At 54.4% G+C, this 57,671-nt stretch carries 40 protein-coding genes, 1 tRNA gene and 2 rRNA genes (2 of these 43 only partly in view); 20 read left to right on the forward strand and 23 right to left on the reverse strand.

Annotation, left to right across the window (positions count from 1 at the left end):
* From BC777_RS12540 to BC777_RS12560, 5 genes are all read left to right on the forward strand, one after another.
* Positions 1–2,303, forward strand: a 23S ribosomal RNA gene (locus BC777_RS12540) (it extends 528 nt beyond the left edge of the window).
* Positions 2,304–2,426: 123 nt separating this feature from the next.
* A 5S ribosomal RNA gene (rrf, locus tag BC777_RS12545) occupies positions 2,427–2,541 on the forward strand.
* A 138-nt stretch (positions 2,542–2,679) separates the two neighbouring features.
* Complete coding sequence (locus tag BC777_RS12550; RefSeq protein ID WP_133122554.1) at positions 2,680–3,192, forward strand: hypothetical protein; 513 nt, start codon at positions 2,680–2,682, stop codon at positions 3,190–3,192.
* Positions 3,193–3,197: 5 nt separating this feature from the next.
* Positions 3,198–3,719 carry a hypothetical protein gene (locus BC777_RS12555; protein ID WP_100368510.1) on the forward strand — a complete coding sequence of 174 codons (522 nt, stop codon included), beginning with the start codon at positions 3,198–3,200 and terminating at the stop codon, positions 3,717–3,719.
* A gap of 102 nt (positions 3,720–3,821) precedes the next feature.
* A tRNA-Met gene (locus BC777_RS12560) sits at positions 3,822–3,898 on the forward strand.
* On the opposite strand, the gene BC777_RS12565 is transcribed toward BC777_RS12560, so the two are convergent.
* The 6 genes from BC777_RS12565 to BC777_RS12585 form a co-directional block, all read right to left on the reverse strand.
* Complete coding sequence (locus tag BC777_RS12565; RefSeq protein WP_100368848.1) at positions 3,855–5,531, reverse strand: recombinase family protein; 1,677 nt, start codon at positions 5,529–5,531, stop codon at positions 3,855–3,857. The two genes, BC777_RS12560 and BC777_RS12565, sit on opposite strands and share 44 nt — an antisense overlap.
* Positions 5,531–5,911, reverse strand: coding sequence for a hypothetical protein (locus BC777_RS19235; protein WP_168769156.1), 381 nt, complete (start codon positions 5,909–5,911; stop codon positions 5,531–5,533). Before BC777_RS19235 ends, BC777_RS12565 begins: the two co-directional genes overlap by 1 nt.
* A 3-nt stretch (positions 5,912–5,914) precedes the next feature.
* Positions 5,915–6,319 (reverse strand): DEAD/DEAH box helicase family protein, encoded by a 405-nt coding sequence (locus tag BC777_RS12570; protein WP_100368511.1) that lies wholly within the window; start codon positions 6,317–6,319, stop codon positions 5,915–5,917.
* Positions 6,312–8,480 (reverse strand): AAA family ATPase, encoded by a 2,169-nt coding sequence (locus BC777_RS12575; protein WP_168769157.1) that lies wholly within the window; start codon positions 8,478–8,480, stop codon positions 6,312–6,314. Before BC777_RS12575 ends, BC777_RS12570 begins: the two co-directional genes overlap by 8 nt.
* A gap of 167 nt (positions 8,481–8,647) precedes the next feature.
* A complete protein-coding gene (locus BC777_RS12580; protein ID WP_100368513.1) occupies positions 8,648–9,634 on the reverse strand; it encodes a hypothetical protein in 987 nt (328 codons plus the stop codon).
* A gap of 108 nt (positions 9,635–9,742) precedes the next feature.
* Complete coding sequence (locus BC777_RS12585) at positions 9,743–10,231, reverse strand: hypothetical protein (protein WP_100368514.1); 489 nt, start codon at positions 10,229–10,231, stop codon at positions 9,743–9,745.
* 106 nt (positions 10,232–10,337) lie between these two features.
* Between BC777_RS12585 and BC777_RS19465 the strand changes: the two genes are divergently transcribed.
* Positions 10,338–10,508 (forward strand): ribbon-helix-helix protein, CopG family, encoded by a 171-nt coding sequence (locus tag BC777_RS19465; RefSeq protein WP_245834343.1) that lies wholly within the window; start codon positions 10,338–10,340, stop codon positions 10,506–10,508.
* A gap of 240 nt (positions 10,509–10,748) precedes the next feature.
* Here the strand turns inward: BC777_RS19465 and BC777_RS12590 are convergent, their stop codons facing one another.
* The 3 genes from BC777_RS12590 to BC777_RS12600 form a co-directional block, all read right to left on the reverse strand.
* The gene (locus BC777_RS12590; protein ID WP_100368515.1) at positions 10,749–14,372 is read right to left on the reverse strand and encodes a DEAD/DEAH box helicase; all 3,624 of its coding nucleotides are present in this window, start codon (positions 14,370–14,372) and stop codon (positions 10,749–10,751) included.
* Complete coding sequence (locus tag BC777_RS12595) at positions 14,372–15,235, reverse strand: hypothetical protein (RefSeq protein ID WP_211095375.1); 864 nt, start codon at positions 15,233–15,235, stop codon at positions 14,372–14,374. Before BC777_RS12595 ends, BC777_RS12590 begins: the two co-directional genes overlap by 1 nt.
* A 292-nt stretch (positions 15,236–15,527) precedes the next feature.
* Entirely contained in the window at positions 15,528–18,269 is a 2,742-nt protein-coding gene (locus BC777_RS12600; RefSeq protein ID WP_245834345.1) for a type I restriction endonuclease subunit R, read from the reverse strand.
* Between BC777_RS12600 and BC777_RS19555 the strand changes: the two genes are divergently transcribed.
* Positions 18,258–18,554, forward strand: a complete 297-nt coding sequence (locus tag BC777_RS19555) for a hypothetical protein (protein ID WP_245834347.1) — start codon at positions 18,258–18,260, stop codon at positions 18,552–18,554. The genes BC777_RS12600 and BC777_RS19555 overlap by 12 nt on opposite strands.
* On the opposite strand, the gene BC777_RS12605 is transcribed toward BC777_RS19555, so the two are convergent.
* Together BC777_RS12605 and BC777_RS12610 are read right to left on the reverse strand one after the other, a co-directional pair.
* Positions 18,547–19,824, reverse strand: coding sequence for a restriction endonuclease subunit S (locus BC777_RS12605; protein ID WP_100368517.1), 1,278 nt, complete (start codon positions 19,822–19,824; stop codon positions 18,547–18,549). The genes BC777_RS19555 and BC777_RS12605 overlap by 8 nt on opposite strands.
* Complete coding sequence (locus tag BC777_RS12610; RefSeq protein ID WP_100368518.1) at positions 19,821–22,214, reverse strand: type I restriction-modification system subunit M; 2,394 nt, start codon at positions 22,212–22,214, stop codon at positions 19,821–19,823. Before BC777_RS12610 ends, BC777_RS12605 begins: the two co-directional genes overlap by 4 nt.
* A gap of 343 nt (positions 22,215–22,557) precedes the next feature.
* Between BC777_RS12610 and BC777_RS12615 the strand changes: the two genes are divergently transcribed.
* The gene (locus BC777_RS12615) at positions 22,558–22,896 is read left to right on the forward strand and encodes a plasmid mobilization protein (RefSeq protein WP_100368519.1); all 339 of its coding nucleotides are present in this window, start codon (positions 22,558–22,560) and stop codon (positions 22,894–22,896) included.
* Entirely contained in the window at positions 22,890–24,650 is a 1,761-nt protein-coding gene (locus BC777_RS12620; RefSeq protein WP_133122556.1) for a hypothetical protein, read from the forward strand. The genes BC777_RS12615 and BC777_RS12620 overlap by 7 nt, the downstream gene beginning before the upstream one ends.
* 441 nt (positions 24,651–25,091) lie before the next feature.
* On the opposite strand, the gene proS is transcribed toward BC777_RS12620, so the two are convergent.
* Together proS and BC777_RS12630 are read right to left on the reverse strand one after the other, a co-directional pair.
* Positions 25,092–26,543: a proline--tRNA ligase gene (gene proS / locus BC777_RS12625; protein WP_100368521.1), complete on the reverse strand. Its 1,452-nt coding sequence runs from the start codon at positions 26,541–26,543 to the stop codon at positions 25,092–25,094.
* 28 nt (positions 26,544–26,571) lie between these two features.
* Positions 26,572–27,510, reverse strand: coding sequence for a DMT family transporter (locus BC777_RS12630; protein WP_100368522.1), 939 nt, complete (start codon positions 27,508–27,510; stop codon positions 26,572–26,574).
* 271 nt (positions 27,511–27,781) lie between these two features.
* On the opposite strand from BC777_RS12630, the gene BC777_RS12635 reads away from it, so the two are divergent.
* On the forward strand, positions 27,782–30,907 hold the full coding sequence (locus BC777_RS12635) for a hypothetical protein (RefSeq protein ID WP_100368523.1): 3,126 nt from the start codon (positions 27,782–27,784) through the stop codon (positions 30,905–30,907).
* 401 nt (positions 30,908–31,308) lie between these two features.
* Here BC777_RS12635 and BC777_RS12645 read toward each other — a convergent pair whose 3' ends face one another.
* From BC777_RS12645 to BC777_RS12660, 4 genes are read right to left on the reverse strand one after another with little or no spacing between them, the layout of a single operon-like run.
* Positions 31,309–32,643: an aspartate aminotransferase family protein gene (locus tag BC777_RS12645; protein WP_100368525.1), complete on the reverse strand. Its 1,335-nt coding sequence runs from the start codon at positions 32,641–32,643 to the stop codon at positions 31,309–31,311.
* A gap of 4 nt (positions 32,644–32,647) precedes the next feature.
* Positions 32,648–33,073 carry a GNAT family N-acetyltransferase gene (locus BC777_RS12650; protein WP_100368526.1) on the reverse strand — a complete coding sequence of 142 codons (426 nt, stop codon included), beginning with the start codon at positions 33,071–33,073 and terminating at the stop codon, positions 32,648–32,650.
* Positions 33,064–33,834: a beta-keto acid cleavage family enzyme gene (locus BC777_RS12655; protein ID WP_100368527.1), complete on the reverse strand. Its 771-nt coding sequence runs from the start codon at positions 33,832–33,834 to the stop codon at positions 33,064–33,066. Before BC777_RS12655 ends, BC777_RS12650 begins: the two co-directional genes overlap by 10 nt.
* Positions 33,835–33,837: 3 nt before the next feature.
* On the reverse strand, positions 33,838–36,249 hold the full coding sequence (locus BC777_RS12660) for a GcvT family protein (protein WP_100368528.1): 2,412 nt from the start codon (positions 36,247–36,249) through the stop codon (positions 33,838–33,840).
* A gap of 118 nt (positions 36,250–36,367) precedes the next feature.
* Between BC777_RS12660 and BC777_RS12665 the strand changes: the two genes are divergently transcribed.
* The 8 genes from BC777_RS12665 to BC777_RS12700 all read left to right on the forward strand — a co-directional run bounded on the left by BC777_RS12665 (position 36,368) and on the right by BC777_RS12700 (position 48,629).
* Entirely contained in the window at positions 36,368–37,255 is an 888-nt protein-coding gene (locus tag BC777_RS12665) for a MurR/RpiR family transcriptional regulator (RefSeq protein ID WP_100368529.1), read from the forward strand.
* Between the two features lie 93 nt (positions 37,256–37,348).
* Complete coding sequence (locus BC777_RS12670; RefSeq protein WP_100368530.1) at positions 37,349–38,323, forward strand: TAXI family TRAP transporter solute-binding subunit; 975 nt, start codon at positions 37,349–37,351, stop codon at positions 38,321–38,323.
* Positions 38,324–38,402: 79 nt separating this feature from the next.
* On the forward strand, positions 38,403–41,000 hold the full coding sequence (locus BC777_RS12675; protein ID WP_100368531.1) for a TRAP transporter permease: 2,598 nt from the start codon (positions 38,403–38,405) through the stop codon (positions 40,998–41,000).
* The gene (locus BC777_RS12680) at positions 40,997–41,431 is read left to right on the forward strand and encodes a universal stress protein (protein ID WP_100368532.1); all 435 of its coding nucleotides are present in this window, start codon (positions 40,997–40,999) and stop codon (positions 41,429–41,431) included. The genes BC777_RS12675 and BC777_RS12680 overlap by 4 nt, the downstream gene beginning before the upstream one ends.
* Positions 41,432–41,482: 51 nt before the next feature.
* Positions 41,483–42,445 (forward strand): GlxA family transcriptional regulator, encoded by a 963-nt coding sequence (locus BC777_RS12685; RefSeq protein ID WP_100368533.1) that lies wholly within the window; start codon positions 41,483–41,485, stop codon positions 42,443–42,445.
* 107 nt (positions 42,446–42,552) lie between these two features.
* The gene (locus BC777_RS12690) at positions 42,553–44,976 is read left to right on the forward strand and encodes a GcvT family protein (RefSeq protein WP_100368534.1); all 2,424 of its coding nucleotides are present in this window, start codon (positions 42,553–42,555) and stop codon (positions 44,974–44,976) included.
* A 181-nt stretch (positions 44,977–45,157) separates the two neighbouring features.
* The gene (locus tag BC777_RS12695) at positions 45,158–48,040 is read left to right on the forward strand and encodes a bifunctional diguanylate cyclase/phosphodiesterase (RefSeq protein WP_100368535.1); all 2,883 of its coding nucleotides are present in this window, start codon (positions 45,158–45,160) and stop codon (positions 48,038–48,040) included.
* Complete coding sequence (locus BC777_RS12700) at positions 48,027–48,629, forward strand: biliverdin-producing heme oxygenase (protein WP_100368536.1); 603 nt, start codon at positions 48,027–48,029, stop codon at positions 48,627–48,629. Before BC777_RS12695 ends, BC777_RS12700 begins: the two co-directional genes overlap by 14 nt.
* A 462-nt stretch (positions 48,630–49,091) precedes the next feature.
* Here the strand turns inward: BC777_RS12700 and BC777_RS12705 are convergent, their stop codons facing one another.
* Positions 49,092–49,982: a LysR family transcriptional regulator gene (locus BC777_RS12705; RefSeq protein ID WP_100368537.1), complete on the reverse strand. Its 891-nt coding sequence runs from the start codon at positions 49,980–49,982 to the stop codon at positions 49,092–49,094.
* Positions 49,983–50,091: 109 nt separating this feature from the next.
* Between BC777_RS12705 and BC777_RS12710 the strand changes: the two genes are divergently transcribed.
* Both BC777_RS12710 and BC777_RS12715 read left to right on the forward strand, forming a co-directional pair.
* Positions 50,092–51,630, forward strand: a complete 1,539-nt coding sequence (locus BC777_RS12710; RefSeq protein ID WP_211095376.1) for a trimethylamine methyltransferase family protein — start codon at positions 50,092–50,094, stop codon at positions 51,628–51,630.
* A gap of 9 nt (positions 51,631–51,639) precedes the next feature.
* Positions 51,640–52,539, forward strand: a complete 900-nt coding sequence (locus BC777_RS12715; protein ID WP_100368539.1) for an NAD(P)-dependent oxidoreductase — start codon at positions 51,640–51,642, stop codon at positions 52,537–52,539.
* Here BC777_RS12715 and BC777_RS12720 read toward each other — a convergent pair.
* The 5 genes from BC777_RS12720 to BC777_RS12740 form a co-directional block, all read right to left on the reverse strand.
* Positions 52,536–53,462 (reverse strand): alpha/beta fold hydrolase, encoded by a 927-nt coding sequence (locus BC777_RS12720; protein ID WP_100368540.1) that lies wholly within the window; start codon positions 53,460–53,462, stop codon positions 52,536–52,538. The genes BC777_RS12715 and BC777_RS12720 overlap by 4 nt on opposite strands.
* Positions 53,462–54,235: a hypothetical protein gene (locus BC777_RS12725; protein ID WP_100368541.1), complete on the reverse strand. Its 774-nt coding sequence runs from the start codon at positions 54,233–54,235 to the stop codon at positions 53,462–53,464. Before BC777_RS12725 ends, BC777_RS12720 begins: the two co-directional genes overlap by 1 nt.
* 31 nt (positions 54,236–54,266) lie before the next feature.
* The gene (locus BC777_RS12730; protein WP_100368542.1) at positions 54,267–54,629 is read right to left on the reverse strand and encodes a hypothetical protein; all 363 of its coding nucleotides are present in this window, start codon (positions 54,627–54,629) and stop codon (positions 54,267–54,269) included.
* A gap of 82 nt (positions 54,630–54,711) precedes the next feature.
* Positions 54,712–55,599 (reverse strand): dynamin family protein, encoded by an 888-nt coding sequence (locus tag BC777_RS12735; protein WP_100368543.1) that lies wholly within the window; start codon positions 55,597–55,599, stop codon positions 54,712–54,714.
* Positions 55,596–57,671: the 3' portion of a dynamin family protein gene (locus BC777_RS12740; RefSeq protein ID WP_100368544.1), read on the reverse strand. It continues 12 nt past the right edge of the window; the window shows 2,076 of its 2,088 coding nt (coding positions 13–2,088); its start codon lies beyond the right edge, outside the window; the stop codon is at positions 55,596–55,598. The genes BC777_RS12735 and BC777_RS12740 overlap by 4 nt, the downstream gene beginning before the upstream one ends.

Consider the following 57,671-nt stretch of genomic DNA (forward strand, 5'->3'; position numbering starts at 1 on the left):
AGTACCTGAAACCGAACGCCTACAATCAGTTGGAGGGCCCTTGAGGCCTGACAGCGTACCTTTTGTATAATGGGTCATCGACTTAGTGTATCTAGCAAGCTTAAGCCGTTAGGTGTAGGCGCAGCGAAAGCGAGTCTTAATAGGGCGACTGAGTTAGATGCATTAGACCCGAAACCGAGTGATCTAGGCATGTCCAGGATGAAGGTAAGGTAACACTTACTGGAGGTCCGAACCCACACCTGTTGAAAAAGGTCGGGATGAGGTGTGCCTAGGGGTGAAAGGCCAATCAAACTCGGAGATAGCTGGTTCTCTGCGAAATCTATTTAGGTAGAGCGTCGGACGAATACCCTCGGGGGTAGAGCACTGAATGGGTAATGGGGGCCCACAGCCTTACTGATCCTAATCAAACTCCGAATACCGAGGAGTAATATCCGGCAGACACACAGCGGGTGCTAACGTCCGTTGTGGAGAGGGAAACAACCCTGACCTACGACTAAGGCCCCTAATTCATGGCTAAGTGGGAAAGCAGGTGGGACGACCAAAACAACCAGGAGGTTGGCTTAGAAGCAGCCATCCTTTAAAGATAGCGTAACAGCTCACTGGTCTAAATAAGTTGTCCTGCGGCGAAGATGTAACGGGGCTCAAGCCATGAGCCGAAGTCTAGGATGCACATAGTGCATGGTAGCAGAGCGTAGTGTGACATAATTCCATGCGTCCTTAACTCCTTCGGGAGTATTGGACGCAAGGAATTTTCTGTGAAGCCGGCCTGTGAGGGATCCGGTGGAGAGATCACTAGTGAGAATGATGACATGAGTAGCGACAAAGGGAGTGAGAGACTCCCTCGCCGAAAGTCCAAGGGTTCCTGCTTAAAGCTAATCTGAGCAGGGTAAGCCGACCCCTAAGGCGAGGCCGAAAGGCGTAGTCGATGGGAACCAGGTTAATATTCCTGGGCCAGGAGGATGTGACGGATCTCGAAGGTTGTTTTCCCTTATCGGATTGGGAAGGCCGCTTAGAGGTTCCTGGAAATAGCCCTCCGCTAGATCGTACCCTAAACCGACACAGGTGGACTGGTAGAGAATACCAAGGCGCTTGAGAGAACCACATTTAAGGAACTCGGCAAAATACCTCCGTAAGTTCGCGAGAAGGAGGCCCGGTTTTTACGCAAGTAGAGGCCGGGGGCACAAACCAGGGGGTGGCGACTGTTTACTAAAAACACAGGGCTCTGCGAAGTCGCAAGACGACGTATAGGGTCTGACGCCTGCCCGGTGCCTGAAGGTTAAAAGGAGGAGTGCAAGCTCCGAATTGAAGCCCAGGTAAACGGCGGCCGTAACTATAACGGTCCTAAGGTAGCGAAATTCCTTGTCGGGTAAGTTCCGACCTGCACGAATGGCGTAACGACTTCCCCGCTGTCTCAAATGTGGACTCAGCGAAATTGAATTTCCTGTCAAGATGCAGGATACCCGCGGTTAGACGGAAAGACCCCATGCACCTTTACTATAGCTTCGCATTGGCATCAGGCACAGTATGTGCAGGATAGGTGGTGGGCTTTGAAGCCGGGACGCTAGTCTCGGTGGAGCCTCCCTTGAGATACCACCCTTATTCTGCTTGATGTCTAACCGCGGCCCGTTATCCGGGTCCGGGACCCTGCGTGGTGGGTAGTTTGACTGGGGCGGTCGCCTCCCAAATTGTAACGGAGGCGCGCGAAGGTTGGCTCAGAGCGGTCGGAAATCGCTCGTTGAGTGCAATGGCAGAAGCCAGCCTGACTGCGAGACTGACAAGTCGAGCAGAGTCGAAAGACGGCCATAGTGATCCGGTGGTCCCGAGTGGAAGGGCCATCGCTCAACGGATAAAAGGTACGCTGGGGATAACAGGCTGATGGTGCCCAAGAGTCCATATCGACGGCACCGTTTGGCACCTCGATGTCGGCTCATCTCATCCTGGGGCTGGAGCAGGTCCCAAGGGTACGGCTGTTCGCCGTTTAAAGAGGTACGTGAGCTGGGTTTAGAACGTCGTGAGACAGTTCGGTCCCTATCTTCCGTGGGTGTAGGATATTTGAGAAGAGTTGCCCCTAGTACGAGAGGACCGGGGTGAACGATCCACTGGTGGATCTGTTGTCGTGCCAACGGCAGTGCAGAGTAGCTATGATCGGACAGGATAACCGCTGAAGGCATCTAAGCGGGAAGCCCCCTTCAAAACAAGATATCCCTGAGAGCCGAGGTAGACCACCTCGTCGATAGGCCAGAGATGTAAGCGCTGTAAGGCGTTCAGTTGACTGGTACTAATTGCTCGATAGGCTTGATTTGATCCAGTAATAGTAAGACTGGCAAATCAAAGTTCATACACACACAATCATCAGTATACGATGATCAAGGAACAACGCGTCATGTGCATACATGGCAAGCTGATGTTTTGTACTTCTTTTTTGGTTTGGTGATCATAGCGCGAGCAAAACACCCGATCCCATCCCGAACTCGGCAGTTAAGTGCCGCAGCGCTGATGGTACTGCGTCTTAAGGCGTGGGAGAGTAAGTCATTGCCAAACCTAATAAGAAGTACAAGTTATCTCTCTATCGATGACAAACATAAAATCACCTTAATTGATTGCACATCTGGCACTTGCCAGTAACAAGTTCGTGAGTTCTATAGGCTACAACTTTAAGTAGCTGACATGGAACCAAAAATGACCAAACTTACCTTCGTATTTGCAGCAGCGTTGTTGACTGCTGGTTGCGCCACGAACCTGACACCGACAGAAGGTCCGGTTTCGGCTTCTGTGACGAGTGCGGCCGTTTCAGAACGGCTTGCAAATGGCCGCAATGAAACCATGGTGCGCGCCTACCTGCCCGCCGATACTGGCGAGACCGGCCTTGGGGCCGAAGTTGCAGGCGCTGAATGTAGCCTTACATCAGATGAACTGACCGCCAACGTCACAACGCCGCAAGCCGTCATTCTCCCATCATTCAAACAACGCGGCGCTCTTGAAAACAGAGGAGTTCCTGGCGCGATCCTCGTTGATTGTGAATATCAGGGTCAGGCCGGTCGCGTCCTGTTGACGGCCCAAGAAAAAGACCTCGCTGTTGTCTCTGGTGCTGGTGTCGGGGGGCTGTTGATCGGCTTGGCCGTGTCTGGCGTTGCCGCGAATACAACACCCTGGAGCTATGGACCTGTGGCCAATGTCGCCTTGGCGAACTGATCGTCATGAAGCGCACGTCTTTCTGCGGGTTGGCACTGGTCGCTTTTGCGGCCTGTGCTGACACATCACTTCCTGTTTCTGGTCCGACGGTGGCCATGACTCAATCACGCGCGATCAACGCTGACCAGACCATTGGCACTTCAACGACGCTGGTCCGTACGTTTATAAAAGACGCGGAGGGTAACCGAACAGAGATATCCGGCGTGACCTGTCGATTACGGTCGGACCAGCTATCCGCGCAGGTCATCACACCGCAGAACGTAGCCTACCCCACGTTCCTGCAAGCGGCGCGGTTCGAAAAGCGTGGTCTACCCGATGCTCTGGTTGTGACCTGCTCCAACGGAGATCGGAGCGGCACGCAAGTTATGCCCCCCGTCACGCAAGGCAGCGCGCGCCCGCAACCCGGGACAACGACAACGACTTCGGGGAGCACCACAGTATCGACGTCTTTGGTACCGTTGACGGGGAATATTTCATCAAGTTACCCATGGACGTTCCCGGCGCGGCTGGATGTAGAGATCGAATAGAGGTTCAGAAAATTCTGTCGCAATTTGGCCGAAGACCTCTTGTGCTTCATATATCAGTGCAGTAGTACCAGCAAACACAAGGTAAATACCTTGCAAATTTGGCGCGGGATGGAGCAGCCCGGTAGCTCGTCAGGCTCATAACCTGAAGGTCGTAGGTTCAAATCCTACTCCCGCAACCAACACTAATTCGCCAATGTTATCAAAGGCCTGACCCTCACCGGTCAGGCCTTTGGCGTTCTTAGACCCCACCGCAAGCGTCAGAAGTCCTGAGAGCGCACCCTCCAACATGATATCCAAGTTGCCCGACTCAGTTGAGGGATGAAGTACAATCCGCTCTACAAGGCCGCGGAGGGCCTCCTGCGCCGTCTGAAGTTCGTGCGACTTCCCCAAGCCTGTAATCAAAGCCTGCACCCGTTCCCGATATGTATCCGCCATCCGTGGATGAAATCGAAGCGGGTCAACGTCAGCTGCGCGCGACAGGTCAGCCTCAAGCGCTTTGCGCCGATCCGAAAGCTGTTGCATTTTGTCCTTAACCTGATCGACAGGAATGCCGGCAACGATGGCATCCACCAGCTTGGCGTGATCACGAGTCACGGTTGTAAGCTCTTTCTCAAGGCTCTCCCGACCTTGATCTGCCTCGGCCGCCAAACGATTACGCTCATTTGTATATTCTTTACAAAAATCCTCCAGCAGGTCCTGATCCATAAGGTTGTTCTGCAGCGCGCCAAGCACCAGCTCTTCAAGATATGCTTGAGAAATCGTGCGCATGTTGCTGCACAGCGCCTTCCCCTTGTTACGGGCGGTGGAACAGCCAAACTGCGTCTGTGACACCTTTGAAAACCCACCGCCACAGCAGCCGCACTTCAAAAGACCAGAAAACAAAGTTCGCGGACGCCGTCTGTCCCATACATTTGCACCGGTCCCCTTGACTTTTAGAGCGCCCTGTCGCGCTTTCGCAGCATCCCAGAGGGCCTGATCAATAATGCGCAGCTCTGGCACGTCTGTGATCACCCATTCCTCTTGCGGATTGAGGCGCGACACACGTCTGCCCGTGTCAGGATCCTTCGCATAGTTCAATCGGTTCCAGATTTGGCGCGCGATATAGAGTTCATTGTTAAGGATGCCAGTTCCGCGCTCTCGATTCCCATGCAAAGTAGATGCTCCCCAGCCTCTGCCGGAAGGGCCAGGGATACCCTCATCATTCAACGTCTCCGCGATCTTCTTCGGCGACATCCCATTCGAGTATTCGGTAAAGATGCGCTTGATCGTGGCTGCTTCGGTTGGAATGATAACACGATCTCCTTTGATTGGGTCACCTGCTTCGGTGAACCTTACGAGGTTTTTATACCCATAGGCTTTGCCGCCTGCGCATTTGCCAGCTAGGGCACGACCCATCAGACCGCGGCGGGTCTTATGGCCAAGGTCTTTGATGAAGGTGGCATTCATCGTACCCTTCATCCCAATCTGAAGTTCGGTCAACAAACCCTCAGACAACGTTTCAATTGTCACTCGTTGAAACTGGCACCGCTCATAGATTGACGCAATATCAGCTTGGCTGCGTGACAATCGATCCATGGCTTCCGAAATGACCATATCAAAGTGCCCTGCCTGCGAGTCTCGCAACATCTTTTGAATGCCGCTCCGCATCAGACTGACGCCCGAGATCGCACGGTCAGAATATTCTTCTACCACTTCGATGCCCTGCTTCGCGGCGAAGGCGCGACATGAGCGCAGCTGATCTTCAATTGAGGCATCACGTTGCAGATCGGTTGAGAAGCGGGCGTAGAGGGCGGCGCGAAGTGGTTTATTCACTACTTATGATCCTTCTGTGTGCTGTGATCGATACGTGCAGCCTCGCGGGCCAGAGCTTTGATGGCATTCCGCAGGCCATGAAAGTTGGCTGACTCTGACGGGCGTTTAGCCAGTGTAATGCCGTTGTGGCCGACAATCAGACGCATGGCCGGGGCCAATGATGGTTTGTCATTTGTATCGAGGCTGTGCGGGTGGGTGGTCGTTCTCAAAAGATTTCTCCTACTGGTGTGGATGCGATCAAAGCGACCGCGTTCACAGACGACGTAGGAGTAATATTTATGCAATTCTGCAGGGCGGGCAGCTGAAGTGAATAGGTTTATGTGGATAAACTCACCTGTAATCAGAAATGCTGGGTCTAGTGCGATATCATTCACAAGCATGCATCAACTTATGTCGAGCTCGGAGCTCAGCGCCCCCAAAACCAGTTCGAGATATCGATTTGCGACGCATGGCGCGATGTAGTGTCCCTCGGGGCCGATTGCTTCAATCTCGATGTCCGCCGGCACGTCTTCATGATAACCGCGTTCAAGTTTGATCCACCTCTTGGTCGTGCGCATCAGCCGCTTTGGCATATTGAGTTGCCACATCGGACCCGTGACGATCGTGTCGCGTTTGCGCTTGGGGTATCCGGACACAACACCTTGCATCCGCAGTGTGCCATCATCGTGGGTAACGATGCCCCAGTGTCTGATTGAAGCGGCGGGTGTCCGGGCCGGACTCGGTTCGATCATCAAGATGTGTAAGCGGCGCATATCATCGGGATCAGTGAAGAATTTTGGATCAAGCATCGTCGTTGCCCAACGTCGTAGCGGAGAGCGCTGTCGGGCCATCATCAGCCGGACCCAGGAGCGCTGTGATGTCGTTCTGTCCGAGTTCGCGGTGCGTGATGAGGGCTTTTGCCACCCGCTCTAACGCGACGCGGCTGTTCTCAATGATCTGAGCCACGCGATCGTGCTGCTTCTTTAGGACGGCTTCGATGTGAGTATCGTAATGGTCACCTGGCCTGTACTGCATACCGGTGCCACATTGGATGTGGCTGAGCCTGTCGCCGAGGCCCCATTCGAAGGCTAAATTTGCTGCTAGTTCAGTGGCGCGGGACAAGTCAGAGTTCATACCCAGTCCCGCCCCATTGGATGGGCCATCGAGAAATGTGCGTTCTGCGGCATGGCCTGCTAGCAGGACTGCAATTTGATCGAGAGCGGTGTCGAGAGTGTGCAGCGGAACGTCATGGGCGCTGACGAACCCGCCGAAGCCGGTGATCGCGGCCTTGCGTGGCGCAGGAATGCCAAGACGATGACCGACAACAATATGCCCTGCTTCATGCACTGCGACGCGCCAGAGCAGATCGGTCTCCAGAGCCGGACAAATGCGCGCTGCAGCGGCCGCGAGATGACTCTGTTGTAGTGGAATGCGCGCGGCACGTGCCAGACCTCGCGCTTCCCGGACAAAGGCAGTCACTTGCGCGCCAGATGCGCCGAGTAATTGGCCTGTGATCGGGTGCAGCGTCAGGGTCTCGGCATCCTCGCCAAGAGCGCGTTTGAGAATGCGTAGGACGGCAGTTCTGTCCGGGTTTGAAAGTTCGATTTTGAGGTCAAACCTGCCAGGGCGCGCGACCGCTGGATCAATCATGTCCGGAAAATTTGTCGCGCCCAGCAAAATAACACCGGGGGTATCGTTTAGATGAGACAGGTGTTCCAACAGCCCGTTCACGACACCGACGATATAGTCAGAACGGCGGTTTGGCCGGTTGCGGTGTGTGAATGAGTCTAACTCATCAAGGAAAAATACGCTGGGGGCTGCGCGGACAGCTTCGCCGACTTTCCCGGACAAAGCATTGAGCATGTCGCCTTGATGTCCGTGCTTCTGACAGTCGGCATAGCTAGTGGCGATGAGTGGAATGTTCAAAGATCCGGCGAGTGCCGACGCAAGCAGCGTTTTACCATTCCCAGGCGGGCCATAAAAGAGGACTGACGACGAGACCTCGCGCCAGTCTAGTTGTCCGGTTTTCCAACTCTCAATATCAGCGACCAGTCGGCTCACAGATGCGCGTACATCTTCACACAAAACGATATCGTCCAGGGTCGTTTCTGCGGGTGGCAAAGTCCGGGAACGTGCCGAGGCTGTGGCAATGGCTTTAGCGACCTTGATCGTTGTAGCCTCAAGAAATGCGCCTTCGATGACAGACAGCGGAAGCGATGCGATGTCATTGTCAGACGGTAGAATGTCCCTGAGCGCATTTTCGGACAAAGCGCCCGTGGCCGTATGTGTCGCGCGCAGAATCTCAACGATCATTTCTGCGGACAGTGGAGGCCAGTCCAGCACGGAGGAACACACAGCGCGAAGCGTGGGCGACATGGATTTTGCATCCGATGGCAAGGCTAGGATCTTGTAACCGCTTGAGATGGCCTCAGTGATAGATGTCTCGTAGTCATCTTTCGGAGCAAAATTTCGGCTTGCGCTAGCGTGAGAGTCCTTTGTGGAAACAGGTGTTTTGAAGCCACGCCAAGTGTCGTCGTCGAGGTCGGAGAGATCGGCAAGGCGTTGCAACACATGATCAATGTTCTTCCACGCTGCTTTGCGCTCCGTTCTGTCTGGAATTGCGAGCAGGCTGACAGCGCGTGGCGCAGTAATCTGTGATACAATTTCTGCATCCGAAAGGGCTACGGCGAAACGAGCTGCGACGATCAGCATTGCTGCCGGCGGTTGATGAAGAAAAGGACTGCCGTTGATGGCTGCGGCCCAGGGATCGATGCCCGCTTTGATAGCACCCGCGATCTCGTTTCGCGTCATGGCTGAGGCAGCCGGCTCTGCTGCATATGGCCCGTTGAGGGCATGGTCGAGGTCATCGCGTGTTGGCGGCTTAGGCTCTGAGGCGTCTTCGACGTTGATGTCATCGAACTCGATGTCCGGATCGATCGGGACAAGACGGGTTCGTTCGCGGTGCCACACAGCAATAGCGCGCAAAAGCGGGCGCATGATAGCGAGCGAATGCGCTGATGGCGCATGGTTAAGGGGCGCGCTTACGCGCGGGTTCATTGATGAATTGAGCATTGAACATATCCAAAGCAAAGGGAGTGGGTGGGAGGGCCACATGCGCGTGGCCCTCTGGCTAAGGCTTAGGCGGCTCTATCAGGATGGGTCGTAAACGACTTCCAATCGGTTGAAAGGTTCGGGTCCCAGCCAGCCTCGACTGCGTCCAACAGTGACGAAATATGGCCCCGCCCACGCTCATGATAGATTTCGCTGGTTGTCCGGAGATGAGCGCTGAAATGATCTCGAGAAACGATCAGTTCGGGGCGCTCAGATTCGATATGAGAATGCAGGGCTTTCTCCACACAAATCGCAGCGTGTCCGGTTTCCAATTCGATCTCACGGTCCAGTGTTCCGCGCGTCTCCGCTGGATCAAATTGCACTTGTTTCACGCGATAAATAGGGTTGTTGCTAAAGCCCAGTTTGATCACAGGAATGGTAGGTAACATGAAGCTGAGCAGATAGATTTTGCTCGGTTTTGAGGCCCAACTTTCTTCACATCCAGCGCAGTTGACATCAAGGTTGCGCATATTTGCGACGCCTACATCTTGGTGATGTCCGCACTCATGTCGATAGTGCCGATAACTTGGATTATTCCGGAGTGCCGGGCCCACAAGTTGCCAGCCCGCAAATTTCGCTTCCGCTTCGTGAAGGGCATACGTACAGTCCCGGCAGCTCAGTTTAAAACCGCCAGCTGCAGCGGCTTCAACGCGCAGGTGTTGACGCCGATCAATGTGGCCACACTCGAATTGGTACTCACCATAGTGCCGGTCTTTCTCAGGGTCGGGCCCGAGAAGGACTGCGCCAACACTTTCTGCCGCAGCTTTACGACGTTGCTCAATGCAGTGACCGCACTCAGGGTTATGTCCGAGAACGACGCTAATGCGTTTGCGTGTCGCGTTGCCGCAGTGATTGCATTCGAGCACAACATGAAGGCGATCAAGGGTGCGGCCAATAAGGTCAAACCCCTTATTTTTGGCCGCGTTGCGCCAGTGCTTTGGCTTATCGCCGGCGAAGACTGGAAGAAATTCATGATCAATAGGAAATGCATAAAATGTGTCGGTTAAAGGCATAGATGTACTCCATAGCTGTATCAGCCACTGCGGCTCTGCAGAGGTGATCAAAATGAGAAAGATTGGGGAGGTGGGTCGCTCGTCCTATTCACAGGGCAAACGAAAACCCTAGATAGCTGAGGGGTGCTGCAGGATTGCGCGGAATGACATGAGAGCAGTGTTTCCAGCGAATGCGCCCGTAAGTGCCTCGGCCTCCCTCAGCATTTCACGAATATCAGTGGGCAGATCTTTGTGGCCCGTTTTGATGGCGCGAATTGCGAGGCCACTCGTCGTCAATGATGAGACGTCGGGATCAAACGCGGGGTTCGTCTCGAAAAGCTCAAGTGCAGCCTCACGAAGAGCAAAATGAGCGGTCTCGGTGTCTCGCACCATGCGCAATGCTTCAATGCAAAGCGACCAGGCTAGCCGTGCATTTTTCTTTCTGGCGCGGCCTTCAGGCGTTTCCAAGTTATGACGCTTTTCAAAAACAAGCCAATCGGCGCGTTGAGCATCGAAATACAAGTCTAGCGCTTTGCGGAAAGCAAGTTTGTCGTCCGCCAGAATAGAGTTCAGTGATGCAGCCGTGTGCGGCGGCGTGGTAGGGGTAGTGTCAGCCATATCGATCTCCTTGGGTTGGTATGGTCAGCGTAGGCGACAGAGTTGCACCTCTGTTGCTTACGTGCTTTATATAATATCAAGAAATCAAACGTCAATAGATGATATCATGAAATCTCGTGGAAGACCTAAAGTAGATACCCAGCCAGTGATGGTACGCATGCCAACCGAGCTGGTGGAGCAGCTTGATCAGGTGCGTCGTGAGGAGCCTGATTTACCCAGCAGGCCCGAATTGATACGCAGGATTGTCGAAGAATGGATGGCACAAAGATCATCTTGAATAAGGGGTGACGGTGCTTAGGATTCTGCGTTGGAGGCAACCTGGCTCGCTATGGACTAATTTAGCTCAAATACGTTGTGGTGTTAACGACTGGCAGAAATCAGACTTCCGCTGAGGTACCGCCCGAGGACCCCTTTTAGTTTTGATTCACCTTGGGCTCAGCTAAGCAGACGTACGAAAAGCCTCCTATACGTAGCCGTTACAAACCAAGTTCACCTTTCCGAAGTGGCTTCAGAGATATCACTGAGGCCAGGAGCGTGAGAATGCGCGGTGAACAGTAGCCTGCCCCCCGACATTGAGTACATAATCATTTGCCAGGCCGGACTGGGTGTAAAGTCCAAACTCGTCCGGCGACCGCGCAAGCTCGTAACCAGATGCGTCGAGCCAGATAACTTCGTCTGCAATCGCCATCGGCAGGACGTTGTAGTGGTTCATAGCTCCGGTAGCCCCGGTCAGCTCAGCTTCCTCCGGCGCAACCTCGGCGGGTTCCCGTTCACGAGCAGGCAGGCTCCGTTCCCAGTCCAGAAATTGCTGGGGGTCGATCAAGTCTTCGGAGGTCGGCATGTCAATCTGCTCGTCGAGCCATTCCTCGAATGCAGGCCTGAGTGCTTCCGCTTCCTCGCGTGTTTTCGCACGTCCCTGCGCCAACGCGAAGGCAACAAAGGGATCGAGCGTTCCCCAGCGCAGCAGCTCGCGTGCCCAAAAGCCGAACCAAGGGAGCCCCGTGGTGGCTTTCCATTCTGCAAGTGAGGGCACGGCGAGCGGATCACCAGCACCAGCAGTCCATTTCTGCGCCACGACCGCGCCGATCGCGACCCCCAAGCGAAACTCCAGATTGTCGGCGACAAAACGCTGGCGGGCGCGAAGACTTCCGGCCTCGGGTACCTCGCCGCCCGGCGCACGCATCCACCATTTCAGCACGTCGGTCCAGGCATTGAGGATCTCTCGGTCGCCGACCGTATCTCGGACGCGGAAGCCAAACCCGCGATCCCCTTTCAAGAGTTCGCCAAGGGCCTCGAACCTTGCTGAACGCTGCGCCGGGGTTTCAATGCCATAATCAACGGCAGCCGCCAGTAGGTCGGCGATTGTTGGCGCGATTTCTTCGAACCGCCTTCCGACGTAGGGCGAGAAGCCATACTGGTAGAGCCGCCGCCGTTCGTCGGCGTCAGGGTAGATCTCTTCGACGATCGCCCGCCCGCGGCGCACAATCGCGTCCTCGAGCCACGCTTCTTGCGCGGCTGCGGCCACCGTGAATGTTTTCTGCCAAAGAGCGGCAAGCTTTGCTTCGGCCTGCGGCCCATCAAGTTCGGCATCAAACAGGCTGAGTTCTTCAATCGCGGTCATGGCGAAGGCATCCAGCTCATCAACCGTGTCCGCTAGCCGGGCGTAATCGTCGGTGATGCCGGTGCCCGCATCATCGCTGAGCTCTTCGGGTCTGATCTGTTCAAGCCAAGTTAGAAAAGCATCATCGGTTACATGCCCGAAATAGAGCCGCGCTTTTTCGCGTATTTCGCTTAGCAGCATCCCAAGCGGACTGAGTGTCGCGTCGTCCGCCATCTCATCGTCCCGGAGCTTCTCAACCAAGTTGTTATAGTCAGCGCGTAGTACATCTATTTGGTTGCGCTGGGCTTGCATTTGCCCTGGAGCGGTGGTGGCAATTGTGGTTGGTAAGGCGATTAACGTTAGGCCTTCCATTCCACGCGTCGAGCCGGGCCTGCCAGCACGACCGGAAAGATTGCGGAATTCGGCCGGGGTATAAGGCGTGATAACCGGTTGCTGCTTCGCGTTGTCGTAGGCGCTGCGCTTGAGCGAGGTTACAAAGATGATATCGAACGGTAGGTTTACTCCTTCGGTGAGCGTCGCAGTCGCAACGGTGATTGGACAGATCTTTCCGTCAATGAGTGCCACCATTAGCCGTCGTAGCCGCTGCGGCATCTGGCCATGACTGGTTGCTATACCGCGATCAAGCAGCCTCACTTCATAGGAATCTGACCCGCAATAGTCAACGCAGGCCGCCCGGGCTTCGGCGAACAACTCACCATTCCTTCCCTCGGGTGGCACGAAAGCCGGCAGCTCCTGCCAAGCTGGCAGATCGAAGGATTCCGCATACCACCCCATTGTCTGTTCAGGCTGCTGGGCCAGTGAAATCAGGATCCGGCGATCAGTTGCTGCAAGGTGCAGCGCCGTCCACAGCACGGTCACCTGGTTGAAGCGATAGAGACTGGACCGCATCTGCGGGGGCAGCTGCGCCATCGGCGGGATGTTGAGGTTGAGGTAGACCGGATCATCACGGCCCTGCACGTAGAGCGGCCGCCCATTCATAAGCTCGAGCAGCATCGTACTGCGCCGCTCAGACGCGGTCTCGAGCACACCGATCACTTGCCGGGTACTGCGATAGCGCGTACCGATCGCTATTGCGTCGGCGGTACCCTCCATCCAGCGCGCTACAGGTCCGGCGGCCCCGCCGGCGACCGCAGTCAGCGCGATACGAACGATATCGGGCGCCTGGGTAAGCACGCGAGCGACGAAGCTTTCAAGCCTAAGCGAGCGACTGCTATGATCGGCGAAGTCACTACGGCCGCTTTCTGTATCCTCTGGCAAAACCTGATGAGCCTCGTCGACGATTAGAAGCTTGAGGCGGCTGAGAAGCAGTGGAGCGAGATAGCGCATGAGCGCATCGGCCTTTTCAACTGTGGCGATCAGCACGGTCGGGCGGTCGGCATTCAGCCAATAATCGGTGATGCCCCAGTCGGCGCCGCCATAAAGGCCGGTGATGATGAGGTCGTGGCCGAGCTCGGAAGTTAGTTTAGCCTCGACCTCACCGGCGAGCGCACGGGAAGGCACGAGATACAGAGCCAGTGGCACGACCCCACCATGATCGCGCAGCAGTAGTTCCTTCACGAGGCCGAGATTGGCGACGAGCGTTTTGCCCGAACCTGTCGGTGTGCAGAGCGCAAAGGAGGAGTTTTCGACAAGGCGGGTGAGACCAGCGCGCTGCGATGACCACAAGATACCGCGGCCGCGCGAGAACTGATCACGCGCGAAGGCCAGCAGGCGAGGCGTGCGCTCGGAGTTGAGTTCGCCAAGGGTACGGACCGACCGATAGATACTGGCGTCGGAAAACCGTTCGGCGACTTGTCGCAATAGGCTGATGAGCAGCGAAACATCGTCGCTGAAAGTGCGCACGGCCATGGAGTCGAGGGCCTTGAGCTTCGCAGCGGCCTTGGCGAGACGATCATTGGCACCGCGTCGAATCGAATCTGCGAATAAGCCGAGGGCTCGGACGAGTTCGACAGTGAAATACCAACTAATCCGGTCATCCCTGTCCTCCTCGAGGATCCGGTGGGAAGAGCCAGTGTCCCGCAGGTCGCCATTTTGCTGCCAGAAGGCCATTGCATGGATGAGCACTCCATCGAAATCGGCTTGGAAAAATGCGGCGAATAGCTTCGGGCCGTCTTCCTCCAGGTCCAACTGGCCGAGAAGGCCAGATGCCATCGCGGGCAAACCTCCTAGCTGGAACGCGGCGCCGGCTAGTAGTTCGACCGGTGCGATCGTTCGAACATCGTCTGCCGAGCGTGCTAGCCATTCGAGGAGCTCACCAGCTCGCCGGAAGCATTCAATGGCGCGAGGTGATTGATGACCTTCGATCTCCGCAAATATCTCGGCTGCCTGCAACAGGCTGCGCGCATCCGCCAGTTGACCCTCAGAATCGCTTCGGTTCCAACGGATCGTGTCGACCTGCCAACCGATTTGTAGACAACGGACATAAGATCGCGCTTGATTAGCTGTTATTTCGTTCTCCAGCGCGAGCCTGGTGCGGGCACCATTGGCGATCTCTAGTCTCTTCGGATCATTTTCCGGCATCAGGTGGCCCAGAGTGCGTCATAGACGCTATCGATCAGCATTTCACCGTCATTCAGAATGAGTTCGACCACCTGAAGATCGTGAGGCGCAGTATATTCTTCGGGCACCACCTTCCAAGGAATGAGTGAATGCTTGGACTTCCGACTCGGCACATCACCACCTGAAATCATGATAAGGTCGGTCCGCGGTAACGGCTCGGCATTCCTTACCACCAACACACGATCGAGTCTCGCAATTGCGGCGGAATAGCCGTCGGGATCGATTTCCCGCAATAGGCGCTGCAACTGTCGAAGCCCGTGTGGGGCTGGAATGTCGCGATTGATCTGGAACCAGATACCCTTTCCGTCATGTTCGAGTTCCCCTGTATCAGGGTTTCTATTCTTCTTGCCGTACATAAGCTCGGCAACGACCGCCGGTTGAAGCTTCTTCCTCCATTTTGCCTCACCAGCAATGAAGCGCTCTATGTCACCATCTTGATCGAGTGCGAGGGCAATGAAATCAGAACCACGCCTTCCATACACCTCTCGCTTCCGCTCCTCATCCCGGGCAAGCGCGAACAGGTAGGCCTCTGCGTCCTCGTGATAACGGAAAAGGAAGACAGGGATCGCCCACTCATGCTCGCCGATATATTCGTAGCCTTCGGTAAGCATACCAGCCATCACTTCTCCAAACAGTCCACGTCGGGTGATCGACGGCAAGCAGGTCGGATAAGTGACATGCGGCCCGGGTGCGCCTGCATCGGGGTGAAGCTCGATACCAATCTGTTCATGGAAAAAGGCGCGGGCGTCAGCATGAGCGGATTCGAAATAGGCGACAAAATCAGAGACCAGATCATCGTCGCAGTCGCAATGTTGCTCGAGCAACAAGTGCCCGTAGTTACCGTCTTCGCTTGGATACGCCGTAAGCCATCGTGTCAGCGCGGCTTTTGGTGGTGGGCAATCGTGTAGGGTCAAAATGGAACCTCCAAAACACCTAATACGCAAGTAGTGAGGCTTGTTTAATCCTTAAGGCTGTAAATATTCATCGAAGCTACCAATATTTGACCGTGAAGCCGACATTTGATTGGAAATAGCCGAAAGGAAGCTCCGGGCCGGTTGGTATCCTTTCCTAAGAACGCTCTTCAGTACGCCTCGATTTTGTGAAAACAGCGCACATTTAATTTGATTGTAACATGCTTTTGGCACTTTCGGTCCACGCTGCCTTAAATGATGGGTCAGAAGCGAACAATTTATAGAGCTCCAATTCGTCCTTCCGGCGTTTGAGCATTACTTCTTGTAAGATTTTCTCAAAAGCGATTTCCTTTGTATGGGGGTCTGAGTTCTCCTTATATTTTGTGCCAAAATCAGGGTGCGTCTTGATGCTTTCGACAATGTTCACGAACTTGACCCGTTGCTCTTCCGGAGTAGCGCTCCAACCTTGGAACCAACGCTCATTAAAGTTGCGAATGATTTCCTCCAGCGGGTCTTCTTGAACTTCCCCTTCACGGAAACCGCGTGGATTGGGGTTTTGTGGATCAAGCTCGGTTAAGGAGTCATCCAGTCCGATTTCTTGGTTCAACTTAGTTCGCTCCAGGCCATACGACGAAAGATCAACTGCATCCAATAATGCGTCAAGTGCGTCTGCACTCGGGTCTTTTACCTTCAGTTTTGGAACAAGGAACTTGAGGAACCAAAACAGTTTTTCCCAAGCCAAAACCTCGAAAGGCATAATTGATGCCATCTGACCGTATATCTTCACAAATTGTCTGGCTTTGATTTTGAAGTCGATCTTATCCTCGTCCGTGAGGTCCAGGTCGGTGTTGAAACGATCTGCGGCGACGTCAATCAGATGGCTCAGCGCCTGTGCATCGTCGCCCGCGAAGTATCTAACGATGAACGCTTCTACCTCAGCCGCTTCGTACACGCCGACGCTGTCGAGATGCGCCAATAAGTCGTGAAGCATGTTTACGTCGGTCGCCTCTGAAAGGGTAGTAACCGTGTAGAATGGATCGAACGCGGCCTTGATATCTTCTGCCGAATTGAAAAAATCGAGTACGAACAAGTCTTCCGTGCGTTTGTTCAGCTTTGAAGATGACCTGTTGAGCCGCGACAACGCTTGCACCGCCAAAACATGCTGTAGTTTCTTATCAACATACATCGCGCAAAGCTTTGGTTGGTCAAAGCCGGTCAGATATTTATTTGCGACGATGAGCAGGCGATATTCATCTTCATCGAATTTTTCGCGGGTCTTGTCTTCGCCAAAGCCGTTCATTTCGGTCTCAGTGTAAAGATTTCCATCAATCTTTTTCTCGCCGGAGAACGCAATCGCTACCTTGAATGGATTTCCACGCTTCTCAAGTAGGGTCGCCACCGCCTTATAATACCGGATCGCCGTTTCGATATCCTGCGTGACAATCATACCTTTGCCTCTGCCGCGCAGTTTCTTAGCGGTCACGACCTGCGGAATGAAATGGTCCAGCATGATCTCAGCTTTGGTGTTAATCGTCTGTTGGCTCCGCTCAACATAGGCCCGCAGCTTTTTCTGCGCCTTGGCAGTGTCAAACAGCGGATTGTCCTCGATGGATTTCTGGATTTCGTAATAGCTTTTGTAGGTTGTGTAGTTCGCCAATACGTTGAGGATAAAGCCTTCTTCGATAGCTTGCTTCATGCTGTAAAGGTGAAAGGGGCGGAAACTGCCGTCCGGCTGCTTTGTGCCAAACTTTTCCAACGTGGTGTTCTTCGGTGTGGCGGTAAATGCGAAGTAGGAGGCGTTACCGCGCATCTTGCGGGACTGCATCGCCGCAACGATTGCATCCTGTGCATCCTCCGTCTCGGCATCAGCGTTACCACCCATGGCACGGTTCATCGTGTCGCTGGCCTGTCCGCTTTGACCGCTGTGCGCCTCATCAATGATCACGGCGAAACGATTGTCGCTCAGATCGGCAATGCCTTCGATGATGAACGGGAATTTCTGGATCGTGGTGATGATGATCTTCTTGCCGTTCTCTAATGCCGCCTTGAGATCGGAAGAGCGCAAAGCAGGCGCAACGATATTCTTCACCTCGGAAAAGTCACGGATGTTGTCGCGCAGCTGCTTGTCCAGCAGGCGGCGATCCGTCACCACGATCACACTGTCGAACAGGGGTGCGTCCAGCGCTTTGGCACCGGGAATGTCGAGCTTTTCTGGATAGGTCTCGATCAGCTGATAGGCGGCCCATGTGATGGAGTTGGACTTCCCCGAACCAGCGGAATGTTGGATCAGATAGCTGTGGCCGACGCCGTTCTCACTGGTGTGGGCCAGAACCTTGCGGACCACGTCGAGCTGTTGATAGCGCGGGAAGATCATCGACTTTTTCACCAGCGGATCGTTCTTTTTCCCTTCCAGAAGGACGAAATGCTGGATGATGCCAGACAGGCTGGCGGGGGCGAAAATCTCTTCCCATAGATAGGCGGTCTTGTGGCCGTTTGGATTGGGCGGATTGCCTTGGCCCTCGTTGTGACCTTTGTTGAAGGGCAGGAACCATGTGCCGGCACCTGCCAGCTTGGTCGCCATGAACACCTCGTCGGTGTCCACCGCCATATGCACCAGCGCGCGGCCGAACTGCATCAGGGGTTGGGTGGCGTCGCGGTCGCGGTATTGCTTTTGTCCGTGAAAGCGGGCGGTCTGGCCGGTCCATGCGTTCTTCAGCTCAATCGTGACCAACGGCAGACCGTTGAGGAACAGCACCATGTCCACCTCTTCCAACGGATTGGCGAGGCTATAGCGGACCTGCCGTGTCACGCTCCAGATATTGGCAGCAAAGTTGTCGTGAACCGTTTGCGCCGAGCTGGCGAGCGGGGCGGGATACATGCAGGTCAAGACCGCGTCATCCACCGCGATGCCCTTTTTCAGAATGTGGAGGATGCCGTGGCGGTTCACCAGCTTGTCGAACTGACCGAGGATTTTGGCCTGCCAGTCAGACGGATTGCGGGTTTTCAGTTTTTCGATCTGTTTGCCTTGGGTCGTCTCAAGGAATTCCCAGAACATCGCGGTGTCGAGTGCGTGGATGGCGTCAAAGTCGGACGGGTTGCCGATGCGGTAAGGGCCTGTCGGGGTGGCGCCTGCGTTGCGCTCTTCGGTGCTGGCACCCGCCAGATGGCGTTCAATGGCCTGCTCAAGCGCGATCTCTTTTGTGTTGCTGACCATGACGGACCCCTTAAATGACTTTGATTTTTCCAGTGACGGCCGCGTTGATCAGACTTGTTTTGTATTCTTTGAGCGCGGTGATCTGGTTTTGTTTCAGGATAATGGCATCTTCAATTTTCTTACTTTGCGTATCAATGTGCTCAACGATCCGTTGCTGTTCGGCAATTGGTGGCATCGGTGTCTTAAAAGTTGCAAAGGCATCTTTCGGAATTGTATTGCGCAACCCTTTGTACAAACCGCGCATTTTTTTCCCTGTGTCCGCAAAGATATAAAAATGTAGAAGAAAACGTCGGTTAAAAGCCTCTGTGACACTATAGACAGTGTATGCGCCCGTGATCATGCCAAAGAAGTCTGATAAACCCACCGTCCTTGGCGTTTCCTCAACATCAAAATGGCAGAATACAAAGTCGCCTTCGCAGACTTCCTGATATGTGTCGAAATCTGCGGGAAACTTGCCTTCGGGGTTTTCCATGTCGCGTTTGATAATGCCACGGAGGGTAAGCGAAAGGAGGTCATAATCGCCGGACCGTTTGCCAACGGTGTCTTTTTTCAAAGTAAAAATGCGCTTGTTGTGAACTTGGTCCCAATGCGCGGGGATTTGGCCGATCCAGTCGATGCCACTGTCTTTCATCGGGGCGTCGGGGTTAAGGCCGCGGGTGACGGCCTCTTGGATCAGGATCTGCCGCCGTTCGCGCAAACGCGCGATCTGCGCCTCCTTGATCCGCACCGCCTCATCAATCTTTTCGCATTTTTCATCGAGAAACGATGCAATGGCGCGTTGTTCGGCGAGAGGGGGCAAAGGCGTTTTAAAACTCGCAAACGCATCCTTCGGTATGGTGTTGCGTAAACCTTTATAAAGGCCTCGCATTTTCTTGTCGGTGTCGGCATTCAGATAGAAGTAATACAGAAACTTGGGGTCTGAACCGACAAGTGGCCGATACACTGTGTAAGCACCGGTGATCATTCCAGAAAAAGACGATAGCCCGACAGTTCTCGGTGTCTCTTCTACATCGAAGAGGCAAAATACAAAGTCGCCCGGTAAAACCTCTTGATAGGTGTCAAATTCAGCAGGGAATTTCCCTTCAGGGTTTTCCATGTCTCGTTTGATCAATCCGCGAAGCGTTAGTGACAACAGGTCAAATTCAGATGAACGCTTCCCAACTGTGCGCTTTTCCAGTTGGAAGAGGTGTTTGTTGGCTCGCAATTCCCAGTGCTGCGGAACTTCACCAATCCATCCGACGCCACTGTCCTTATAGCTGTCGTGCTTTTCGAAGGACGTCAAACTCATTCTGCGGGTTCCAGCTTGGTCGCAATCTTCACCCCCAGAATATCCGCCATCAACCCGTCGGCCTTTTCCTCCAACTTCAAAATATCCTCTGTCACCTCATCCAACCCACGTAGCGGTTTGTGACGGTAGAAGTATTTGTTAAAGCTGATCTCATACCCGATCTTGACGCTCTCAAGGTTGATCCAAGCTTCCTTCACATGCGGTTGCACCTCGGCGCGGAAATAGCGGTGAATGCTGTCTTTGAGCGGTACAGATTCACTGTCGCGCAGTTCTGAATTGCTCTCATACGTCAGATAGCTGCCATCGCTTTGCAGGTAATACCCGAAATCCGCCAGATCGCCCGCGTCACATCCCAAACGGGTGGTCAGATCGTCCAGTGCGTCGGGCTTGAATTTGTGCAGCTTGCTTTTAACCTTTTCGGCCTTCGCGTCATACCAGCTGACCGCGTTCAGGATCGCGTTCTTCTCGGTCGCCGATAACTTGATCTTGCGCGCCTTGATCGCGGCTGTCACCGCATCGCGGAAGATGTTGAAGTCTGCCGTCTCTTCCGTCCCGACATCATCCATCAAGTTCAGGCCTGTGTTCATCAGGTCGCGCAGGGCCGTCCACATTTTGGTATCGGTCAGCTTGGTTCGCTGTTTGGCGTTCAGGGTGATGTCCTGTTCCTCGCACCACGCAAGGATCGCCTTTGTTTCAGATTTCAGGAACCCGTTCTCGTAAACACGGTCGCCATATTCACCCCAGATATACTCCATCGGCTCACGCAGGCCTTTGTCAAAGCGCAAAGGCGCAAGGCGGTCCGCGCTGAACTGCGCACACCGGCGGTCAGGCCGTTCGATCGTGACCTTGTGGTAGCCGAAATCCGCATTGTCGAAAATCTGTGCGGCGATGCCGATGGGGTCGTTGTTTTCGTCAATCTCGCGCTCGATGGGGGCGAAGTTCAGGTAGGCCTGTGTAATCGCCTCGATATGCTCGGGCGCGAATTCGCAGTTCTTGTCACCAAGATTCTTGCGCAGCTTGCGGAACAGAAGGTTCCCGTCGATGAGTTGCACACGGCCACGACGCGCCTCGGGCTTCGCGTTGCTTAGCATCCATATGTAGGTGGTGATACCCGTGTTGTAGAAGAGGTTGTTCGGGAGCTGGATGATTGTGTCGAGCATATCATTTTCGATCACATAGCGGCGGATGTTGCTTTCCCCGCTGCCCGCGTCGCCGGTGAACAAGCTGGAGCCGTTATGAACCGATGCAATGCGCGAGCCGATCGGGCTGGCTGTGGTCGATTTCATCTTGCCGACCATTTCCATGAGGAACAGGAGTTGTCCGTCGGAAGAGCGTGGCGTGGCATCGACAGTTTCGGTTTTGCCCCAGTAATCGCTCAGCTCCACCTGAAAGCGGCTGTCGATCACGTCTTTGCCGTCTTTGATATACTTCAGCTCTGACGACCAGCTTTTGCCGTAGGGCGGGTTGGATAGCATGAAGTCGAAGCGTTGGCCTGCAAATTCATCCGTGGAAAGCGTAGAACCCGGTTTGATATTCTCGGGATCGTTGTCCTTGATCATCATGTCGGATTTGCAGATCGCATAGGTCTCGTCGTTTATCTCTTTTCCGTAGAGATAAACATCACCAGAGGCTGCGATCTGCCCGTCTGGGTCTTTGATGAAGTTCTGCGCTTCGGTGAGCATGCCGCCAGAACCACAGGCGGGGTCATAGATGGTCATGATCGGGGGCAGGCTGTCTCTGATAGGATCGAATATTAGATGCGTCATGAGGTGGATCACCTCGCGCGGGGTGAAGTGTTCACCGGCTTCTTCGTTATTCTCTTCGTTGAACTTGCGGATCAGTTCTTCAAAAACATATCCCATGCCAAGATTGGACAAGGCTGGCAGTTTGTTGCCATCGGGGTCTTCAATCTCATTCGGTGTAAGGTTGATGTAGGGCGAGACAAATTTCTCGATCACGTTAAGCAGCACGTCTTTATTTGCCATGTGCTGCATCTGTTCAAACAGCTTGAACCGGCCGACGATCTCTTTCACGTTCTCCGAGAAACCATTGAGGTAGTCCTCAATATTGGCGAGCATGATTTGCTGGTTATTTGTCGCGGTGGACTGAAGTTTTTTCAGGGTCCATTTGCTTGTGTTGTAGAACACGTATCCTGATGCATCGATCAGCGGCGCATCATCCAGCTCAGTGGATTTCATGTCTTCTCGTTGGAAACGAACCTCAGCCAGTACCGCGTCTTTTGTTGGCTCGAGCAGCGTATCCAGGCGGCGCAAAACCACCATGGGCAAGATCACGTCACGGTATTTCCCGCGCACATAAACGTCACGCAGGCAGTCATCCGCGATCGACCAGATGAATGAGACAAGGCGGTTGTGAGAAGTCTGGTTCACGGCTCTTATGTTCCTCGGGGGTATGTTGTTATTTTTGAATATTTATTTAGTTTTACTGAACACTAGAGGAGCGTTCCCAATTGCTCAAGAAGCGCTTCGGTCGCGGTGGTTGTCGTGAAACGGATGTCATTTAAATTGCGATAAACCGTCGGATAAATTCTGAAACGTATGGATTGGCGTTTTGGGCCGTGCCGTAAAAGCCCCTTGTTTCTCGCCCTTATGTGACTTTTCCACAGGTATCTGGTTCGCCAGTATCATAATAATTTTGGCCGTTTCATCGCATCTAAGCAAATCTGTTGATCAAGGCCCCTGAGATGGGCCCACAACTGGTTTGGATAGTCTGATGAACAAAAGCGCGGAGAAACGTTCAGAGCGGCTGAAAGTGAATGTGACACTTTCAGACCGGCGCGAGCTGGAACAGAAGGCGAAAGCTTCTGGCAAGAGTATATCGGACTTTCTTCGTGATGCCGGGCTAGGGCGTAAATCCAACATTTCATCGGAACGGTTTCTTGATGGTCTGTTTGTTCTTGAGCTTGCCCTCAAACAGCTCGAAGGCCTGTCCAAGGAGTGTGAAGCGGGCTGTCTGGACTGTTCTTTGCTACTCATGAAACTGCGCCAGATCGAACGGATGATCGAGCTTTTTGCACCTCGACCTGTTGCTGTTGGTGGGGCTAGATGCTGATTTGTTGGTCCGATATTCAGTTTTCGGATGATCCGATGCAGCCGTCATCTTATCTGCTCGATGCAGCAGTCAGCAAAGAAGTCGGATCCACAAGACAACTAGAACATCGAACTCCCGTCCCGGAGCTTCTCTATGGGCACCCCGCAGCTTTTCAAGGAGCACTGGCCAGCCTGCGACTGAAGATGAAATATCGCGTGACGACTCTAAGTTTTCACGAAGCTGATATTGATGTCAAAGCGTTCAATACAGGAGATGCCAGACTTCGAAAGCAGGTTGCCATAGCTGTCGAGATGTTCCTTGAAACTGCTTTCGCAGGCGTGCCCAATGAGGCGCGTCCCCCTTGCTTGGTTACGACGCACTCTCATCTGGGTCGCCTCGAAGTCAACGTCGCGATGCCACGGTTCGTGCGGTGTCCGTCGGGCGCAGTCCGCAGCATTAACCCGCATCCAAACCAAAAGGGCAGTCAGAACCTGTGGGATGCATTGCGAGATGTCCTGAATATGGCCTTTGGGTGGATAGGGCCACAGCAAGAAAATACCAGACAAATTTTACGTGGACCCAACTGGGCGGAAAAGAAGATCGCTGCGGCGGAAAGACACGGTGTTGAGTTTGACGCTCGCCGCGATCCAAAACTTGTTTTGTTGCACCACGCTAAACGGTTGGTGGATGGTCCGGCAGATGGTGAGGTGCCGCCTCCACAAGAGACCCTTTCGGGGCTTGCGACCCGGCTTGGGTTTCGCATGTCATTGCGGGGCAGGAATAGACTGTGGGTGACGGATGAGAACGGTCTGAATGGATTTACGATCCGTGAAATAAGTCGGGATGATACACAAGAAAACCATCAGACCATCAATCAACAGATCGCCCATTTTGATAAGCTGTGGACCCGTCGCGCACGTAACAACGCGAAGGAGCTTTCCTGGGGTGATTGGTGTGAACCTACTCCACAGTGGCAAGAGCGGCTGAAGAAACCGTTACATCCCCTGCCAATGGCGCATCCCGGTTTTCTGGAGCCTCGGCAATCTAACTTAGACTTGAGCCTTAGCTTACGGTCTCGACTCCAAAACCGCCTCCAATATTTGGCGGCAATGATCGGGCGCATGATAGCACACCAAACCATCTTCGAGTCTTTGTGCAAGATCGACTTATCGGCCATCCGGAATATCACTGAAAAATTGGAGAACATAACATATGACCAAACCACCAAACCAGCCGCCAACAGAAGCTCTGATGATCGAACTCTGCAATCTCTTGCGTCAGGTTCTGGAGCGCGGAGCGGACGTGGCGATAGCAAAACGAGTAGAAGAACTACTCATGGAATTGGAGCGGATCAGAATAGCGATGGAGCGGCACGCGACGTCCCTGGACGCATTGTTACCGAGGATGCTGGCCTGCGAAAAAATCGAGGACCGTCAGAGGGCTCTCGAGACGAAACTGGCCATGATCGATACGAATGTCGGCTGGATTTGTCGGACCCTCGGTCAGCCGGCATTTCGACAGGAGAGTTAACTCAGTCAGTTTTGATGCTGTTTCGAGATCAGTTCCCATCAAGACCTTTTGCACTGCAAATGCATGATGACGCGGCTCTGGCATTTTCCTGCGGAAGCCTCACTGGTGAATTCGCACCTGACGGGAGAGTATTGTTGAGCGGCAAAAACTCGGATGTCCAGAAAGTGAAGGAAGGACTTTCGATATTGTTTTCTTTGCATATCGACCCCACCGAGACAGAATACGATATCGGGCCAGATTCCTAGCAACTGTATTTCTCAGAGGGTTTGAGAAGACCATTTCTGGCCTGACTTAACGATCGCGTTGGCCATTGTAGTTAGCTTTCGGGCGACGGCTACAATGACAACTTTATGGGGTTTTCTGGCAGCGCGGAGGCGATCTGTGAAGGTTTTTAGATTCGGATTGTGGTGGCTGAAAACGAGAGCGGCCTAGAATATTACATGCCTGAGGACCCGTCGTCCACCGCCGATGGTTCGCTTGCCTGTGATTTGTCTGAGTTTCGGCATTTCGGCGATCAGCATAGCGCTGGCAACCGGGCCGATCCCCCGGAACGGACCGCAAGACACCCGCCTAAGGGCGCTCTCAGCTCTCAGTCACCCGATCACCGCAGCAGACCCCAAACATATAAGGGCGGATCCGCAGATCCGCCCCTTCTCTTGGTTGCCTTTGTGCAAAAAATACGGCGATCAGTATGCCTTCGCGATTAACGCCTGAACTTTTGCTGGCTTTCCAGTGAGGAAACAGTGCGCTTCCTTCGTCAACTGCGAAAACGGTATGCAACGGACAGTGTAGCCGTATTCATCTTTCAAAGCCTCTTCCGCAGCATCTTCGTTGCACCATCCCGCCATCATAAAGGCGTTATCCTGCCTCGCGATCGCTTCTTTGAAATCAGACAACGTAGACACTTTGATCGTATTATTTGTCAGTTTTTCTTTGGCAGCATCAAACATTTCAGACTGCATCTTTTCCAACAAAGCAGGCAAGGCTGTATCCAAGTCATCCAAAGGCACTGTCAACGATTCACCTGTATCGCGGCGCTTCATCGACACTACACCATTATCAACTTCACTACCCCCCACGATGATCCGAACTGGTATGCCCTGCTTTTCCCAGTGAAACTGTTTTTTACCAAGGCGTTCATCAGAGCCGTCGTTCTTGTAACGCACACCCAATGACTTCAGCTTTGCCGCCAAACCTGTCGAATAGTCAGATATCTTGTCTGTCATCCCTTCTTTGTTGGAGGGGACAGACATAATTACGCATTGCCAAGGCGCAATCTTTGGCGGGAAAACCAAGCCCTTATCATCTGAGTGCGTCATAACAATTGCACCCAGAATCCGGGTAGACATGCCCCAGCTGCCCGTAACCGGATGCACAACACCGCCGTCCCCATCATCGTAAGAGATTTCATACGTCTGCGCGAAGCCTTTCCCCATCATGTGGCTGGTGCCAGACTGCAAAGCCTTTCCATCAAGCATGCGGGTCTCGACGGTATATGTACGGTCGGCACCAGCGAAACGTTCAAGTGCGGTCTTCTCTCCAGCAATTACTGGGATCGCCAAGTGATCCTCGATAAACGCCACATACTGATCCAACGCCGCAAGCGTGTGGTTGTGCGCTTCCAACTCGTCCTCAATAGCCCAATGTGCTTCGTGCCAGAAGAATTCAAAGGTGCGAGTCAAAAGACGTGTGCGCATCTCGACACGAAAGACATTGCACCATTGGTTTACTTTGATCGGCAGATCAGCTTTTGATTGAACAATCTGCGACATGTCCTGATAAATTACCACCTCAGAAGTTGGGCGCAGTACCAATGGATCATCAAGCTTTTCGCCTTTCAATTCTCGGATAACCGCCAGCTCGGGCGCGAACCCTTCGACGTGATCCTTTTCTTTTTCAAGCAAACTCATGGGAAAGAGTGCAGGATAGGCCATCCGATCATATCCAAGGTCCATGATGTAGTCATCAAAAGTCACCGTGATCCGGTGCCAAAGTTCCGCGCCGTTTGGTCCAAGAATTTGGCATCCAGGTGTCCCGCTGTGACGCGCGATCTTACCTGCAAGAATTGTTGTCTGATACCAATCGTGTACGCCCGCATCCTGTGGTGGGATCCGCATGTGTGTATATTGCTGTGTCATAGTACGTCCTTTCAGAGGTTGGTTGGGTTTACTTAGAATTCGTAATGACTGCCCCGGCCGTGAACGACAGGATCAGGTAAAAGATGATGAAAATCGTGGCTTTGGTCGGGATGATCTCGTTCATCATCACAGCGGAGGTCAGCATCGCGCAGACGGGCTCCATCCCATACAGAATGGTCGCCCAGCTTGAGCTCAAGTTGTTGCCTGATGATGTCGGTGCGAGTGCGTATTGGATGCAAACGTAAGCCAGGCCGGTGCAAAAGCAGCCCGACACGATCACAGGCCAAGCCACAAATTGCTGCACCAATGTTGCAGCATCGACGTCGTTCCAGAGCCAAACAGGCACCAAAGAAAACACGAAACCAAAAGTGAGATATTGTGCAACAGTTGTCGTGCCGTTGGCTTCATCACCACGACAAATCAAAGGCAACATTCCGTAGATGAACCCACTGGCGGCTGAGAACGAAAAGGCCCAAAGATCGAATTGCGTTCCTGTGTCATATACTGACAACGCACCATAGAGCGCAGCCAATGTTCCGATGATAACGTGGATGTTGCTGGTATCGGGCTTGCCGCGGCACTCAATCATTGTGCCTGTGATTGCAGCGACACCCACAACTGTAATGATCGTCGGCGTCGCATCTGCCCATGACAAAGCATATGTATAGAGAAGAATTGTTGCCAAACCGACAGTCAGTCCGCGCAGGGCTGCAAATTGCATCCCCTTGCGTGACAATTTGAAAAGAGATGCTGCATTCCCAGTCGCGACGATAAAAGCCGCGACAAAAAGGGCACCCCAAAAAAGACGGCCTGAAACGAAGACCGTTGTTGTTATGCCTTGTTCCAACCCCAATTCGGTAGGGTAAACAACGAAGCCGATGATGCTAGCACCCAACGCAAAGAGGGCCGCTTTCAACCATACTTCAAACGCAATGAAGTGGTCAGTGTTCTGTGGTACGTACGCCATTGATCTGTTCCTCATCCTTGTGTGTGGATGATGACTGGCTGATCTAGGCCATCGCGGCATTCGATTTTATTGCGCGAGCGTTTTCAACAATGATCTCAGAATCGCGACACTGTTTCATGGCGCGCTTCGAAAAAGGTTAACGCTTTTCCAATGATGTTATCGGAATTGCTGATACGATTCTTGAGCTACGCTAAAAAACGAGGTAGGAATTCCGAGCGTCGGCTGGAATCCGCTCAGCAAGGCAGTTTCGATCTGGGGGGGAGTATCGAGTTTGAAATACATTGACAAGTTGAGTTATGTGCAAATTCGGCGAGGCTTCACCTGGCGTGACAAAACCGACACTTCCCAAAAGCAGTTTACACATGCTGAACTGAGGGAAATATTGAGGCCAGAAATCGATATTGCGGAATCGAGCTATTCAAAAATCTTGAGAGGCGTCTCTGTCACAGGGAATGCGAAAAACCTCCTCAACAACAAACTCGAATCCTGCAGTCGTGACATTCTCACCGAGATTGAACGACGATTAGAATTGCCGGGGCTGTTTGACTGCCAAAACCGCGCAGCTCTTGATGAGCTCCTTGATGTGGGCGAGCTCGCCGCTATTATCGACGTGTATGACACCAAAGGTGATCCGAAGACCAAACGTCTAAAACGGCAGGCCCATCAAAGCGAAGCCGCACTACTAAAGGAACTCGCGGAACGACTGGTGTATTCAAAAGACAACTTGTTGCATGTACCTGCTGAGCTCCTGTCGGGCAGCTCATACTTTGCGCATCTGTTGTTAAAGCAACCAGAAATCCAACGCGCGTATTCCAAAGTAGTCTTTATTCGGCCCGATACGATCGACAACGCATTTGACGAACAAATCTTAGCACTTTCCGATCATTTAGGCGTCCTAGAAGAAGGGGTGCCCGGTCTTTTACGTAAGATTAAGGAAGACAAGTTGCTTGTTGTTTTTCTGGATGCGCACTTTCTTGATCTTACCGAAATGCCAGGCATGAAGCCGATGCTCAAACTGCTCTTGAACGAGTCAGTTCGAACTAGAATGCCAAATAAGGGAACTACTTCAATTCTTCTCATCGGGGAATCCATGTATCTGGATCTTCGACGTGAACCGAGTATGACAGGTGGCAAAGGCACGTGGTATAGTCAGGTGAAAATTGAGGATGAAAGCCGCTTTGAATTCTTTAACACTCAGTGGAAAGGACTTTCAAAGTTGCGCAAGAACACTCCTATCGAAGATGGAGGTGCGCGCGTAAAGCCAGCCCAAGCTTATTATAAGATAGGAAACGATCAACCGGCATGGCCAAATGACATCGCACACAGGGCATTGTTCGCGACAAATATTGAGAACCACGCCTTCTTTGATCCTACAATTGGTTACTCAAAGTTGCTTGGGGATATGACTATAGAGCCTCCTTTTGTCACTATGCACTACGATGACATGCGAAACTTTATGTTATGGGTCGATGCGCCCAAGTCAGAAACTAAACATCCCCATCAAGCAGCCAAAAAGCCAGCCTCTGGGAAAGGCTTTCTCTCAAAGTCCGATATGATCCGATACCTGAGTACGACAAAGTACTGGATGATGTCAGATTCACTTCTTCCGAACAGCTCAGGTCGAAAGAGGCCTGGCCTTTTATGTAAGCATGAGGGTGTTCGAACACGAGATGTATCCCCAAAGGCCTTTGAAAAAGCCGTTGGTCTACTAAGTCCGCCGCTCAAGCGTCACAATCCAATAGATGCGCGCATAACAGAACATAGATACTCGCTTCCGTTCTCGCTCAAAGCCTTCGTTCAAGATGAATGGCAAACAAACGGCACGCCCCAGCAGAAGTTCATGCGTTCAGTCGCGCATCATCAAATCGCCGAGAGACTCTATTGGTCCAAGGATGACGTCGGATTGCTCAAGTCCGAATATCCGTATGAGCCTCATCGTGGCGAAACTAAGCTCTATTTTGTAGCTGACACTATCTGTCACCTGATGAGATCACTACAAGGACATACGTTTGAACTTGAGGCCTACGAAAAAAAGGCTTTCGTACGAGATAACTATTTCCCGAAAACACCCGAAATCGATGGTACAGACCCAAACACACTGGCCTTGAACGCTTCCGAGATTTTGGGCTTTTGTTTCGAGCAACTCTACATTGTTGAACTTAACAAGAAATCGCGAGCTCTCTCCAAGAAACATGGTGCCTATAATTTGGCACTCGAACTTCTACAGCACATGGGCCACAATCAAACAGTTGGCGTTCCACACCCCGCTATGAGCCCCCACCTATGGCATGCTTATGTCAAAGAATGTGGTCACGCGCTTATCGATGTTGGAGATCTGGAAGCCGCGCTTCGATGCTTTGAAAGCCTTCGCGAAATGCCACAACCAAACGACGAGGTTTTTCGCGATCTTGACGATGACTTAAGCATAGCGCTGGTGCAAACGCTACTTGGGAAAACAGAAGAAGCACACAAAAGTCTAGAACGATGTGCGGCATTCTTCCCAGATGATGATGATCTCGTTAGACGGAAAAACGACAAAAAATTGCATATTTTCAACTGCAAACCTGACAAACAAGAGCTGGCTCTCGCGCTCTACAAGCGTTATCAGGCCCGCCAGGCAAATCTGATGTACATTGCCAAGGAATTTCCAAATTCGTTAAAACGGGTTGAGATGATCGAGAAAGCTTACGGGCAGGGCCGAAAACTCTATGCCCCGGTTCGGTTTCTAGGCGTCGATCTCGACACGCTATTTATGTCAGCCACCTATCACACGGGAAGCCCCGAAGCCGAAGCGCAAGCTATGTCATATGCGTTGGAAGCAATACTGCGCGCAGACGCGAACGGCGATCATCATGATGCTATGAAGTATAAAATACTGCTTGGTCGTTTTTACCGGCGCAAAGGCGATTTGATCAACGCGCAAGTATGCCTTTCCCAAGTTCAAAAAGACTTACGAACTTATGGTTGTTCCGAACGAGTCTTCTTCGCCGCGTATAGTGAAAGCGGCAAGATTTTAGATTGTAACCACGACTATGTCAGAGCTTACGCCAGTTTTCACCGACCGTTCCTGATGCGAGCTGCGTTCCGCAAGTTCTCCGGTGCGTCTCAACAAGCTCATGCACATTGTGTTAATGCTCTCGCTTTGATCGAAACCGAGCACCTGGCTTCTACTAGCGAGGAATGGGGCGACGTAATCAAAAAGGCTCAGACGGATCATGCGACGGAAATGAAAAACTACCAGCGACAACTGGTGCAAGATGGGCGAGTTCGCGATCCGATGTACGGATATAGTTTGTCAAAAACTCGTGAAGTTATCGACAGTCTCAAGGACGCGGATGGCATCAAACAGCAAATAAAAAAGATTGAAGAACTACGAGAAATTGCGGGTATTGGGTAGTTGTAATCAGTTGGCTCCCTACCGGCACGCACCTAAGAGAACTTGATCGAATGTCGAGACGCTGCAGTGCAGCTTCCGCGAAGAAAAGTTGGCCCCATGGGCGCAGCATTTGAGCAGGCCGCATGGTCAAAGTTATGTAAGATGACAGCTGACATGCTCCTACTGATTGATGCGCGTTTGATACAAACCCCGAAAACAGTGTCCAAATCGAGCTCCCGCAACCACTGACAACGAACGCCCCGCAGCATCAACTGCGGGGCGTTGTTGGTTTTCATCCACCATTTTCATGATCGCACCCAATGCCTTCAACGTTCTACCATGAACTTGGATCACGCGAATGCCCGCAGCAATTATCGGCATGCTAATGGGCCGCTGAAAACAATACCCACCTCCATTTCAGACTACGCCGATTTGGGCGAAAGAACACAATCCAATGCGCGCCCCAGTTTCGACGTCACTTCATCGATCTGCGGTTCTGTCATGATAAAAGGTGGTGCCAAAAGCAAATGGTCGCCCACTTTTCCATCCCGTGTGCCGGGCATTGGATAGCAAATCAGTCCCTCATTGAAGGCGGCTTTCTTCAGGCGATTGGCTACACGATGTGCCGGATCGAACGGGATGCGTGTTTCACGCTCGGCGACAAGCTCGATACCCCAGAAAAGACCACGACCTCTGATGTCACCCACATGTGCATGTTGTCCAAAGTGGCTTTGCAGCGCGGCCTCAAACGTCGCGCCGATCTGGCGAACACGGGGGATCAAGGCATTGTCTTTCATTTCTTGCAGGACCGCGCGCGCGGCCGCAGTTGCGATGGGATGGCCCAGATATGTATGCCCGTGTTGGAAAAAACCAGTGCCACTTGCCACCGCGTCATAGATGCCTCGCGTGCACAGCATTGCGCCAATTGGTTGGTAACCCGCGCCAAGGCCTTTGGCGATGCACAAGATGTCAGGCGCGATCCCGTCTGCGTCGCAGGCAAACATATGTCCGGTGCGCCCCATGCCGCACATAACCTCGTCCAGGATCAGCAAAACGCCGTAACGGTCGCAAATCTCGCGGATGCGTGCAAAGTAGCCCTCCACCGCAGGCACAGCGCCTAGGGTCGCTCCAACAACAGGTTCAGCGAGAAACGCCATGACTTGATCCGGGCCAAGGCGCAGGATTTCATCTTCAAGCTCTTGCGCGGCGCGGGCCCCGTAGGCGGCCAGTGTTTCATCGTCATGCCGTTCGGCATATTCGTAACACGGGCTGATGTGGCTGACATCGATCAGCAGCGGAGAGAACTGCGCGCGTCGCCAAGCATTCCCACCTGCTGCCAGCGCACCAAGGGTGTTGCCATGGTAGCTCTGACGGCGCGCGATCAGGTGACGCCGCTTAGGCTGTCCGTTTTCGATGTGGTATTGCCGGGCCAGCTTAATGGCAGCCTCGACCGCTTCGGATCCGCCTGACACGAAATACACGCGGTCCAGATCACCGGGGGCTTCGGCGATGAGCATGTCGGCCAATTCTTCCGCCGGATCGGTAGTGAAAAAGCCGGTATGAGCAAAGGCCAACTGGTCGGCCTGATCCTTGATCGCCTGCGTCACGCGCGCATTCGAATGCCCCAAACAAGACACTGCTGCGCCGCCTGATCCATCGAAGTAGCGTTTGCCAGTTTGGTCGATCAGATAGCAGCCATCGCCTGATGCGGCGCGGGGCAGATCGCTGTGGCAGTGACGGGGGAAGACGTGTGACATCAGATCAGGTCTCTTTCAAAGGGAGGATGAATTGATAGCTGGAGCGGCGCATGCCGCGCATTTCGTAAAACCGGTGGGCGTCGTGGCGGTTCAAACCGCTGCACAAGCGGAGGTGGTCGCAGCCTTGCGCGATGCCGTGATCGCGGGCCGCCGTGATGAGCGCGGCCCCAATGCCACGGCCACGTTGATCTGCGTCAACGATCAGGTCATCGACAAAAAGCGTGCGGCCCCAATGCAGCGTTTCATTCACCACATAGCCCAGAACGCCCACAATTGTCGTGCCGTGATGGGCTGCAAGCAGGCGATATCCGTCAGCCTGCGCCGCGGCAAAGCGGTCTGCCAAAACCTCATCCGGTAGATCTATACGCAAGCGTTTGAGCAGCGGAATGGCCGCGTTCGGGTCGGTAGGGGGACGGCACTCTAGGCGCATGCGGCGCCAGACGCTTGGCCAAGTTCGGACATCAGTGCCGCGACCGAGGCTGCGTTGTCGCGCCACAGGGTGCCGTCGGCAGCCGTTTGGCTGTTCTCAAACCCCACACGAACATCGCCCCCGAGCCGCGCGGCCTGAACAAGGCAGGCGTGTTCGGTGGGCCCGAAGGCGCAAAGCATCCACGGCGTGCCGGGGTGCAGCCCTTTGATCAAAGGTGCGATTGCCTGCGGATCGCTGACAAGACCATCCGTGTAGCGCCCAAGTACGAAAAGCACGTCGTTCTGACCAGCGTGCACGCGTCCTGTTTTTTGCCAGCTCTGCAAGAGTTTGAGGTCCTCTGCGTCATATAGAATATGTTGTAGCCGCGTTCCTTTGTCGTCCGCCTGCGCATAAAGCCGCGTTGCAAGAACCGGATCGCGGGCCATTTCCCGAACCGCCAAGCTGGCCCATGCTGGATTAAGTTCAGTAAGACAGGCCAGTTGATCGGCCACACTAAACCGCCCCACGGCCTCTGTGGTGATCTGGATATCCATAGCAGGCAGGTCCGAGGCTAGATGCGCCAGTGTTTCACGATATAGGCCAGGGTCGAGCGTATGCGCGCCGCTTTGATCGCGGACGTGCAGGTGAATTGCATCAGCCCCGGCGGCATGGCAGTCGCGGGCGGTTTGCACAACCTCGGGCAGGGTCAGCGGCAAGGCGGCGTGATCGGCCTTGCTCAGGCGCGCACCGTTGGGCGCGACCATGACATAAGCACGTGACATCGCCTATCCGTCCACCAAGCTGCGGCTTCGCATACGTGTGCCGTCGGGGTCAAACGCGGGCCCGATCACGATCCGACCGGGAACCTGCACGCCTGCAATGTCCACGCTGACGGGCGTTGCGTCTGCCAAAACGTGATGCAGATGGCCAAGGGCGATGGGTCGGCCCACGCGGTAGCCAAACGCAGCAGAGCTGGTCTCCCCGACGATCTGACCGTCGTGGTAGATCGGCTCATGTCCCAACGGGGTCGCGTCCACGTCATCCAACAGGATCGTGCACACGCGAGAGGTTTCACCCGCAGCTTTGGCAGCGGCCACAGCATCCGCCCCAAGGTATCCACCGTTTTTGCGCAAGGCAAAGTCGAGACCCACAGCGACTGGCGTGACGTCGCCATCCAACTCATGCCCCATGGCGCAGAACCCTTTTTCAATCCGCATCGCGGTTTGGGCAAACAGGCCCGCAGGCACAGCCCCCGCCGCAGTCATCGCTGCATAGAGGGCAGGCGCGTCGCTGGCCGCGCAGGTGATTTCCCAACCGGCCTCACCCACGTAGGAAAGCCGTGCCGCACGGATGGGAACACCAGCCATCATGAGTGAAGCGTGTTTGAAATAGGCGATATCGTCGATCCCGAAAGCGCCACAAGCGGCGGCAATGCGGGCGGCGTTCGGGCCCATCAGCCCAAGAACCGCGTGATCTTCGGTGCTGTCGCGCAGCGCAACGTCGAACCCTTCGGCGTGCCGCGCAAGCCAGGCCAGATCCCGCACGACCGCATTGGTGCCAACAAAAAGCCGGTAGTGATCGGGCGCAAGGCGCTGGGCTGTCAGATCGGACTCAAACGTGCCGCGTTCGTTCAGCATGGCAGTGTAGATAACCGCCCCGGGCGCCCGGCCCATATGGCCCGCGCAGACATGGCACAGAAAGGCTTCTGCGTCGGAGCCTGTAACCTCGATCTTCCCAAACGGAGAGGCATCAAAGATCGCAGCTGCTTCGTGGGCGGCGCGGACCTCGGCACCGACGGCATCGAACCAGTCGGGTTTGCCAAATGTCATGGCTGGTTCTGCGGTTTTGCCAAAATAGAGTGGACGCTCCCAGCCGTAAACCTGACCCATATGGGCCCTAGCGGTGCGGTACTCTGCGTCCAACGGCAGGCGTCGCAGGTCCCGCGCGGTTTTCAGCTGTCGCCCAGGATAAGCAATCTCATAATGCGTGCCCAGGATTTCAGGGACCCGCGCCATCAGGTGCTCAACGGAGTTGAAAACCGGCGCGAACCGTTTGGCGTCCGCCTCGGACAAATCATAGGCGGTGTGGTCGTGCACAATCGCATGGGCAAGGTTCATTCCAGCGCCCCCACCAGACGCGATCCCGACTGAGTTCATCCCGCAGCCCAAAAACAGCCCCTTCGTCTCTGCCGTCTCGCCGAGCATGAATGCACCATCGGGGGTGAAGCTTTCGGGGCCGTTCAGGAGCATCTTTACCTCGGCGGTTTCCAAGGCAGGTAGACGGTTGAGCGCGTTCATCATCATCGGCTCAAAGTGATCCCAATCCTCTGGCAGCAGACCAAACTCAAAGCTCTCGTCAAGAATGCCGGGCTTGATCGCCTTGCCCATGGGCTCAAAACAGCCCACCAGCAAACCGCCCGAATCGTCCCGAATATAGAGGTGGTTGTCGTGGTCACTGAGCGTGGGCATGTTGCCGGTGATCCCGTCGATGGGCTTCGTCAACAAATAGAAATGCTCGCACGGCCAAAGCGGCACGCGTGCACCTGCCATCTCGCCCAGCTCACGCGACCAAAGCCCACCACACAGCGCGATCGCATCGCATGTTACGGTGCCGGACGTGGTTTCAACCCCGCGCACCCGGCCATTTTCTGTCAAGATTCCAGTCACGCCTGTGTTTTCGAACAATTTCGCGCCCAGTCTCTTTGCGCCTTTCACAAGTGCAGCGCACACGTCAGACGGGCTGACCCGACCATCTGCTGGGGACCAAACGGCCCCCAACACATCATCGGCGTTCATCAGGGGCCAGCGTTCCTTGGCCTCTTCTACGGAAATTTCGGTGGCCTCGACCCCAAAGGCCTGCGCAAGGGCCGCTTGACGGCGCACATGGGTCAGGCGGTCTTGCGTGGTCGCAATCGACAGTGACCCTTCCTGAATCCAGCCCACTGACTGCCCGGTTTCCTGTTCAAGCTGGCCGTACAGGTCCACGGAATACTGGATCATCCGCGTCAGATTGCGCGAATGACGCAATGCGCGCACCTGAGCGGCCGAATGCCATGTCGTGCCGGACGTAAGCTTGTTGCGCTCCAGCAGAATTGCGTCCGTCACACCCAATTTGGCAAGGTGATACAGCGTCGATGCCCCCATGATGCCGCCACCAATGACAACAACAGAGGCATGGGTAGGACACTCTTTGGCCATCCGTCCGATCCTTTTTTACCAAGACACCTCCACGATGACTGAAAATTTCAAGTTGCGTCAACTGCTGCAATAAATAACAAATGTTTTGTATTTTCAAAGGCCGTGAAAGGACGATTTGTTGGATCCGACTCTAAAAAACAAAATAATATCAAATATTAAGGAGATGGTCGAAGATCTCAGCCGACAAATGCGGACGGCTGCGAAGTACATTTTGGACAATGAAGCCGACTTTGGGCTCGACTCAATTCGGAAAACAGCGCGCAAGTCAGGTGTCAGCTCCTACACCCTTGTGCGGCTCGCCCGGCGGCTTGGATTTGGCGGTTTCGACGAGCTGCGTGAACCGTTTCGACATGCGCTTGTTACGCTAAATGGCGCAGCCGTCGGTGACGACTGGAACGAGAAATGGCAGGACGCCGACGCGGGCGTGTTACGGGGGGCTGCGGCCAATTCGATGGCGATTGTTTCCCGGTCTATTGAACGGCAATCCCCTGAACGCATCCGGCAGGTGGCGGAACTTATGATTGCAGCGCCATCGGTCTATGTGACAGCGATGCGCGCAAGTTATGGGCTGGCCTACTACTTTCAATATGTGGGGCGTATGGCGCTCAAATCCCTGCAAATTGTGCCAAGGCAGATGTCATCGGCTATTGATGAGCTGACCGATGCAGGACCAAATGATGTCCTGATCGCGATCACATTCACCCCCTATAGTCATGAAACCATCGAAGCGATGCTGTTCGCAAAATCACGCGGGATGCGATTGGTTGTCTTGTCCGACAGCGAGATTTTGGCCCCGGGTGTCGAAGTCGATCACACGTTGCTGGCATCGACGAATTCGACGCATCACTTTGCGTGCAATGCGGGGGCCATGGCGGTGCTTGAATTGCTTCTGGCGATGCTTGTTGAGATTGGCGGCGCTGAAGCTGCTGAACGAATCGACTCCTACGAAACACTTCGAAAAGGCTACCGCGCCTATTGGTCGGCGAAAAAAAACAATAGTTTTTAGATGACATGCGGGGCTCCGTGCCAAAACATGAGTGGGCACGAGCCGCGTCTTGCTGTCGGCCGTCAAAAAAAAATTCAAACACGGAGGTCACACATGACAATTCAAAAAGTTCTAGCCGGGCTGACGCTTGCTGCGTCTGTTAGCATCGGTTCCGCTGCGACGGCTCAAGACCAACAATTCTTCACCATCGGCACGGGCGGCGTCACGGGTGTTTACTACCCAACTGGTGGCGCGATCTGCCGTCTTGTAAACGCAGGTCGTGCGGATCACGGGCTCCGGTGTTCGGTTGAATCGACCGGCGGCTCGGTGTTCAACACGCGCACGATCCGTCAGGGCGAGCTTGATTTTGGCGTGGTGCAATCCGACGTTCAGGCCGCTGCAATCGCTGGGACAGGCGCGTTCGAAGATGACGGCGCATATCCGGAACTGCGCGCATTGTTTTCGATCCACCCTGAACCAATGCACCTCATGGCCAATGCCGATGCTGGCATTGCATCTGTTGCCGATCTGGCGGGCAAGCGCGTGAACATTGCAAACCCTGGCTCTGGTACGCGGGTGCTGGCCGAGGCGTTGTTGTCCTATCACGATATCGCGGTTGAGGATTTGTCCTTCGCGGCTGAGCTGAGCTCTGCCGAGCAGGCCTCTGCGCTGTGTGATGGCAATATTGATGCCACGATCTGGGCGGCAGGTCTTCCAAACGGTTCCACGCAAGAGGCAACATCGACCTGCGATGTTGTGCTGATCCCAATCGAAGGTGCCCCGCTGGATGCCCTTCTGGGGGATAACCCGGCCTATGCGGGTGCTACTATCCCCGGTGGTCTGTACCCGGGCAACCCTGACGATATCTCGTCCTGGGGGCCACGGGCGACGTTCGTGACCGCGGCAGATACGTCTGACGACATGGTCTATACGGTTGTATCTGCGGTGTTTGAAAACTTCGATAACTTCAAACGCCTGCACCCGGCCTTTGCCAATTTGGTAGAGGAAGAGATGATTTCATCCGGGATCACCGCCGATCTGCACCCAGGCGCAGTGCGCTACTACCGGGAACGCGGCTGGGTCGAATGATCCGCTGATTTGACGCCGGGCCATCCGAACAGGGTTGGGGTGGCCCATTTCACTTTTTCTACAGGGCAAGGGCGGCACCATGAGCGACACAAAAGCGCAAAACGACACGGCAGCAGTCGACGACTTTATCGCCGAAGCTGACACGGGCGCACGCAACCCCAATGGCGCTTTCCCGCGCGGGGTTTTGTGGTTCGTGCCCCTCGCATGGTCTTTGTTCCAGCTTTGGATCGCATCGCCCATACCCTATGAGATCGGCTTTGGCGTCGTGAACAACGCGCAGGCCCGATCCATCCACCTCGCCTTTGCGGTGTTCCTTGCCTTCACCGCATTCCCGACCCTCAAGACCAGCCCCAGGACGTATATCCCGATCCAGGATTGGGTCGTCGCCTTGGTCGGCGCGTTCTGTGCAGGTTATTTGTTTTTGTTCTGGGACGGCCTCGCCGACCGGTCCGGCGCGCCATCATCGCTCGATATCATCGCCGCCGTCGTCGGGATTGCCTTGCTGATGGAGGCCGCACGCCGATCGCTGGGCTTCCCGTTAATGGCCGTTGCGGCCGTTTTCCTCGGCTATGTTTTCTTTGGTTCCTACGCGTGGCTGCCCGACGTGATTCAATGGCGCGGGGCCTCGGTCGAACGCGCGATGAGCCATATGTGGCTGACGACCGAAGGTGTCTTTGGTGTGGCGCTTGGCGTATCGTCTGGCTTCGTGTTTCTGTTCGTTCTGTTCGGTGCGTTGCTGAACCAAGCGGGCGCGGGCAACTACTTTCTGAGTTTGGCCTTTGCCACCCTTGGCCACCTGCGCGGCGGTCCGGCCAAGGCGGCGGTCATCGCCTCTGCAGCGACGGGCCTGATTTCCGGGTCGTCTATTGCGAATGTGGTCACAACTGGCACCTTTACCATCCCGCTGATGAAAAAGGTCGGGTTCTCCCCCGCCAAAGCCGGCGCGATTGAGGTTTCTTCATCGATTAACGGCGTGCTGACGCCCCCAGTTATGGGCGCCGTCGCGTTTTTGATGACCGAATATGTGGGCGTGTCTTATGTGGAGGTCGTCAAGACCGCCATTGTCCCGGCCGCGATTTCCTATGTCGCCTTGGTTTATATCGTCCACCTTGAGGCACTCAAGATGGGCATGACCGGCACCAGCCGGATGAACCCGATCATCTTCCTTTTGCGGGCCGTTCTTGCGATTTGCATCGGTATCATTGCCGCAGGAGGCACGTTGTATGTAGCAGGACTGTTGGTCGGTATGGCCGAAACAGTCCTCGGGGGGGCCTCAACCCTTGTGCTGAGTGGTATGTTCCTTGTGGCCTACGTCTTTGCGGTGCGCTTTGCAGCCCATGGGCCCGATCTGGAACTGTCGGTAGATTCCATGCAGGCGCTGCCACCCACGCGCGAGATTTTCAAATCCGGCATTCACTACCTTCTGCCTATCTTCTTGCTCATGTATTTGCTTATGGTTGAACGCAAGTCGCCAGGATTTTCGGCTTTTTATTCGGCAACCTTCATGCTGCTAATCCTGTTGACGCAAGACGCATTGAAGGCCCATTTCCGGGGCGAGGGGCAATTTGCGCCGCTTCTCAAAGAGGGGCTGTCACAAGTCGGCGAAGGGCTGATCATTGGCGCGCGTAACATGATTGGTCTGGCCTGCGCCATGGCCGTGGCGGGCATCATCGTAGGGTCGGTCACGCTGACGGGGGTTGGTCAGGTGATGGCCGAATTCGTTGAATTTCTGTCAGGCGGCAACCTGATGCTCATGCTGGTCTTTGTGGCACTGATTTCCATCATCCTTGGGATGGGGCTGCCCACGACCGCAAATTACATCGTGGTGTCATCGCTGATGGCCGGTGTGGTCGTAGAGCTTGGCGCACAAAGCGGGCTGATTGTGCCACTGATCGCTGTGCACATGTTTGTTTTCTACTTCGGGATCATGGCGGACGTGACGCCACCTGTGGGTCTGGCCAGTTTTGCCGCCGCGGCGATTTCTGGCGGCGATCCATTGCGCACGGGTTTTCAGGCGTTTTTCTATTCGATCCGGACGGCGCTCTTGCCGTTCCTGTTCATCTTCAACACTGATCTTTTGTTGATTGATGTGGGGCCGGTGCAGGCCATCGCGGTGTTTATCGTGGCTCTTGTGGCGATGCTCGTGTTCGCGGCGGGCACGATGGGTTGGTTTGTCACGCGCTCGCGGCTGTGGGAATCTGCCGTGCTGGTTCTGGTCGCGCTGACGCTCTTCCGACCCGGGTTCTGGCTGGATCAAGTTCAAGCACCGTATGAGAATGTCCCGGCGAGCGAAATCTTTGCTCTCGCCGAAGCCGCGCCGCCGGATGGTGAACTGCGTGTGGGCCTTGAAGGAATGACGCTGGATGGTGATTTTGTGTCGTCTACCTACCTGTTGCCACTGGGTGATCCGGGGGCCGATGGGACCGCACGGCTGGAACAGGCCGCTGGTCTGACCCTTGTGGAACGCGACGGGCAGGTTGTTGTCGATCTGATCAGCTTTGGCGGCAAAGCCGAAGACATGGGGATCGATTTCGATTGGACGGTGACACGTCTGGAAGTCGAAGCAGACCGACTGCCCAAGGAACTGTTCTACATCCCGGCTTTGCTACTTTTGGCGCTCGTCGCCTTGGTGCAGCGCCGCCGCGTGTCCCCCGACCCACAGGAGGAGCTGGCATGACCGGTACTGTCCTCGCCGCTATCGATCTGGCGCATCCAGAGAACCATCACAAGATATTGCACGAGGCCCAAGTCATGGCGGCCCAGCGTGGAGCCTCAATGAGTGTTGTCACCGTCATCCCGGACTTTGGTATGAGCATCGTCGGAACCTATTTCGAAGAAGGTGCGGAACAACGGGCGCTGAAAGACGCCGCCAAAACCCTTCATGAAGCTGTAACCAAAGTGCTGGGGGCGGATGCCGACAAGCAGATTAAACATGTTGTCTGCCATGGTGTCGCGTATGAGCAAATTCTGGCGACGGCCAAAAAGTTTGATGCGGTTCTAATCGTCATGGCGGCGCACCGTCCTGAATTCCGCGATTACCTTCTAGGGCCCAACGCAGCCCGCGTAGTGCGGCATTCGACGTGCTCGGTTCTTGTGCTGCGGGACTAAACCTGTGGCTGGGACGTCTGGCGTAGCGCGTTCAGCAGCCTCGTTCTTGGCATGAAAGTGCAGGACATTCATTTCGTCTTTGTGATCGAAACCGGCTTTACGATGCAGGCGTTTTCCTCGGCGGTCGAAGTGGTCCGTGTTGCGCGCAAGTTAGGCGCATCGAAAGCGCTATCCTATAGTGTTGCGTCCTTGAACGATTGTGCGACTGCCGCTTCAAACGGGATCGAGGTTCTGCCCAACTGCGCAATAAACGAGCTTCCAAAGCAGGCCATTCTCGTGATCGTGTCCGGTGCTGGCGCAGATCGGAACCCAAATCCCGGGTTGATCAAAAGCTTACGCCGTTGGGCGCGTGCAGGTCACGCAATCTGGGCGCTTTCCTCTGGGGTCGTCCGGCTGGCACAGGCCGGATTATTGGATGACTGCAAGGTTTCGGCCCATTGGGAAGACGTCCCGTATCTTAAAGAATACCATCCTCGTGTTGAACTCTCGAACTCACTTTTCCATCTTGCTGGCAAGCATCCCACAAGTTCCGGGGGCGGCGCTGCCGCAGACTTGATGCTCGACTTCATTGGTCAACATACGCATGATGACTTGATCGCAGACGTCGCCGCGCGGTTGATGATCGATGGTGTTAGGGACGGACGTGTCAGACAGCCTGTTCCGGCCGCGCTGCGCTATACGACTCCGAACAGAACCGTATTTGCAGCCCTCCGCATGATGGAGGAGAACCTGTATGAAGTTGTGCCTATTCGCGATATTGCCCGCCATGTCGGGGCATCACAGCGGCAGTTGGAACGGCTGTTCAAAGCAGAGTTCGGAAAGACGCCAAAAGTCGTTTACCTTGATATGCGTTTGGACGAAGCACGACAGGAGGTTCTGGCAGGCCATCGCGCCGTTGTTGATATCGCGACGGATTACGGTTTTGCAGTAGCGACGTTTTCCAAGGCCTATCGCCGAATATTCGGCGCCACTCCAACCGAAGATCGCAACAAGCGTTCTCATTCAATGTCGTGATCCGATGTTGTTGATGTCGATTTAGGCCCGTCGATCATCTTGCGGCAGCGGTAGCTTGGTTTTTACCACCGTGGCGTCCACGCGGTGTAACACGTAAGGGATGCGATATGGCCACCTACGCGCGGATTATTATTATCGGCGGCGGGATTGTCGGTACATCAACGCTCTATCATCTGGCCAAGGCCGGTGAGGCCGACGCTATGCTTCTTGAACGCCGGGATCTGACGGCCGGGGCCACATGGCACGCCGCCGGAAACGTGCATACACAATCCGCTTATGCCAATCTGTCTGCATTACAGGCCTATTCCCTGCGGCTTTATGATGGTCTCGCCAAAGAGGTCGGTCAGGACGTCGGCAGTCACGTGGTCGGTGGCTTCTTTCTCGCGCAAACCAAAGAACGGATGGAAGAGTTCAAACATCTGGCGGGCAAGTTTCGTGGGCTTGGGTTAGACTATGAATTGGTCACACCGTCAGAGATCAAAACAAAATATCCGCTGTTGCACGTCGACGATCTTGTCGGCGGGGCGTGGGATCCGGACGAAGGCTACGTCGATCCCTATTCAGTGACGATGGGCCTTGCAGCAGGCGCGCGCAAATACGGCGGAACGATCCGGCGTAACTCCCAAGTCGACAGCATCAAACGCCTTCCATCAGGGCACTGGCGCCTCACCGCCGGGGAGGAGGTTTTTGAATGCGAGATCATCGTCAACTGCGCGGGGTTTTGGGCGGCGGAAGTGGCGGAAATGGTCGGCACGCGCCTGCCGATCACGAATATGGAGCACCAATACTTGGTGACTGAGGCGATGCCCGAGGTCAAAGCACTTGGGTATGAGTTGCCGATGATCCGTGATTGCGACAGCCAGTACTATTTGCGGCAAGAAGGGCAAGGTCTGCTGCTTGGCCCCTGGGAACAAGACTGTCGGATGGCCTGGCAAGAGACCAAGGGCCGCGCGCCGTGGTCCTTTGGACAAGAATTGTTCGAAGACGACTGGGATCGCCTGGCGGACGGTCTGGCCGCGATTTACAAGCGTATCCCAGCACTGGAACACGCGGGAATCAAACGGGGCGTGAATGGCGCCATAAGCTTTGCCCCAGACGGTCGCCCAATGATCGGACCCATGCCGGGAGTTCCCGGTTTTTTCGTGGCCTGCGGCTTTCTTGGCGGAATTGCGCAGGGCGGCGGGATCGGTCTGGCGATGAGCGAATGGATATTGGAGGGCGAGAGCGCGCTTGATTTGCATTTCATCGACGTCGCCCGTTTTGGCGATTGGGCCACCAAGGAATTCGCCCGCGAACGGACCCATGAAATCCTGCCTCTGCGGTACGAACTAATCTACCCCGCCCTCGAACGCACGACTGGGCGGCCTTTGAAAACGACGCCAATCTACGCTGATCTCATTGCTCAAGGGGCCGTCATGGGGCAAGCCTATGGTTGGGAACGCCCACTTTGGTTCGCACCCGAAGGCGTAGAGCCAAAGGACGCACCTTGCTTTCAACGCCCAAACTGGTGGGAGCATGTTGGAAACGAAGCTAAGTTGATGACGGCAGGCTGTGGCCTGTCCGAAATGTCATCTTACGGCAAGTTTCGGGTGTCTGGCCACGATGCGCAGGCGTTCCTGAACTATGTGGGAAGCGCCAAATGCCCACCCCATGCAGGGAAAGTCGCTCTTTCGCTTTTGTTGAACGCGCGTGGCGGCATCGTCGGTGATATCACGATCGAAAACAGCGGTGACGGAAGTTTCTATTGCGTCGGTGCGACCCTTGGTGTGGCGCTGTATCAACGCTGGATGGAGGGCCATGCGGGCGGTTTCGATGTGCAGATTGACAATATCACTGACCACTACGCGGCTCTCGGCATCGCGGGGCCCAAGTCGCGTGCATTTCTAAACGCGCTCTCCGACGGCGCCTTTGACGACTTCCCATTTATGACGTCCAAAGATGTTGAGATTGGCCGCATCCGCTGTAAGGCGATACGCATCTCGTTCTCAGGCGAACTGGGATGGGAATTGCACTGTCCGATGGTAATTCAAAAGGTGCTCTTTGACGCAATCATGGCGGCAGGTGCGGATCATGGGCTGGTCTTGATGGGAGCGCGCGCGATGGGCATGCTCCGTCTGGAAAAAGGATACCGTAGTTGGGGTTCCGAACTCACCACTGAGGTCACACCGCATGCAGCTGGAATGGGACGATTTTGTTCCACGACGAAGGACTACATCGGCCGTGCAGCTGTTGATGCGCAGCGTAAAGAACCCCCATCCAAACGGTTTGTGACGTTAGAAGTCGATCCTGCTGCGCCACCTTGCTGGGGCACAGAACCAGTATCAAGAGATGGTCAGATGATTGGTTATGTCACATCGGGCGGTATGGGATGGCGCATAGGCAAGATGCTGGCTGTCGCTTGGATTGACGGGACAGGCATCGCACCGGGAGACGCGCTTGAAGTGCAGGTTTTACGGATACTTTACCAGGCAACAGTTGCCGCGGACCCGGTCTATGATCCTAAAAACGAGAGACTCTTCGCGAAAGACTAGGCGCGTTTAACAGAGTATGGCTAACCGGGGACACCCTTTGTGTGACCACTCTACAGATTGGTTTGAGGGCCTGGTACCTTGAAGGCCAACAGAACAAAACCTGACCAGTTTTTTTGCCCAAGATTCATCGATTATTTATTTAAGCTTGTCATCAATTGGTGTGATTGCAAAAGGAGCGCTGATGATGAAAGAAGCCCCAAGAGACAACTTGGTGTGTGAACAAACAGTGCTTCACCGTGCGGGCGCTATTCAGCATGGCGCTGGTTTGATCGTCATTGATCCCAGCACGCAGATGCTCGTGGCTTGTAACGAAAAGCTAAACAAGGCTTATAGCAATCCACAAAATCTTGGTGACGTGTTTCTGCCAAATGACCATCGTACCATTACCAAGGAACTACGATCCGGTAAGCTGGGTGAGCCTCGGTTTTTGCAGCTGCGCGATGGCGAATTTGTCTGGGCCAGCATGTTCGAAGCGGACCAGTATGTCGGCATTGATCTGACCTATGTTGATGAAGACGAGGCGCTGGATGAAAACGCCAATTATTTCTTTGCGAAATGTGTGCAAGAGCTGACGAGCGCACATGAATCTGCGACCACGTCAGACAGCTATGATGCGCCACGATACTTCGATGCGCATGCGCAAGGGGTCCAAAACTTGACGGGTTTTGATCGCACGATGATCTACAGATTTGATCCCGACTGGAACGGTGAAGTGATTGCAGAGGCGCGTTCTGACGCGGAAATACCCAGCTATCTGGGTCTGCGCTTTCCATCAGGTGACATTCCCAAACCAGCCAGAGATTTGTTCCAACTGAACAAGGTACGACAGGTCATGGAAGTGACTGCACCGCTTGAACCTGTCGTTTCCACGGCCCGCGAAGACACGCCCTTTGTCGTGAATCAATCGCGTTCTGCATTTCGCTATACATCGCCCGTCCATCTAGAATACCTCACGAATATGGGGGTGAAGGCAACGCTTGCCATCGCGATCTTTGTCCGGCAGCGGCTATGGGGACTGATCTCTTGCCATCACCTGTCAGGTCGTATGCGGGTTCCCCCTCAAAAACTGACCCTTTGTCATGTCCTTTCCGATCTTGCATCAAACCATGTGGCGCGCTTGCTGGACCGGCAAAGATCACTGGCTGATACATCGGCGCAAGATCTGCTTAGGAAAGTCTCGCAAGCGGCAGAACATGCCGAGACACCAGATGAGCTGGCACAAATTGTCACCGATAATCGCGCAGGTTTTCTCAGGCTTCTGAAAGCTGACGGGATGCAGTTTGAGTCTGAAACAACGAACTGGATACTGGGCGACGTGCCACCGGCCGAATGTCTCACACCAATCGATCAGGCTGCGAAAACGTGGCGAGACATCCATGGCCGCAGTTATATTGCAACGTCTGACTTGCACCGCTTTTGCACGGAGTTGCCGCCCGCTGCTTTGGCCTTTGGTGGTGTGCTACATGCAGCATCCTGGGACAATAAGATGCGGTTCAAGGTTTTCCGAAATGCGATCTGCCAGCGCCAGATTTGGGCGGGTAACCCCAATGCAAAGTCAGACGATCTGGATTTGGCATCCGACGCCATGCACCCACGCAATTCCTTTGCGGCCTATCTGGAAAAAACCAAGGGCTGCTCAGAGGTCTGGGATGAAGGTGTCTTGCAGGCGAGCCGCAGTCTGCAATCAGGTTTACGCAACATTGAAATGTCTTTTCACAAAGCACTGCGCGAACGACAATTGCGCCAGTCAAATGCTGAGATGCGCAATGCGCTAGTGAGTGCCAATCACGAGGCGCATCATGATGAGCTGACAGGGGTCGAAAATCGGCGTGGTTTTGAAAAGCGCCTCGCGGGCCTATTGCCGCGGGCGCAACGGCAAAATGCGATGTGGCTTTGTCACATTGATGTGGACCACTTCAAGCGGATCAATGATACGTTTGGCCATCTCGCAGGTGATGCTGTGCTCAAGCATATTGCCGATTTGCTGCAGGTCGCGGCAAGAGGCAAAGGGCAAGTTGCCCGCATTGGCGGGGATGAATTCGCGCTGATCATGCCGGGCGAGTATTCGGACGAGGATATTCAGGACCTGTGTTGGGGGTTTAACGAGCGCCTGCGCGAGCCATTATTTGTTGGTGGGGCTGAAATAACTGTGTCTTGTACACTTGGCGTGACATCATTTGACATCGGGCAGGAAGATAGCGGCGACATCCTGGCGCGATCAGATATGGCGCTTTACGCAGGAAAGGCACGAGGTCGCGGGGTCTGTGAATTCTTCTCGCCTGATATGGAAGATGAAAGCAAAAACAGACGACATCTTGAAGAGCAAATTGAAACTGCGCTCGCATGCAATGAGTTCGTTCCGTATTTTCAGCCACAAGTGGATGCACAGACGCAGTCGGTGGTCGGTTATGAAGTCCTTGCAAGGTGGCAACATCCAACGCGCGGCATCCTGGCCCCCTGCACCTTTCTCGACACGGCAGAGCGGATGGGTGCAATTGGAGAGATCGACCGGGCAATGCTGCGCAACGCTCTTGATTTGCAGCTGGGGTGGCGCACACAGCATGGTGGGTTGGTGCCGATCTCGGTGAACGTCTCATTTGATCGGCTTCAGTCGAAAGAACTCATCAATGATCTTCACAAGATCGGGGATCGGGCAAAATACGTCACATTAGAGCTTTTGGAGTCCATTGATCTGGACGACGGTGACATGCAAATCTCTGAGACTCTGGATGATCTGCGTAAGACGGGCGTTGGCATTGAGATAGATGACTTTGGCGCTGGTCGCACGTCTATCCTTGCGGTGCTGAAGGTTCAGCCCGACCGGTTTAAGATTGACAAGCGACTGATTGATCCAATCGCAAATGACAAGGCGGCCCGCAATATCGTCAAATCCGTCATCGGAATTGGCCAGACCTTGGGTATTCAAGCGCTTGCGGAGGGCGTTGAAACTGAAGAACAGGTCAAAATTCTCTCTGAACTCGACTGCGACCGCATTCAGGGTTTCTATTTTGGCAAGCCGCAACCAGCTGCCAACGTCGAAAGGACGCATTTTGCAGCTGCTTGAAAAGCCATACCTTGCGGATACAACGAAGCTTAAACCGCCCAGCGTGCGGGCGCGTATTGCTGCCGCAACCCGTTCATTGCATGAAGAATTGCATGAGCATCCTGTTCTGGGTCGATTGATGTCCACTGATCTGGGTGAGGAAGAATACACAAACATTCTGCTGTGCCATCTCGCCTTCTACGAAACGGCAGAGCGTCTCAGGAAACAGTTACAAATCTCGACCGAACTTTCATTAGCGCCAGAGCTGACTTGGTTGAATGATGACTTGCAGGGCGACAAAGATGTTTGTCCATACGAAGGTCTTTCGCTTGAGAACCGCTCCCAAGCAATTGGCATGTTGTACGTTCTCTTTGGGTCTCGGTTTGGTGCGCGGGTCATCCATAAAAATATCAAAATTGCATTGCCCACGCGCCGTCACAAGTTCTTCGGCAATGCGCTCGTACATGATCGCTGGTCTTTCTTGCTATCCATAATCGAAACAGTGAGTACCCAGAAGCAAGAATATTATGACGTGATATATGGCGCAGAAACGACATTTTCCGCATTCGGCGCTGCGATGCTTCCAGCGGACGCCGTCGTCAACACATAGTTTTTGCTAGTACAATACCACCAACAACGGATATTGGCGCAATTGTAAAGCACCGGCCCAAGCAGGTTCAAGATTTGACACACAGCCGTGGCGTAGATCGCGGCATTGAAATGGGTGGAATATCGACCCTTGGTCATTCGATACGTTGCGCGGTGCAGGGAAAACATATCGCCGTGATCGGGACGCTGGCTGGTCCGTGAGCGTTCGACCGAGCCGCCTTTGCAGCGAAAAGTGGCTATTTTCATGGTGTCATGACGGTTCGTATCTGCAAGAGAAACTGTTATCCTGCAGTTCGAAATAAGCCGCTCTTTGCCGCCGCAGGTAGTCTTTGTAGAAGTGCAAAATCAGACGAATGATGGCACAAGTTGAAATTTGAGCACCCCCCGCAACCAAATTATTTTAACCCTACCGCAATGATGACGCATGTTTCGACAATTCATTGTGATTTTTGTATTGTCTTCCCTAAACATGACTGGCCTTCGTTCGCACACGGGGCGCGGATGTTTCTGCACCATATTGGTCGTGCAATGCGCGGGTTAGCTTACGATAGGCCGCTCTGTGCCGGTTCCGTACGTTCATTCCGACAAACACCGGTTGGCTGATCGCTGGCGCGTCTTGCACGATTTGGCAGATGCCCGAAGCCACCAATGCTTGCGCCGAATGCGCCAGCACATAAGCTGATCCCGAAAGTGATGTCAGCAGATCGACCATCGCTGCATTTTGTCCAATCGACAAAGAGACATGCCGAAATTCTGGCAGTAGTGCCGCATGTGCGTGCGCAAAACTGGCCGAGTAATTCGCCAGGATATAGCTTTGCTTGTCGATCTCCTCCAAACTATCGGATTCAGAGGATACCATCACATAATGCACCTCTCCCAATGTCTCAAAGTGAAGATCGGGCTGAATGATTGGGGAATATAGCACGGCAATGTCTTGTTGCCCCGACACCAGATCAGCACAGATCTGGCCGGAATAATCCGCCTCAAACAGAAATGCTGTATCGGGTAAGATATCCCGCAGACGTCCAATCAGCCGTTTGATCTCCAGCCCCACCAAATCATGCTGCAGGCCAATGCGTATGGTGACACCGGTCATTGCCGTATCGCGCGCTGCATTCAGTGCGGTCACCCAATCATGCCGCAAGCTTCGGGCATGTGGTTCAAACCGGAGCCCTTCGGTCGTCAGCGCTGTCCCCGAACGGGAGCGCAGGAAAAGCCTGACGCCAACGATCCGCTCCAGCGTCTTGATCCGGCCCGATACCGTGGATTGTGTGATGCCAAGCCGCTCTGCTGTCTGGTTAAAGCTTTGGGTTTCGCAAAGGTCCAGAAACGTGTCGATCAGTTCAATCTGCATAGCGACGATACTGCCCTAATCGGTATTTTCGATCAATAATGACCGGATCGCCAGATTGAACACCGTCATAACTGCCTCAATACTTCATTTGTTACTGGGAGGGATGTTGATGACAGATACAAAAACAAAAGTAAGGCGCAGCGGTGGCCGTGCCGCCCGCGTCGCACTGCGCAGCGCGCCGTTGGCCGAAGACAAACGGCCTGTGCGAGCGGGTCTGCCGGGCGGCAAGTTCAAACCCCTCAGCGATGCGGAAGTTTTGCGTATTCATCACGCCGCCCTTGATGCGCTGGAACAGATCGGCCTGTCGCAGGCACCGCCGTCCGGCGTCGCAATTTTGACAAGGGCTGGTGCAGTCTTGGGTGATGATGGCCGCATGCGCTTTCCCCGCGCGCTTGTCGAAGACATGCTGGCCAAGGCCGCGCGCAACATCACGCTTTGCGGGCGTGAGGCAAAATATGATCTGCATCTCACAGGATCGAACGTGCACTTTGGTACGGCGGGGGCGGCTGTGCATGTGGTTGACCTTGAAACCAACACATATCGCGACAGTACAGCGCAAGACCTGCACGATGCGGCCAAGATCACCCATGCGCTTGATAATGTGCACTTCTTTCAGCGTGCGTTGGTTGCGCGGGACGTCTCAGATAACCTCGAAATGGATCTGAACACGATTTACGCCTGTTGTGCCGGCACGACCAAACATATCGGCACGTCCTTTGACGATCCCGGTCACGTTGGCCCCGGCGTAGAACTGCTGCACCGTATTGCAGGGGGAGAAGCCGCTTGGCGCGCGCGTCCTTTCGTGTCGAACACAAATTGCTTTGTTGTACCCCCCATGAAGTTTGCAGAGGAAAGCTGCCGTGCGATGGAGCTTTGCATCGCTGCCGGGATGCCCGTTCTCTTGTTGTCGGCTGGCCAAGCGGGGGCGACGGCCCCAGCGCCCATTGCGCTCGCGATTGTGCAGGCGGTGGCAGAATGCCTCGCAGGTGTTGTTTATGTGAACGCTATTGCGCCCGGCCATCCGGCGGTCTTTGGCACATGGCCATTTGTATCTGACCTGCGGACGGGGGCTATGTCAGGTGGCTCTGCAGAGCAGGCTTTGTTGACAGCGGGCTGTGCCCAGATGCACCGTTTCTACGATATTCCGGGCGGGGCGGCTGCCGGGATATCGGATGCCAAACTGCCTGATATGCAGGCGGGTTGGGAAACCGGGATCACAAATGTGCTGGCGGGCTTGTCTGGCCTCAACATGGCTTACGAGGCTGTTGGCATGCATGCGTCGCTTTTGGGCTTTTGCATGGAATCGCTGGTCTTGGGCGACGATGTCATCGGTCAGGTGTTGCGCACCGTACGCGGAATCGACGTGACCGAGGACAGCACATCAATTGAAGCGATGAAAGCGGTCTGCCTGGGTGGCCCCGGTCACTATCTTGGCTCTGACCAAACCCTGAAGTTGATGCAAACGGAATATATCTACCCGACCTTAGGCAATCGGATGAGTCCAAAGGAATGGAATGAGGCTGATCGCCCAATGTTGTTGGATGAAGCGATCAAGCGAAAGAACGAAATCCTCGACAAGGCGCAGATTAAGTTTGATCCTGAATTTGATGCGGCGATCCGCAAGGATTACAATATCTACTTCGAATAGGAATACCCCATGCACTACGGATATATCGGCCAAGGCAATCTGGGGGCGAATTGTGCGGCCTGTCTGTTGCGCGCGGGCATGGATGTAACGGTCACCGATATCAACAAAGAGGCGGCGGCAGAAGCAATCGCCTTAGGTGCCAAATGGGCAGACAGCCAGGCGGAATTGGCCGCCAGCGTTGATCATGTGATCACTTGCCTGCCATCGCCCGCTGTGTCCAAAGTCGTATCTGCTGAAATGCTTCCTGCCATGCGCGCAGATGCCCATTGGATCGAGATGTCGACCTTGGGCAGGGAAGAGGTGCTGGCATTTGCCAAAACGGCCTCCATACATGACGTGCGCATGATGGAACTGCCTGTCACTGGTGGTGTCCACCTTGCTGCGCAAGGTAACATCACGATGTTGGCAGGAGGCGATAAGGATATGTTTGACATGCATCTGCCCGCACTTCAGGCGATGGGTAATCAGGTGTTTCACATGGGTCCGCTGGGGTCCGCATCCATCATCAAAGTGATCACCAACATGCTGGCTTTCATCCACCTGAAAGCTTGCGGCGAAGCTTTGATGCTGGCCAAACGTGGTGGGCTTGATCTGGGCCAGGCGTGGCATGCGATCAAAGCGTCATCGGGCACGTCCTTTGTCCATGAAACCGAGGGCGCGCTAGTCTTGAACGGGTCATATGACGTGGCGTTCAATATTGATCTGGCGCTGAAGGACCTTGGTTTTGCGATGGGCTTCGGGCGGGAATTCGAAGTGCCACTGGAACTGGCCGCCGTGACTGAGCAGACTTATTTGGCCGCACGCGCTGCCTATGGTGGCGATGCGGAGTCGCCAATGATCGTAAAGCTGCTTGAGGATTTGCTGGATACTGATCTGCGGGCAGAAGGTTTCCCTGCGCGGCTGACCTAGGCCCTGTTGACCGAGGCTTGGGCAAAGAACGGCAGCCAAGCGTCCAGCACCTTCTCAGGATGCTGTTCTGTCAAGTAGTGCCCGCCGGGCAACGCCCATCCACGCACATCTGCCGCACGTTCTTTCCAAAGTGCCAGACAATCAAAGTGCGCTTCAATTGCGCCGTCTTTGCCCCAAAGGGCAAGCAAAGGCATAGCCAGCTTTGATGGGTCCGCATCGTCGTGCGCGATGTCAATTGTGGCGGCGGCACGGTAATCCTCACATGCACCATGAATCGTATCCGGTTTCGCGAAATAGGTCAGATACTCATCCAGCGCTTGCTGCACGAATGGCGATAAACCAGCCTTACCCGCCCCGCATTTGCTCAGCCAATAAAACGCAGGGTCCGCACCGATCAGACGTTCGGGAAACGGATGCGGCAAGGTTAGCCAATACCAATGCCAATAGGTATGGGCAAAGCCGCTGTCAGCCTCGCGGTACATCTCGCGGGTTGGGGCGATATCGAGGGTAGAGAGGGCAATCACCCGCTCAGGGTGATCTGCCGCCAGCCGATGCGCCACGCGCGCGCCGCGGTCATGCGCGCCGACCAGAAAACGGTCATGACCCAATTGATCCAGAAGGGCCAAGACATCCTGAGCCATGGCCCGTTTGGAATATGGACCATGCTTTGCATCCGTCTCTGGCTTGAATGATCGGCCATAGCCGCGCAAATCAGGGCAGATCACCTGATAGTGTTGCGCCAAAACCGGGGCCACGGCATGCCACATGGCAGAGGTTTGTGGATAGCCATGTAACAACACAAGCGGTGGTCCATCCCCGGCGATCCGGTAAAAGACGCGGCCTTCGACGGTGTCTAGGTAGCGCTCCTCGAACCCATCGAAGAATGAGGCGGCGACCGTCGCAGATGCAGCGACGGGATGCATCAGGTGAAAATACGCTGCCAGGACGACTGTATTTCGCCATATTGCTTTGCCTGATAGGCAACCAGGACGACTTCGTTTTCATAAAGCGCCATTGCTGCAGAAGATCCGTCATCAAAGGCACCTTCAAAACAGACAAGCTGCGCTTTTTCTTCGCCGCGTACCATTTTGGCGTGGGCTTTGCGGAATGTATCGACCTGAGACTTCCAGATTGTTTGTAGTGCTTTGAAATTGCCCGCGGTTGAGACGATCTTGCCGTCGCGTATATGCAAGACAGACAGGAACGCCGTCGCATTCGTGCTCAGGAATTTCTCCATCGGGGGTTTGGGGATGACTTCCATCGTCACACCCCAAAGCTCTGTCAGCCCGGTGGCAGAGATCCCGCGTTCACCGCCTTTGCCAAAGGGTTCGGGTGGCAAGCTGCGCACCGTCAGGCGATCAGCTGTACCGCAGAGTTCTTGCAAAAGATCGAACGCAGCCTGCACGCCGTCAGGGTCGTCGCGTGAAATCACCTGCCCGATGATGTCAGCATCCTTGGCCGGTGTTACGCTGGCGATGCCGCGCAAACGGCGCCCGGCGGCAACAATTGTGACGGTGGTATCACCACAGACAAATGCCAAAGACCGCTCCAGAACAGTGTCATCCACTTCGCGCAGGATAGCAGTCAGCGGTTCAGGGTCGCGGCCTACGGAAATAAGGCGCGCGCCAGTTTGATCGATGCTGTCGGGGGCTGTCAGCATCGCGATCTTTTGTGCCAAAGCGGTTTGTTCGCTCATTCGCCTGTTTCCAGCTTTCCGTTACTTCTTTTCATTCGTTGCCACTGATGCGGTCAAGACACGCGCCTGCATCAGCAACAAAGGCGTCAGCGTCTAATTCCGCACTACAAATACAACACAGCACATCGTTGGGCTCCTGTTGCGCGCGCAGGAACACGCGCAATTGCGATGGGCTGGTGACAGAGGCCATATCGCTTGGTTTATCAGCCAAAACGGGTGTTCCGTCTGCACTTAACAAAACCGCAGCTTCGGCGCAGAGCGCATCGAGCGCCTCGCGTCGCAAATTTGAACCGGAGTCAGTTACAAGGATCATCTTTGTGGACAGGTCTGCAAAGGCCAGTGCGGTGCAGCCCTCGAACTTTTCCAGCAGTGCATCCAACTCATCAACTACCATTAGCCGCCCGCATTTGAACTATGTCGTGATATGACTACGGCAATTGCGCGTCTTGTGAAAGACCTGCAAACGCCGTTTGGCGTCAAGACGAACGCAAAACAGGGTCAGCGATGGATGCAGATGGATCTTCAGGGGTTTCGATGCGCGTGCGTTCGCGGGCAGGCCGTACGGCGTCAGGTGAGCGTTGTATGCGGCGCGGGCTGACAGTTTTGGCAACCGGTTGGGGAATATCGCTTAAGCTATCGACGTTATAAAGCGGCAGTTCCGTGCGGGCCGTTAGCGCGGTTAGTTTTTCAATCACGTCAATCAGATGTGATGTAAATGGTCCGGCACCGCTGCGTTCCCACTTATCATAATCATCACCAGCCTGGATCGCCTGCAAGAGAGATACCGGAAATATTCCGCCGAACTGTCCTTGGGTTTCGCGGGTCACGCGTTTGACAACGCGGTTGCGGTCCTTCTCGTTGGTCAGCTTGTCAAAGCGCGTGATCAACAAAGTTGAATTCTCGCGCACAGCTTGGGGCATATCATCCCAGACAGCGGCTTCGGATTGGCGCCAGGCCTGCGTGGCATGTGTGCACCAGATCACGGCGTCAACCTCCGGCAGCATACGTTCCCATACGGCGGGTGACATGTTGGGGTCAGAAATACCGGGAAAGTCGATCAGGTCACAGACCTCCAGAATATCGCATTCAAGAAACAGGCGGATGTTGCGGGTCTGCTCAACCGGGATACCTTCAAGGTTTTCGATATCGACAGGTTCTGTCGTACCATCAACATCAACGCGGTAAGGCGCACGGGTGCCGTTTGAAATCCAGACCGGTGACAAACGGGTCGCTGTCACTTTTTCAGGCAATGGGCGTTGGCCCATCAAAAGGTTGGACAATGTGCTTTTGCCCGCGCTGAACTCGCCCATCAGGGCGATACGTGGTTTGCGGCGTGCGCTTGATGTTGGTTCAACTACACTCATTTATCCATTCCCACCGCTAGTACTGGTTCGCCATCGCTCAGCTCTTCAAAGATATAATCAAAAAGCTCATCGCGTTCTTGCTGGGCAGTAATACCGAAAATATCTTCCAAATCGTCAATGGCGATCTCTGATTTACTGCTGATATCTTCAAGAATGGCGCGCTGCTCTGCGTGGAATTCACGCAGCTCTGTCTGGGCGCGGGCGCGGATATCATCAGCTTGACGGACCTTGAGTTCGTCAACAATCGGTGCTGTTTCCGCCTCGATCAGATCATAGAAACCGCTTGCGAAGGCACGATAGCCTTTGCGGCGCTTCCACCAGCCTTTCCACCAGGATGTCTGCAGGTCCAGTGCGATTGTCTGGCCAAGTGAAACAGGTGCGGGCACTTCAGGCGCGGCAGGGGCGGCGATGGTAAAGTTTTCAACATCCACGCCAAAGGCAGAGCGGTATGTATTCGCCAGATCACCGGCGGCCGTGCCATAGACCTCTTGGCAGGCTGCCGTCACATTGCGGCGCATCACCTGATAGCTGGTGCGCAACAACATGCGCAGGCCATCGGGGCTGTATTGCCAAATCTCTTCTTCGCCGTTGGTTTCCAAATGCTGCAACAAGGATTCCAATGCGCGATCAAGGAAGCGTTTGTGCGATTGATCAACGCGTGATCCAAATTGTTGGAAGGCGATATCAAGACGCTCATCAAGTGTTTTTAGGCTTTCTGCTTCCAACTCATGCAGATGCGCTGACAGTTTATCAGCGGACATCACATCGACTGTGTCACCATCCAAACGCATGGAGACGACCGCATTTGATGCGCGTACACCACCGACAAGGTTCAAGGCACGCTTGCGGGACGCTGCCAGAATTTCCGCGCCGGGGCCTTCCGCGATACGTTCGGACAGGGCGCGATACAGTTCAGGGACGCCAGACAGATGCCAGACCAGTTCTTGTGTGCCCATGCCCGCAGTTTCAGCGCTTAGCGCGGCCTCGGCCCAGTTGAACATCGCCTCAGCACTGTCGGCGACGATATCGTCGAGATCTTCGGACAAGGCAATATTAGCCCAATAGGCGCTGCCGAAAATGACCTGCGGATTTTCAGGGCCGTTATTGTCAGCCAGCGTTTGCAGGATGCTATCGCGAATTTCGGGAACCTGTTCGCCCGGGTTCGACAATTCGTCGATGCGGTTGACAAAGATCACGACTTCACGCGCCTTCACGTTCGAAATCAGGCGGATCAGGCCCATATCCATTGAGCTGAGCGCCTGATGCGCCGACAGAACAACCACGCAGATGCGGCTGTCACGTAGCGCGTTGATCGTGATCTGCTCGCGCATCATGAACGTGTCATTCACGCCGGGCGTATCACGCAGGCAAAGCGGCATCGGGATTTTGTCGGCTGACAGATATAGGTCGGCGGATTTGGTGATATCGGCGAATTGACCTTGCTGGTCTTCCTCTTCCATATCTTCAAAATCGTCGCCCATGCAGACGTAGCGCTGGACCAACTCATCGCTCAGTTCAGCGTAGTTGTGTTTCTGCCCAAGCAACAATTCAAACTTGCGGCCGAGGCGCTGTTTCGTCTTTTCGCGCATCTCGGCGATTTGTAGCCGCACCTTTTCCAACTCATCATCGGCGCCCGCTCGTTCAGACAGTTCGCCGATTCGGCCACCATTCTCCACCAAATGGTCCCATTCGCCTTGGCTGAAGAACTGAAATGTCGCTGTTGGGGCATCGTCGGGCAGCGGCGCGTTGAGGTGAAGCGACGTCACAACAGAGGTCCATGGGTTCACATCCGCAGGCAGCAGATCAGGACGCCCGACCATCGCGTTCACCAGCGATGTCTTGCCCGATTTGATCTGACCAATCATCGTAATGCTGGGTTCGAACGCACGTAACTGCTTGATAAGTCTGGATGCTTTTTTCTCAGCATCTTGTCCACCAAGTTTCACGACATCAGCAAGAGTTGCCTCTAAATCGACGACTTCATCATGAAAAGTGTCCAGCTTTTCCAAACCAAGTCGCATGAAGGGCAGCTGCTTGGGGGGGACGGCCAAACCATCCTCATTTGCGACCTC

Source organism: Yoonia maricola (genome assembly GCF_002797915.1).
Taxonomy (GTDB): Bacteria; Pseudomonadota; Alphaproteobacteria; order Rhodobacterales; family Rhodobacteraceae; genus Yoonia; species Yoonia maricola.

Coding starts and splice junctions, on each gene's coding strand:
- BC777_RS12605 (WP_100368517.1), bottom strand. CDS start 19,824: ATGAGTTTGACGTCCTTCGAAAAGCACGACAGCTATAAGGACAGTGGC.
- BC777_RS12655 (WP_100368527.1), bottom strand. CDS start 33,834: ATGTCACGTGCTTATGTCATGGTCGCGCCCAACGGTGCGCGCCTGAGC.
- BC777_RS12705 (WP_100368537.1), bottom strand. CDS start 49,982: ATGCAGATTGAACTGATCGACACGTTTCTGGACCTTTGCGAAACCCAA.
- BC777_RS12695 (WP_100368535.1), top strand. CDS start 45,158: ATGATGAAAGAAGCCCCAAGAGACAACTTGGTGTGTGAACAAACAGTG.
- BC777_RS12735 (WP_100368543.1), bottom strand. CDS start 55,599: ATGAGTGTAGTTGAACCAACATCAAGCGCACGCCGCAAACCACGTATC.
- BC777_RS12720 (WP_100368540.1), bottom strand. CDS start 53,462: ATGCATCCCGTCGCTGCATCTGCGACGGTCGCCGCCTCATTCTTCGAT.
- BC777_RS12615 (WP_100368519.1), top strand. CDS start 22,558: ATGAACAAAAGCGCGGAGAAACGTTCAGAGCGGCTGAAAGTGAATGTG.
- BC777_RS12570 (WP_100368511.1), bottom strand. CDS start 6,319: ATGCTTGATCCAAAATTCTTCACTGATCCCGATGATATGCGCCGCTTA.
- BC777_RS12730 (WP_100368542.1), bottom strand. CDS start 54,629: ATGGTAGTTGATGAGTTGGATGCACTGCTGGAAAAGTTCGAGGGCTGC.
- BC777_RS12580 (WP_100368513.1), bottom strand. CDS start 9,634: ATGCCTTTAACCGACACATTTTATGCATTTCCTATTGATCATGAATTT.
- BC777_RS12725 (WP_100368541.1), bottom strand. CDS start 54,235: ATGAGCGAACAAACCGCTTTGGCACAAAAGATCGCGATGCTGACAGCC.
- BC777_RS19465 (WP_245834343.1), top strand. CDS start 10,338: ATGAAATCTCGTGGAAGACCTAAAGTAGATACCCAGCCAGTGATGGTA.
- BC777_RS19235 (WP_168769156.1), bottom strand. CDS start 5,911: ATGCTTGTGAATGATATCGCACTAGACCCAGCATTTCTGATTACAGGT.
- BC777_RS12685 (WP_100368533.1), top strand. CDS start 41,483: ATGAAAGTGCAGGACATTCATTTCGTCTTTGTGATCGAAACCGGCTTT.
- BC777_RS12550 (WP_133122554.1), top strand. CDS start 2,680: ATGACCAAACTTACCTTCGTATTTGCAGCAGCGTTGTTGACTGCTGGT.
- proS (WP_100368521.1), bottom strand. CDS start 26,543: ATGACACAGCAATATACACACATGCGGATCCCACCACAGGATGCGGGC.
- BC777_RS12710 (WP_211095376.1), top strand. CDS start 50,092: ATGACAGATACAAAAACAAAAGTAAGGCGCAGCGGTGGCCGTGCCGCC.
- BC777_RS12660 (WP_100368528.1), bottom strand. CDS start 36,249: ATGGCCAAAGAGTGTCCTACCCATGCCTCTGTTGTTGTCATTGGTGGC.
- BC777_RS12585 (WP_100368514.1), bottom strand. CDS start 10,231: ATGGCTGACACTACCCCTACCACGCCGCCGCACACGGCTGCATCACTG.
- BC777_RS12675 (WP_100368531.1), top strand. CDS start 38,403: ATGAGCGACACAAAAGCGCAAAACGACACGGCAGCAGTCGACGACTTT.
- BC777_RS12715 (WP_100368539.1), top strand. CDS start 51,640: ATGCACTACGGATATATCGGCCAAGGCAATCTGGGGGCGAATTGTGCG.
- BC777_RS12590 (WP_100368515.1), bottom strand. CDS start 14,372: ATGCCGGAAAATGATCCGAAGAGACTAGAGATCGCCAATGGTGCCCGC.
- BC777_RS12620 (WP_133122556.1), top strand. CDS start 22,890: ATGCTGATTTGTTGGTCCGATATTCAGTTTTCGGATGATCCGATGCAG.
- BC777_RS12690 (WP_100368534.1), top strand. CDS start 42,553: ATGGCCACCTACGCGCGGATTATTATTATCGGCGGCGGGATTGTCGGT.
- BC777_RS12650 (WP_100368526.1), bottom strand. CDS start 33,073: ATGCGCCTAGAGTGCCGTCCCCCTACCGACCCGAACGCGGCCATTCCG.
- BC777_RS12670 (WP_100368530.1), top strand. CDS start 37,349: ATGACAATTCAAAAAGTTCTAGCCGGGCTGACGCTTGCTGCGTCTGTT.
- BC777_RS12645 (WP_100368525.1), bottom strand. CDS start 32,643: ATGTCACACGTCTTCCCCCGTCACTGCCACAGCGATCTGCCCCGCGCC.
- BC777_RS12555 (WP_100368510.1), top strand. CDS start 3,198: ATGAAGCGCACGTCTTTCTGCGGGTTGGCACTGGTCGCTTTTGCGGCC.
- BC777_RS12680 (WP_100368532.1), top strand. CDS start 40,997: ATGACCGGTACTGTCCTCGCCGCTATCGATCTGGCGCATCCAGAGAAC.
- BC777_RS12630 (WP_100368522.1), bottom strand. CDS start 27,510: ATGGCGTACGTACCACAGAACACTGACCACTTCATTGCGTTTGAAGTA.